Genomic DNA, 57,671 nt, shown 5'->3' with positions numbered 1-57,671 from the left:
TTGGTGCGAAAATGGAAGGATGGGGAGTTAATTACTCGCTATCAAGATAGCAGTGAATCAGCGGCAGCCGTTGATGGTTTAAAAAAGCTTGAACATCAACCGACACAAGTAATTGATTGGATTAATGAACATATGAATCCAGAATTGCATAACAAGATGAAACAAGCGATCCGAGCCAAACGAAAACGCCATTTTAATGCTGAGCATACGCATACTAAGAAGAAATCGATCGATCTTGATTATGCGGTATGGGAAAAGCTATCGGAACGAGCTCAAGAGCTGGGGTGCACTTTATCAGATGCGATTGAATACTTGGTATCTGAAGCATCGCGTAGTGAAACAGCCAATAAAAAAGTATCGAGTATCAAAGCAGATTTAAGCAAATTATTAGACTTTTAACGTCTATACGTTTTCACGGTAATGACGTTTTTAACTGTGTCTTAGCCGCTTTAAACTACCTCAACAGGGGTATTTTGCATGCTGTTTTTTGATGGATACAACATTTTTGGCGATAAATTTTTCATTTCCTTCATTTTTAGACTAGATTGTATACATTGTTGTTTGCACTTGTCGTGCGGCATTATCTATAGCGCAAACTTTTTTGATAAATACTTTGGCAAGCGATGATTGGGCAGGCCATCTCATCATCACTTATTTTTCTCAATTCTTTTGGAGTTACGGTTATGAAAAATCTTTCTTTGGTTATCTTAGCAGCATTGATTAGTACGCCGGTATTTGCTGCTGATATTGCAGCCGGTAAAGCAAAAACGACAGTATGCGCATCATGTCATGGCGCAGATGGCATAGCCACAATCCCAACATACCCAAATATAAAGGGACAAAATGCGGCTTATTTAGCAAAACAATTAAAAGCATTTAAATCAGGTGCTCGAGTTGATCCTGTAATGAAACCAATGGCAAGCATGTTAACCGATGAAGATATCGAAAATGTGGCGGCGTATTATCAAAGTCTAAAATAAAGCGCTCTAAAAAACGAACGCTAAGCTAGTATCAGTATGCTTATGAAAACTCAATAACGATGTGGATGTGTCAATAAAGATGTGATAACAGAGAAAACTCCGGACGCTATAGTTAGACATATTCTTGATTAGTAAGATTGAGAGTAAGATCCGTTGTTGCTTCAAGCTTGATGTCTCCCCTAGACTTAAGCGCAAAGTGCGCATTATGTATCTTATGTTAAATAGGATTGAACTTTACATGAAATGTAACTAACTATGGCGCTAATTGTCTTTATATTGGCTTTGTATTGTAACTTGTGTTTGTCCTTCTAATTAATCTCACTAAGCAATCAGGCATCAATTCTTTACGTCGTCTAAGCACTACTTTACCACTTCAATTTAGAACACCAAAAAGCCACGAGATTTGTCGTGGCTTTTTTGATGCCTTTTTCTCTAACCTATTTAGCCTTTAATTCTCTTTGCTTTCATCGGTAGACAGTTTGATTTGCGCAGATTGTCCATTTGGTAGCATGACGTCCCATTGAGATTTCTTCGCTAATGTTGTGGTGATTATCCAATCGCGTAATTTTAAATCCATTTTGTTAAGCTTAAGTTGCTTGGATTCAATTGATACTGTTTTAAGGCTTTGCTTGCTTTCTTGAGCTGAGTTTAATGAAATCATAATCTGAGACGGTGAAAACTCACTGAATGTGATATCAAGTTTTGTATTATCGAGTTGCAAACTACAAGGTGTATTAAGGTGGCATTCAAAGCGAGTTTCTTCTTTTACTTCATGCTGATAGCTACGCCAAAAGAAAGCTGTTAATAAAACAATCATTATGATGAATATTTGTACAAGTCTTGCCTTGGTTAATTTTTCTGCTGCCATTGATATAAATTCCTATGTAACTCACTTCAAACTTTTAGTAAGAAGTATGGTTAACCTATTGGTAACTCGGGTATAGTGGTGATGAAAATGTTGCTTTTATTTAAAATCATTGTTAACAGTTGGTGTTTTAACTGATAACTAAGGTTTGGGTGACATTACAACACTATTTTAGTGTTGATGCTATGTAGTTAATTATAAGATTGGAAGCATTCAAGATGAGCCAAGAAAATCAGCTTGAGCATAATTATAACTACACGGTTGTCCGTCAGTTTGCCTTAGTAACCATACTTTGGGGAATTGTAGGGATGAGCGTTGGTGTTTTAATAGCCGCTCAATTAGTTTGGCCACAGCTTAACTTTGATACGCCGTGGTTGACGTACAGCCGTTTACGTCCACTGCATACAAATGCAGTTATATTTGCGTTTGGTACCAGTGCCCTATTCGCATCTTCTTATTATGTTGTGCAAAGAACATGTAAAACCCGCCTCTTTGGTGGATTGTTAGTACCCTTCACTTTCTGGGGATGGCAGTTAATTATTTTAGCCGCAGTCATCTCTCTACCTTTGGGTTATACAACCAGTAAAGAATACGCAGAATTAGAATGGCCAATTGATGTGGCCATTGCAATTGTGTGGGTATCTTACGCCATTGTCTTTTTTGGCACCTTGGTCAAACGAACGACGTCGCATATTTATGTGGCTAACTGGTTCTTTGGCGGGTTTATTTTAACCGTTGCCGTTTTACACATAGTGAACAGCATGGCAATTCCGGTTTCGATGGGGAAATCCTATTCGATCTACTCCGGCGCTGTCGATGCCATGGTGCAATGGTGGTATGGACATAATGCGGTAGGCTTCTTATTAACCGCCGGTTTCTTGGGGATGATGTATTACTTTGTGCCTAAGCAAGCTGAACGTCCGGTTTACTCGTATCGCTTATCGATTGTCCATTTCTGGGGATTGATCTCTCTTTATATATGGGCGGGTCCTCACCATCTTCATTATACTGCACTGCCTGACTGGACTCAGTCTATTGGTATGGTGATGTCGGTGATTTTATTTGTGCCATCCTGGGGCGGTATGATCAACGGTATTATGACGCTATCAGGTGCATGGCATAAATTGCGTTATGATCCAATATTGCGTTTCTTAATTGTGTCTTTGTCTTTCTATGGTATGTCTACTTTTGAAGGCCCAATGATGGCAATTAAAACCGTCAACGCCCTTTCGCACTATACTGACTGGACTATCGGTCACGTACACTCTGGCGCTTTAGGCTGGGTTGCGATGGTCACTGTGGGTTCGCTTTATCACTTAATTCCAAAACTGTTTGGTCAAGAACGTATGTATTCAATTAAGTTGATCAACGTGCACTTCTGGCTTGCCACTATTGGTACGGTTTTGTATATCGTTGCGATGTGGATTTCTGGTGTTATGCAAGGTTTGATGTGGCGTGCGGTCAATGCCGACGGAACATTAACCTACAGCTTTGTTGAAACTGTTGAAGCTTCTCATCCGTTCTACTTAGTTCGCTTTATTGGTGGTGTCATTATTGTGTCAGGTATGCTGCTTATGGCGTACAACACTTATAAAACCATTAGCTCACCAGCAAATAGTTTAAAAGCTATTCCACAACCGGCCTTATAAGGAGACTAGAGTATGAGTTCTAATAAGAATCGCCATTCAATAGTCGAGAAAAATGTCGGTTTACTGGCAATTTTAATGGCTTTTGGCATTAGTTTAGGTGCATTAGTGGAAATTACCCCGCTAATGTTCCAAAAACAAACCACTGAACCTGTTGATGATTTGAAACCTTATACTGCATTGCAGATGGAAGGTCGTGATATCTACATAAAAGAAGGTTGTCACGTTTGTCATAGTCAGATGATCCGTCCATTCCGAGCAGAGACGGAACGTTATGGTCACTACTCTGTTGCAGGCGAGTCGGTATGGGAGCATCCATTTTTGTGGGGTTCTAAACGTACTGGACCTGATCTGGCACGTGTGGGTGGTCGTTATTCTGATGAATGGCATCGAGTCCACTTGATTGACCCACGAGAAGTGGTACCTGAGTCAATTATGCCAGGCTATCCGTGGTTGGCTGAAAACGAACTTACCGGTGAGCTAACAGAGAAGAAATTACGTCTTTTCCGTGACTCATTTGGTGTGCCATACAGTGATGAAGATATTGCTAATGCCAAGAAAGATGTGGAAGGTAAAACGGAGCTCGATGCTCTTATTGCTTACCTACAATCGCTTGGCCATGCAATGAAATAAGGAGCAATAATTATATGGATATTATTACCATTCATAGTATTTGGACGCTTGTTATTTTCTTTAGCTTTTTAGGTGTTGTTTGGTGGGCTTACGGTAGTAAAAAGCGCCAATCTCGCTTTGATGAAGCGGCTAACTCGATTTTTGATGATGAGCCGTCTTCACAAGAGAATAAAAAACAGGGAGGAGTCCAGTAATGTCTACATTCTGGAGTGTCTGGATCACCGTCATTACCTTAGGAACCATTTTTGGTATTGCGGCGATTTTGATCTGGTGTTTAAAAGACAAAATGGGCGTTGAAGAAGGCGCAGATATGGGGCATGAATACGATGGTATTCGTGAACTTAACAATCCACTACCAAAATGGTGGACTTATCTGTTCTTCTCAACCTTTGCTTTCTCTGCTGTTTACTTAGCTTTGTTTCCTGGCTTAGGCAACTTTCCTGGTTTACTTGGCTGGACAAGCTCACCGCAGCTCGTGACAAATGTGACGCAGTTGAATGCAGCGGTTAAAAACGCACAAGATAACAAGCAATTAGATCAATATGCTAAAGAGTTAGATGTCGCCGATAAATTTTATGGCGAATCATTTAAACGCTTAGCTTATAACGACGCAGGAACGGATTATCGTCCTATTCCTGAAATTGCTTCTGATCCTGCGGCATTAAAAGTGGGACAGAATTTGTTTTTACAAAACTGTTCACAGTGTCATGGTTCGGATGCACGCGGTCAAAAAGGTTTCCCTAATTTGACGGATAATGCTTGGTTGTATGGTGGCGAGCCTGAAGCGATCCTCACCACTATTAAGCAAGGTCGTCATGGTGAAATGCCTGCTTGGGGCGAGTTATTAGGTAAAGAAGGCACGCACGACGTGGTGAGTTATGTGTTAAGCATGTCTGGCCGTAAAGTGAATGCTCGTGAAGCGGCTGCTGGTAAGATTAAATTTGCATCTTGTATCGCATGTCATGGTACCGATGGTAAAGGTAATCCGGCATTTGGCGCGCCAGATTTAACCGATAAAAATTGGCTATTTGGTGACTCTCGCGCGGATATTACCGAAAGCGTGACCTTTGGGCGACAAGGCGTGATGCCGGCTTGGGATAATATTTTAGGTGCCGATAAAGTGCAACTTGTTGCCGCTTATGTCTGGAGCTTAAGCAATACTCAGCCAGATCAGCAACAAGCAGATCAAACATCGCAAGCGGTTGAAGCCGATAAATAAACCTGTAGTTTAGCAGCCCCGTTCTGGGGCTGTTTCTTTCATCAGAGAGTGTATTATGCAAACACCTTGGTATAAACAATTTTGGCCGTGGTTTCTTTTATGTCTCCCAATGTGCGCCGTAATTGGCAGTTTTGTTACCTTAGGTATATTTACGAAAAATAGCGTAGATTTAGTGTCAGAAAATTATTATAAAGAAGGCAAAGGCATTAATGTTGACCTATCTAAAATCCATGTGGCTAAGGCCTTCAAACTAGAAGCATCTGTTAAATCAACAGCAACTGGCGTTGAATTTAACTTTAAAAAAGGCAACTTAGATTTATACCCTGCTTTAAATGTTAGTTTTACTCACCGAACCTTGCCTGATCGTGATTTTGTACGCACTATCACCTCAGATGCTAAGGGACATTACCGATTAAACTTAACCGATCCAATTCAAGGCCCTTGGTTTATTAAACTTGAGCCCTATGATAAAGAATGGTTAATTCAAGGCAAAGTGACCTTTCCTTCAGAGTCTCCGACAGTATTACTGAATTAAGGAACATGAATGACACAAGCACCGACGATACAAGCGTGCTATCACTGCGGTGATGTAGTACCAGATAAAGCCAGCTTTAACGTTGAAATTCTCGGCCAGTCTCGAGAAATGTGTTGTCCAGGCTGCCAATCGGTGGCCCAGACTATCTTAGACAGTGGATTAGTCTCTTATTATCAATACCGCACCGCGCCTGCCGAAAAAGCCGATCTTGTTCCTGAACAACTTAAAGAGCTGATTCATTACGATAATAAAGAAGTACAAAGTGAGTTTGTTCGGCACAGTGCAAACACTGCAGAGGTGACGCTGTCACTGGAGGGCGTATCTTGTGCTGCTTGTGCTTGGTTAATTGAAAAGCAATTAAGTTCAGCGGTTGGTGTTATTCAAATTCGAGTCAATATTACCACCAGTCGCGCCATTTTATGCTGGGATGATACTCAAACCAAACTCAGCGAATTACTTAAATCCATCCATCAATTAGGTTATAAAGCAGCCCCCTTTGAACCCAATAAACAAGAAGAAAACTATCACCAAATGATGAAGCAATACTTGTATCGCTTAGGCGTCGCAGGTTTAGCCACTATGCAAGTGATGATGCTGGCAGTTGCTTTATATTTTGAAGTATTTTCTGATCTGGATAATGAATTTAAGCAATATTTACGCTATGTGAGTTTAATCTTTGCCACTCCCGTTTTACTGTATTCTGCCCAGCCTTTTTATACCAATGCTTGGCGCAGTTTAAAAGCGCGTACTTTAGGTATGGATGTCCCAGTTTCGATTGCATTGATCTTTGCCTATTTCGCCAGTGTATGGGCAACCGTGGCCGGCAAAGGTGAAGTCTTCTTTGAATCTATCTCTATGTTTACTTTTTTCTTACTGATTGGGCGCTTTCTCGAAATGCGAGCACGGCGTAAAGCGGCAACGGCTAGTGCTAACTTATTAAAATTAATTCCTGCGATGGCGCGCAAGATTGATGGCACACAAATACCGGTCAGAAGCTTACAAATTGGCGATTGTGTGCGGGTGCTGCCGGGAGAGCATATTCCAGCCGATGGGAAAGTGACTCGTTCAATCACACAAGTTGATGAATCGATGTTAACCGGTGAATCGATTCCGGTATTAAAACAGCTTGGAGATTTCGTGTTTGCTGGAACCATCAATGTTGATGAGGCCTTTGATCTCGAAGTGACCTGTCATAAAGCCGATTCAGTGATCTCGAATATTGTTCGTTTGCAAGATGAAGCGGAATTCTCTAAGCCCAAAATAGCCGAAGTGGCCGATCATGTGGCGAAGTACTTTGTTGCCGTGATCTTACTTATTGCCCTATTTACTTGGCTTTATTGGCACCAATACCAACCTGAATCTGCTTTTTGGATCATGTTATCGGTTTTAGTGGCAACCTGTCCTTGCGCCCTTTCTTTAGCGACACCAACGGCGGTGACTTGCGCTACCTCTCGCTTAAGTAGCCTTGGGATTTTATTGCGTAAAGGGCATGTATTTGAAACCTTGTGTAAGGTCAATCATATCGTAGTCGATAAAACAGGCACACTTACTGCGGGTGATATCCATATTAATAAAGTGACCTTAACACCATTCGCGTTGCAGCAAAATCTGACAGAAGCAGATTGCTTAGCCATTGCGGCAAGTTTAGAGCAATTTGCTAATCATCCTATTGCTCATGCCTTTAATGAGTATAAAGATAGCGAGATTGCCTTTACTGAAGTCAACAATGTGATTGGTTCGGGTTTATCTGGGCAATATCAAGGAGAACAATGGCGTATTGGCAACCTCAGTTTTGCGCAAGATCATAATCATTCGCCCTTTGAACCATCCCTTTTGAATGAAGATCAAACCGCGCTTACGCATCAAGCGCCAACGATTTACTTGTCATCGAATGGGCAATTGATGGCCAGGTTTGAGTACAACGACCCTATTCGCCCCGAAACGCCAGATTTTATTAAAGCAATCCAAGATACTGGTATCGACATCACTATTTTGACCGGAGATACGCAATCGAGCACTCAAAAAACTGCCAATTCTCTTGGGATCAAAGATTACGTTTGCCAAGCTAAACCGGAAGATAAGTTAGCCTATTTAAACAGGCTGAATAAAAACCAAGTCACATTGATGATTGGCGATGGCATTAATGATGCGCCTACTTTAGCGGGTGCGCATTTGTCGGTTGCAATGGGCGGAGGCTCGGATGTGGCGAAAGCATCGGCAGATATGGTGTTATTAGGTGATAAGTTAAATAAAATTCTCGAAGCGAGGCAATTAGCCCTATTTACCCGAAAGATTATCAGGCAAAATCTAGCTTGGGCGTTAGGCTATAATTTGGTGATCTTACCGCTGGCGGTGATGGGCTTAGTTGCGCCTTATATTGCGGTAGTCGGTATGTCGTTAAGTTCAATCATCGTGGTGACTAACTCATTAAGGTTAATAAAATAATGGAAAGCTTGTATATATTAATTCCGATAGCCATCGTATTTGTGTGCATAGCGGTTGCGATTTTTATATGGGCAGTCAAAAGTGACCAATTTGATGATCTTGATCGTCAAGGGCACAATATTTTATTTGATGATGATACAGAAGACACCATTAGCACGAAAAAAACGCATAACACTAATGATTCGGATAACAGCATAAAATGACTCAAGATTGGATCGCCGCATTTTTAATTGGTATTTTAGGTGCTGGCCATTGTATGGGAATGTGCGGCGGCATCGCTGGCCTGATGAACTTAGGTCAAACTAATGTTAAGTCGACGTGGTTAAACCCGCTTTTTTATAATCTAGGACGTGTGGCCAGTTATGCTTTGATTGGCGCTATCATTGGTGGTTCTTTTTCAACCATAACCCAGTATTCTGGTATTAACAGCCCATTAGTCTGGTTGCGCATTGTTTCTGCTGTCTTTATGATTTGTTTAGCTTTGTACATTGGGCAATGGTGGCAAGGCCTAACTTATATCGAAAGTGCTGGCCAATCTATTTGGAAGTATATCTCACCAGTAGGCAACAAACTCCTTCCTATTAAACACCCGCTCTACGCCATCCCATTTGGTTTTATCTGGGGTTGGTTGCCTTGTGGTATGGTCTATTCAATGTTGACGTGGTCGGCAGCGGCAGGCAGCGCCAAACAAGGGGCATTAGTGATGTTAGCCTTTGGATTAGGGACATTGCCTTTCATGTTTATGGTTGGGATCAGTACAGGAAAGCTGCAAACTTGGTTGCGATTATTGATTGTTCGTCGTGTCGGTGCGGTTATTTTGCTCACTTATGGCGCATTTCAACTGCATCAATCTATTTCAAAATTATTATAGTTGCTGAAACTTCCCTATAAGCAATTAAAAAGTATCATATTGTTGGCTATAAACGTCACCGCGTAGCACTTTCATCTATCCTTTAAGCTTATAAACTGCTAAAATATTGATGTATATCAATTATAACGCTTGGTAATTTATGATTTCAGATAATCCTAAAACGAAACGTGTCCAATCTGGCGGTTGTGCTATTCACTGCCAAGATTGTAGTATCAGTCAGTTATGCATTCCTTTTACTCTAAATGATTCCGAATTAGACCAATTGGATGAGATCATTGAACGTAAAAAACCGGTTCAAAAAGGTCAAGAAATTTTCAAAGCTGGCGATGAGTTAAAGTCATTATATGCGATTCGTTCAGGCACGATTAAAAGCTACACCATTACCGAGCAAGGTGATGAGCAAATTACCGCCTTCCATCTTACGGGGGATTTAATTGGTTTTGATGCAATTAATAAAAATGCTCACCCAAGCTTTGCTCAAGCACTAGAAACGTCGATGGTGTGTGAAATACCGTATGAAACATTAGACGATCTATCGGGTAAAATGCCAAAATTACGCCAACAAATTATGCGCTTAATGAGCCATGAGATTAAAGGCGATCAGGATATGATCCTGCTGCTTTCTAAGAAAAATGCCGAAGAACGTTTAGCTGCTTTCCTGTATAGCCTATCAACGCGTTTCTCCCAACGTGGCTTTTCTCCTCGTGAGTTCCGCCTTACCATGACTCGTGGTGATATTGGTAATTACCTTGGTTTAACGGTTGAAACCATCAGTCGTTTATTAGGTCGTTTTCAAAAAAGCGATATCCTCACCGTGAAAGGTAAGTACATCACTATTAATGATCATGATGAACTGCAAAAATTAGCAGGTGTGGTTAGCGAGTAACCCATTACCCCGTCACCGTATTCAAACCGCTATTTTTAATAATCAAATACTTAAAAGACCGGATAGTCACACTATTCGGTCTTTTTGTTTGTAAAATATTGATCTCCACACTTAATAAAATACCAAGTTTCAGCTACAGTTAATATAAAGGTTAATCAATACTTTAACTCGGCTAACTAAACATTGCTGTTATGGGAGAGCTATTATGGATGAATATAAAAATATTTTAGTTGTGGCGGATATCAACAATACTGAGCAATCGGCATTGGCACGCGCATTTCAAATTGTGAAAGGTCTTCCTACTCCGCCGCCAATCACATTCTTTTTATCTATTTACGATTTTTCTTATGATATGACCTCAATGTTGTCATCGGATGAACGCGATGCAATGCGCCGTGGCGTGATCCAGCAACGAGAAAAATGGATGAATAAAGTGGCAGCGCCCTATTTAACCAAAGGCGTTAAGTTCAAAGTAAAAGTGGTTTGGCATCATCGACCGTTTGAAGCGATTATTGCCGAAGCCTTTGCCAGTAATCACGATCTATTATTAAAAGCGACTCGAAAACATGACACTTTAGAATCGGTATTTTTCACTCCAACCGATTGGCACTTATTGCGTAAATCGCCATGCCCAGTATTGTTGGTGAAAAATCATGATTGGCCAGCCAATGGCAGTATTGTTGCCTCTGTGCATGTCGGCTCAGAAAGTGAAGCGCATGTGTCGCTTAATCATTATATGACAGAGCAAGCGAAGAAATTTGCTAAACCATTAAAAGCCGAGGTTTACTTAGCCAATTCTTACCCTGTCACTCCTGCCAATATTACGGTTGAGTTGCCAGAATTTGATCCTACCTCTTATACCGATGCAGTGCGTGGTTTTCATTTGACCGCGATGAAGAAATTAAGACAAGATTACGGCATCGATGAGGAACATACTCGGGTGTTAGAAGGTTTGCCAGAGGATGTGATCCCTAAGATTGCCAAAGAAGTTGATGCGGGTCTGGTGATATTGGGGACAACGGGACGAACCGGGTTATCGGCGGTGTTTATTGGTAATACTGCTGAGAATGTGATTGATAAAATTAATTGCGATATTCTGGCGGTAAAACCTCATGGTTACATTAGCCCGCTTGATCCTAATAATTAACGGTTAACTAGGGGCTGTTGATCTTTCGTTAAGTCTCATTTACTTAGAATAACTAGGCTTCAATCGACTTGCCTCGATTAAAAGGCTTTTATCTCGAACAAAATTTAATCACGAAAGATCAACAGCCCCTAAGTTAGGCAGCTAAAAAAACAAAAGAGCAATCAGTCTGTATTGCTCTTTTGCTATTTGTGGGTATCATACCGCCTTCATTATTGTGTCTAATGATTGCATTGACAGTATTTAAGTAAGTTAAGGTCTCCCTCCATGAGTTCGAATCAAAATAAATCCGCCCAAGTTGAATCTGACGCGATCATTAAAGCGCAGCAAAATAACTTAAATAAGTTGGAAAAGCGTCTGCGTCGTAATACCGGCCAGGCGATTGCCGATTACAATATGATTGAAGATGGCGATCGTATTATGGTGTGTTTATCGGGCGGTAAAGATAGCTTTACCATGCTTGAGATTTTGATGGGCCTAAAGAAAAGCGCACCGATTAATTTCGAACTTATTGCGGTAAATTTGGATCAAAAGCAACCGGGTTTTCCTGAACACATCTTGCCGGCCTACCTTGAACAATTAGGTGTGCAATACAAAATTGTGACCGAAGATACCTATTCTATCGTGCAAGAGAAGCTTGAGCCGGGTAAAACCACCTGCTCTTTATGTTCGCGTTTACGTCGCGGGATTTTATACCGCACTGCCAAAGAGCTAGGGGCGACGAAAATTGCATTAGGTCATCATCGGGATGATATTTTAGAAACGCTATTTTTGAATATGTTTCATGGCGGTAAATTAAAGGCGATGCCGCCGAAACTGGTTTCTGATAACGGAGAGCATGTTGTGATCCGTCCGTTAGCCTATTGCCGAGAAAAAGACATCATCAAGTTCTCGAACTTACGTGACTACCCTATTATTCCTTGTAATCTATGTGGCTCACAACCAAACATGCAACGCCAAAATATTAAGCAGATGCTCAATGATTGGGATAAGCAATTCCCAGGTCGTATTGAAACCATGTTTAAAGCCACACAGAATGTTGTACCAAGCCATTTAACAGACCACAATCTATTTGATTTTAAATCGATTGATCGCGATTCAGGGGTTATCAACGGTGGTGATATTGGTTTTGATAAAGAAGAAATGCCAATCAATACCACGCCAGATGAAGATGTAATGAGCTTCGATCCTAAACTGCAGTTAGACATCACCAATGTATAAACTTGTTTTATAAACAATAAACAATAAACAGGTTATAAAAAAGCGGAACTGACATTAATTGTCAATCCCGCTTTTTTTTGTATTTGATCAGATGAAAGCTTTTAGTTTTTTTCAACCAAAGGCAGTGTTCTAAACGTGGCTTTGGGAAGATGTAACACGGCATCAGGTTTCAAATCAGCAAGTTTAACCAAAGCTTTACCCTGAACAATAGAGATATCTCGCCCGTTAGTCACCGGAATAATGCCATTGCCTAGGTCGCTAAATTCAAGCGTTAAACCAATCACATCCGGTGAGAACCAACTTGAGAACATACCACCAAGATCATCCAGCATTTTGTCCATCTGTGGCATTAAACGTTTAATTTGGTCGTAATTCACATCACCAGATAAAGGCTGTTTGGTCATCACGACCATAGAAAAGTCACATTGTTTCCCCTCTTCAGTATTGATATAAACCAGAGGTGCCACTTTACGCAAATTGTTATCCAGTGGAACAATAAGCTCTTGGCTTGCTGGAATCACAAACTCTTCGTAATGCTCTTCTTTTTCCATCCACGCTTTATCAATTTTACAGATATTGCTCGATGCATGTTGTTGGAAGAAAAAAGCGACCTTGATATCTGGGTGGCCTTCTTCGGCGTTGTTTTTCATCTGAGTAAATAATTTGGAATAATTAAATCGATATTGCTGAGCATTAACCGGTGCAGATAACATACAAGTCACTAACGCAGTCAGCGCAAGGCGTTTTAATTGATGCATTATTGATGCTTCCAATAAGTATGGTTATGGGTGATCATACCTTGTAAATCGTTGACATAATCTTGGCCTCGTTCTGAATAACTTAATAAGCCATCGGTTAACTTAAGCGCTGTTGCCATTGAGGCTAAGTCTTTATTACCATCCGCTAACTTTTGACGAATATCACGTAAAGAACGATAAGCGTTATTGCGATTCATATTCATAAAATAGGCATGGATAGAGGCTTGGGCATTGTCGAACTTTGCCACTTCATGAGTTGCACCTTCAACTCGATGTAAAGGAACTACGCCACAACCTTCGCTATAGCACCATTGACCAAAGAAATTATTAGCTTTCTTGGCAAAACGTGACGTCCCCCATGCAGACTCATTCGCCGCTTGTGTTAACACTAATGCTTCAGGCAAAATATTGACACGCAACAACATATCATCCACCCATTGTTGGTTAATACCATCTGCTGGTAATTCAACATTATACATATCGGCCAGTTTTTGAGCAGTTTTTTGCTGTGACGAACTCACATCATTTGTTGTAAGTGACGCTTCCATGGCCAAGATTTGTTTTCTTTCCTTACTGACTCGTTGGTTTTCTTTCTCAAAACCAGGACGAAGTCGATTATAAAATTTTCGTTTTTTTTTATCAATATCAACGTGCTCAGTTTTAACTTTTGTTACTTTTTCCACTTTGGCCTTAGGTTTGGAGTCGCTTGGAGTATAGTGATTTTGAAAATAGTAAACCGCCCAAAAAACCAAAATGATGGCTGCCATTATTAATTTTTTCATCATGCTTCAAATACCTTTGATTGTTTATGTCCATTACTCGGTGGTGGATTATTGCCACCGCCTGATGTGACTTTTAAGCGGATACCAAACATTTCACGATAAAGAACCCCTTTGACATGAAAATAGAATGGCAACACAAAAATTAAACCTACACCGTAGAATAAGGCGGCAGCAAAAAACATCATCAACACTAAGATGTAAATGGAGATCAACGGCAGTATCTTTTTGTTTACCGCTCTAAATGACATTAATAATGCTTTTAATGGTGTCATTTGTTTTTCGCAAATCAGTAACGGGGCGTGACTAAATGCCATTGATAAATACAACGAGACAAAAGGAATAATCATCCCGCCGATCCCTTGTAGAGATAGAGCAAGTACCGTCATCACCATAAGAGGAATGGTGTATTGCAGCCCTTTTAGCATGTGGCGAGGTTGAGTTTTAAATCCGGTTGAGTGACTCATTGCCATTAAACAAACACCTGCATAAAGCGGCGCACTGATAATTTCATAACTGAAGTTAGCAATAATGGCGGCGTCAAAAATGTTTTGGTGTTGAGCCATATTGCTAGGATCGGTAAATAGCTGCAAAATGACACTAGGATCGCCAAGCTGTAATTTTAAAGCAATGGCAAAAATTACAATTTGTAATACCAGTAACAGCACAATGGTTGGTGAGAAGGAAAGGAAATTCTTAATCGTGAGTTGCCATGCTTCTTTAATCACGGCATTCGCTTTGAGTTCATATTGACCATTGAGGGCCGTTGTGAGGTTTCCACCAACATTAAATTCTTTATCTAAATCAACATTCATCGATATATATCCAAACCACTGCAAATTTGCTTATGGCGCACATTATACCCATGCCACATCAAGATGCGAGTTTCCGGCATTTTTAATCCATTTCATTTTGTAAAATTATCGAAATATCAGTATTAAAAGCGATTTCTTGGCACAATTCTGAGTCAGATTTTGAATTCACTACCACAATAGAGGATAATGCAGCACATATTTAAGCAGTATTTCTATTTTGGTCATTTTTCTACACGCTCTTTATCTCAAAAATTACTAGGAATTGTCTGCAATGGCGACTATTATTCGCCCTCAAATTTTTACACCTAATTTTGCTTTTCTTTAGGGAGAAATACAGAAATTGAATGTTGAACACTCGCGCAGCGAAACAGTAATAAAACTGACTGGCATTAGTAAGGCTTTCGATGGTAAAACCATTATTGAAAACCTTGATCTGAATGTAAATCATGGCGAATTCCTAACGATTTTAGGCCCTTCAGGCTGCGGAAAAACCACGGTGCTGCGCATGATCGCCGGTTTTGAAACCGTTGACTCTGGCAGTGTGCTGCTTGCCAATGAGGATGTTACCCAACTCCCACCAGAGAAACGTCACGTCAACACTGTGTTCCAAAGCTACGCTTTATTTCCTCACATGACTGTATTTGAAAATGTTGCTTTTGGTTTACGGATGCAAAAAGTGGCAAGTGCTGAGATTGAAACTCGGGTACTTGATGCTTTAAAAATGGTGCGTCTTGATAGCATGGCGCAAAGAAAGCCTCACCAATTATCGGGTGGCCAACAACAACGCATTGCGATTGCCCGTGCGGTGGTGAATAAACCGAAAGTATTGTTGCTTGATGAATCCCTGTCTGCGCTTGATTACAAACTGCGTAAACAAATGCAGTTGGAATTAAAACAGTTGCAGCGCCAGCTTGGCATTACCTTTATTTTTGTTACTCACGATCAAGAAGAAGCCCTTTCGATGTCGGATCGCATTATTGTGATGCGCGATGGCGTGATCGAACAAGATGGCTCTCCGCGTGAAATTTACGAAGAACCAAGTAATTTATTTGTGGCGAGCTTTATTGGGGAGATTAACGTATTTAATGCCACTGTGATCCGCCGGATTGACGACAACACTATTCTCGCCTCTATTGAAGGCTGCGAATCGGTGGTGCACTTTAAAAAGCCGGTGCAGCAAGGACAAGAATTAAAGGTATTGCTCCGCCCTGAAGATATTCGGATTGAAGAAATCAAAGAATCGGAAGATCACGGCATTGTAGGCCATGTTACCGAGCGTACCTATAAAGGCATGACGTTAGATTCTGTAGTTGAGTTAGAAGAATCAGGCATGCGAGTGATGGTGAGTGAATTCTTTAATGAAGACGACCCAGATGTTGACCACTCAATTGGTCAAAAAGTCTCGATTACTTGGGTAGAAAGTTGGGAAGTGGTGCTTCCTGATGAATCGGAAACCCTTCAATCTATTGCAGGCGCTGAGTAACATCATGATGAAGAAAATTAATCTTCAAAACAGCATCGTGTTCTTAATTGTGTCATGGTTAGTGCTGTTTGTTTTCATTCCAAATTTAATGATTATTGTGACTAGTTTCTTAACTCGTGACGATGCGAATTTAATTGATCTAACCTTTAATCTTAACAACTACGTTCGATTAGTTGATCCGCTTTATGCCAAAGTGATGTGGCATTCTTTGTATATGGCGATGGTGGCGACTGGATTGTGCTTAGTCATCGGTTATCCTTTTGCTTACATTGTGGCAAAAATGCCGGAAAAAATGCGCCCTATTATGCTTTTTTTGGTGATTGTGCCATTTTGGACTAATTCGCTGATCCGGACTTACGGATTAAAAGTAGTGCTCGGCACCCAAGGTATATTCAACAAAAGCTTAATGGCGATCGGTTTGATTGAACATCCTTTTCGGATCATGTACACCGAAGTTGCGGTCATGGTTGGTCTGGTTTACATCCTACTACCATTTATGATTTTGCCTTTGTATTCTGCGATTGAAAAGCTCGATCGTAGTTATATTGAAGCGGCAAGAGATCTTGGTGCCAATAAACTTCAAACCTTAATTAAAGTCATTTTGCCTTTAACCATGCCAGGCATTATTGGTGGTTGCTTATTAGTATTATTGCCTGCTTTAGGTATGTTTTATGTGTCTGATTTGTTGGGCGGTGCAAAGAACTTGTTGATTGGTAACGTGATCAAAAGCCAAGTGCTGAATGCGCGCGATTGGCCATTTGGCGCGGCAACCAGTATTGCCTTGACTTTATTGATGGCCTTAATGATTTATGCCTATTATCGCGCCGGTAAGTTACTCAATAAAAAAGCGGAGTTAGATTGATGAGCAACAATGTCGGCACCAAAGTCGCCAAATCCAGCTTTATGAGTCTGGTGTATTTGTTTTTATATCTGCCAATTTTGGTGTTAATTGCGAATTCTTTTAATGCTAGCCGATTCGGCATGCGTTGGGATGGTTTTACTACCAAATGGTATTACGACTTAATCAATAACGATAGCTTGATCCAAGCCGCTGGTCATTCGATCACCATTGCAGTCATTTCTTCGACTGCTGCCACTATTATTGGCAGTTTGACGGCCGTCGCCCTCTTTCGCTATCAATTTAAAGGCAAAGGCGTGGTTAATGGTTTATTGTTCATTGTCATGATGTCACCTGATATTGTGATGGCCATTTCATTATTGGCCTTATTTTTAGTAGTTGGCTTCCAGTTAGGGTTATTAACGCTATTAATCTCACACATTACCTTTTGCCTACCCTTTGTGGTGGTAACGGTTTACAGCCGTTTGAAAGGTTTTGATGTCAAAATGCTAGAAGCCGCCAAAGATCTCGGTGCCAGTGAATGGGTGATTTTAAAACGCATTATATTGCCACTTGCCAAACCTGCGGTTGCCGCCGGCTGGCTATTGAGTTTTACCCTGTCATTGGATGATGTGATCATCAGTTCTTTTGTCACTGGCCCAAGCTATGAAATTTTACCACTGAAGATTTATTCTATGGTGAAGGTCGGCATATCCCCACAAGTAAATGCATTAGCCACTGTCATGTTAGGTGTGTCATTATTATTAGTGATGATCTCTCAGTTTTTAGCCCGTGATAAAATCAAATAACGATTTGTTTCAGCTGTATTTCGATCCGCGAATTTCTGGTATCAAAGCCATTCGCGGATTTTTTCTATTGGTGTTTTCTTTATCAATAACACTTTTAAAAATACCCGTTATATTCTCGCGGAAACTTGCAGCTTGAAGTTACTTGGGTATACTTCACTCTGTTTTAATATCGACATACCTATTGGGAGACATAAATGAAACCATGGTCTAAGTTACTTGTAGGCGCAGCGCTTGCTGCCTCATTAACGACGAGCTATGCGCAAGCGAATGATAAAGAACTCTATTTTTATAACTGGTCTGAGTATATTCCAAGCGAAGTATTACAAGAATTTACCAAAGAGACTGGCATTAAGGTTATCTATTCGACTTACGAGTCTAACGAATCCATGTATGCGAAACTGAAAACCCAAGGTAAAGGTTACGATCTTGTGGTGCCTTCAACGTATTTTGTGTCTAAAATGCGCAAAGAAGGCATGTTACAAAAACTCGATAAAACGAAACTGACGCATTTTGATGGCCTAGATCCAAATTATTTAAATAAACCTTTTGATCCAGGTAATGACTATTCGATCCCGTACATTTGGGGCGCAACCGGTATTGGTGTTAACACTGATATGCTGGATAAAAATAGCTTCCACAAATGGGGCGATTTATGGGATCCGAAATGGGTGGGTCAATTAATGATGACCGATGACCCACGTGAAGTATTCCAAGTTGCACTGACAAAACTGGGCTATTCGGGTAACACCACCAATCCTGACGAAATCAAGCAAGCTTACGAAGAGTTGAAAAAACTGATGCCAAACGTATTAGTATTTAACTCGGATAACCCTGCTAATCCTTATATGGCGGGTGAAACATCACTCGGTATGATTTGGAATGGCTCTGCTTATGCGGCGCGTAAAGATGGCGCACCTATTCATGTCGTATGGCCAGAAAAAGGTACTATCTTCTGGATGGACAGTTTAGCCATTCCAACAGGTGCTAAAAATGTCGATGCTGCGCATAAGATGATTGATTTCTTATTGCGTCCAGATAATGCGGCTAAAATTGCATTAGAAATTGGTTACCCAACGCCAGTGAAAGCCGCTTACCCATTATTACCAAAAGATTTTGTGGAAGATCCCGATGTGTTCCCACCTCAAAAAGTCTTTGATAGTGGCGAATGGCAAAACGATGTTGGTGACGCGAATGTATTGTATGAACAGTACTTCCAAAAATTAAAAGTCGATATGTAATTTGGCTTCAAATAATAAATATCGTTTGAGTTATTAATACCAAAAGCCCGTAAATAAATGCGGGCTTTTTGTTGATACTCATCTTATTCTTTGGCTATACAGCAGAATTTCGTCATATTAAGCGGCTTATTTTGATCGTTATTTATTCTTCGTCTGCTAACAGCTCACTGACTAACTTTGGCACTTCAATGCTTGCTTTACCATAACGCTTTTCAGCAAATTCACTTTCAACTGCACTTGGATCTAAATTCAATTCTATGGTGTGAGCGCCATGCATGCGAGCGTCGTGCACAAACCCTGCCGCAGGATAGACAACACCCGATGTACCGATAGAAATAAATAAATCAGCCTCTTCAATGGCAGAATATATTTCAGCCATACGCAGCGGCATTTCGCCAAACCAAACGATATGTGGCCTTAACGGATTGGGGATTTGGCAACAATGACACAGATCTTCTGTATGTAAATCCTCATTATGTTCAAGTACTTGATTGGATTCAGGGCAACGAATTTTAAGTAATTCACCATGCATATGAATAATATGTTGGCTGCCGGCTTTTTCATGTAGATCATCAATATTTTGGGTAATAACCGTAACTTTCCCACTCGACAGCTTTTCTAGCTCTGCTAAGGCTAAATGCGCTAAGTTAGGTTTTATAGCGGGATCATTTAACCCTCGACGGCGTTGATTATAAAACTCTTGAACTAGTTTTGGATTTGCATCGTAGCCTTCAGGGGTCGCCACATCTTCAATCCGATGATTTTCCCATAAGCCATCTTGTGAACGAAAGGTTTGAATACCGGATTCAGCAGAGATGCCCGCACCGGTTAAAATGACAATATTTTGATATGGGAAGTTCATGCTCTGTCCTTTAAAATGTGCCGTTCGACCTTAAACTGGATCTAATTTACCTCTTTTATTATGAGGATAACAACACTGTTTGGATCTCTGAGTCCTATTTCTCATATTTATGATCTTCTCAACGTGAGCTGAGTGGCTGTTTGAGCTAAAAGTAGCTATTCCGCGATAAATTACGACTATGATTATCATCTATATACCAAAGTTATTTGAATATAGTATATTATCTAGATTAAATACTTGTTCTATCAACCATTTAAAAGTGAATTTTATGGGTAAATGTTACCGTTTTCTTTGTCTAATCTTGATGGTATCCTCATTTGCGGTACACGCTGAATGGAATCCAACTCCTACTTCAGATAAGCAACCGGAGGTTTCATCAGCAGCGAAACACATTGCAGAAGATGTTGAAGCGCTTCCAGAGCGGTTATTTATGTCGGCCAGTGATCATCAAAAAGTCGATGAATTATTATCGGCCACACTGTACCAAATCGATCATGGAACCGGTGAGTTTGAGCAAACGTTAACTCAATACCGACGTCATGGCGATAAATCGACTTGGATTGAAGTTCAAGAGTATTATTTATCATTACACAGTTTTAGCCAATCTAAGCAACGGTTACTTAAACTCGCCAATAGAAATGTTCAACAAAAGCTTACTGGGTTTGGTCCTTATGGTGTGACTCAGTTTAAAGCTGAACTACATCTAACTCAGCTGAATACTCAATACCTTATCTTTTTTCAATATCAAAGTTTTAAAGCATTTTTAAAAGATCTGACTATTTCCCCTGTTCCTGTCATTGCCATGTTGGTCAAATTATTTCTTGTCTATTTAGCGCTGACTTGGTGGCTACGTAATAGTAACAACATTATTAAACAGTTCCGTCAAACCAATTTAGAAACAGCCTCAAAACCCACATTACTGGTACGCTTTATTTGGTATATCAGTAAAGCAAACCGCCCTATTGCTTGGTTGATTGCTATAACTATATCTTTGGATATTCTTGCCACATTACCAAGTTTGCAACATGTCAAATTCCTCGATATTTTCACTTGGTGGATTTTAGGCGGCTCAATTGCGGTTAAATTCATTTTAGAGTTTGCTTATCGAAACAGCCGCAATACGACTAAAGAAATTACCACTATCCGCTTATCGACCATTCGTTATTATGTTTGGAGTGCCATTGGTGCAGGAGTGATTTTACAAATTGCCCAAACCACCATTGGTGAAGGGACTATTTATAATTGGGTATCAAGCCTATTATTCTTATGGTTTATTTTAATCACCATATTGGTTTTGCGTAAGTGGAAACCTTATGTATTTAGTCAAAATCATCAAAAATTGGATCACCCTGTATGGGCTCGCTGGGCGATCAGCAACAAGGATAAATTTGGGCTTTCTACTGTTTGTGCGGCGATCATGACCTTTTGGATTATATCCCGTAATTTAAAACAATTTGCCATCGCAGCCCTTTCACAATATGCCTTTTTTAGTCAAGCTCTGGCCTACTTATTTAGAATCGAAGTGGCTAAACAAAATGATAATGGCGGGCAAAATACCAATTTAGTAAAATTAAAAGGTGATGATATATATAATTATATTTTGCCGGGTAAAGAAGATAGTGAACTGATTAGTTATGCCGCTGATGAGATCAAGCAACTGTCTAAATATATTTTGTCGGATAGCCCTGCTATGTGTGTTATCTCGGGCGAACGAGGCATTGGAACCACAACCTTACTCAAGCAGGTTTTATATAGAGTCAATAATGCTCAACCAATTTACTTAAACTGCCCTAATGCCGGTTACAGTGAATTGATGGCTGAATTAGCTGAACAACTAGGGTTAAGCCGAGAATCAACGGATATTCAGATCTTGGGATATTTACGCAAAAGTGAAACCTGTTACTTAATTGCGGTGGATAATGCCCAGCGCTTGGTTAAACCTATGGTGGGTGGATTAACCGGTTTAATGAAGTTTACCAATTTAATGCGTCGTTCTAAAAAGAATCATCGCATAATGATGGCGATCGAAAAATCCAGTTGGCGTTTTGTGGATAGAGCGCGTGGTGAACGATTGTTATTTGATTTAGTGGTGTTCATGCCTCGTTGGACAGAAACTCAAATATCACAATTATTGGACACTCGTTTAAATCATAACATTGAAAACCCTGTATCTTTTGGTGATTTAAACCTACCGAAACAGTGGGATCAAGATGATTTAACCGAAGAAGAACGCGCCAGACGAGGATTTTACCGAATACTTTGGCATTATTCTGATGGTAACCCTACCGTTGCCCTTCGTTTCTTTAGGTTATCATTACGTCAAGATCAAAAAACCAATGAGGTTGTTGTTCGTCTGTTCCAAGCGCCAGAAGCGGAAGAACTAGAGAGAATGCCAAAACCTATGTTGGCAATTCTACGCTCAATTGTGCAGTTGGAAATATCGACACCTGAAGAGTTATCTGAATGTACCCAACTAACCATCCCCGAAGTTATTGGCACGTTGCGCTTTTTTGAAAGCCGTGGCTATATTGAATGGTCTGATGAAAAAGCAAAAATATCCGATCATTGGTATCGATACATAACTAACGCCCTGCATCGTCAGCATTTATTGGTGAAGTAACATGAAAAAACTCTTTATCTTTGTTTTATTATTTATGGTCAATGGTGCTGCTTTCGCGGCAGAAACTACAGATGACCATCTGGAGAATATTGCTCAATTTACTAACCTAGTACGTTGGGGCGGTGTTCTTTTTTCATTCCTGGTCATTCTTGCAGCATGGGTGCTGCTACGCTTTACCAATAAACTGGTAGATACGTTTAGTAGTCAGTTTGTGCAGTATCGGATGATCATGCAAAAACTGCTCTCTTTCTTCCAATTTTTTGTCTATATGACCGCAGGTATTGCGGTATTTATGATGAGTTTTCGCATCAATGAACAAATATTGACATTGATTGGTGGCACGCTAGCGGTATCGATTGGTTTTGCATTAAAGGATTTGGCGGCTTCGTTTATTGCCGGTTTAACGGTTATGATTGACCGCCCTTTTCAGGTTGGTGACCGCGTCACGTTTGAAGGGAATTATGGCGATATTATTACCATAGGTTTGCGTTCTGTGCGTATGCGTACCTTAACTGATGATATTATTACTATTCCTAATAATAAGTTTTTAAGTGAAGTCACCATGAGTGGCAACTATGGTGCACTCGATATGCAGTGTGTTATTCCATTTTATATTGGTATGGATCAAGATTTGCTTTTGGCCCGTAACCTTATTCAAGAAGCGGCATCTTCGAGTCGTTACATCCACCTACCTCAGCCGGTGGTAGTATTGGTGAATCAAGAAATGGCCGATAATTACCTAGCGATCAAACTCACTTGCAAGGCTTATGTGGTCGATACGGTTTATGAAAAGCTGTTTGAAACCGATATTACTTTACGAGTAATGAAAGAATTCAAAAAACATAATATTCAACCGCCACAAATTGCGGTGCGCTCATCCTCGAGTAATTAACACTCAGTGACGAGAATTAAAAGAAACCCAATACCTAAGCACTTTCTAGTAATAAGCTTGGTATTGGGTTTCTCTCGTATTATACTCCCTGAAAATTCAGCCCTATTTTGACTGAGGTCTTATGTCTCGCACTATTACTTACACTTATAAAAACGAAGCTAAAACATTAGCGTTTAGCTATCGTGAATTTCACAGCATTCAAGAGGCCGTTGCTGCGCATGAAGGCATCGACATTAAAGAGTATTTAAAAATGGAATTGTCGCTAGAAGCCGTTTCAGATACCAAAACAGTGCGTAACTTTCGTGATGCGCATTTTGCCAAGCTTGGCTTTGGTAAAATTGCGTTACTGCCAAAAGAAAATGTCGGCATTGGCAAGAAAAAGAAAGCAGAATAAGACCAATTCCATAAATTTATTGATCGTTAAAAATTGGGTATAGAGAAAAGTGGCAAGGGCCATGGATCGCCTTTTCTCAAGCGACCAGGGACAGTTCAGCGTATTCAAATTGATCAAAGATTAAATGGAATTGGTATAACCCGCGATTAATGACCATTCCCTGCAGATAGAAAAACGCACATCAACCCGATGTGCGTTTTCATTTGTCATAGTAACTATTGCAATGATTTATGGCCTATTACACTTTAATGCCAATCAAAGTAATTAGCTCACCAAGTCGTGACTACAATTGCTATAAGTGGCATTGATTAACATTCAATATTAAGGAATGCCGCGCCACGTACGCCACCTGAATCGCCATGTTTGGCCTTAAGGATCTTAGGCATTTTACCAATCGACAATAAGTGCTTTGGAATACGTTTCGGCATTTCCGAGTAAATAAGATCATAATTTGATAAACCACCACCCAGCACCACCACGTTAGGATCGAAAGCGGTAAATATATTGCCGAAACAAATGGCCAGTAACTCCATAAAACGTTCAACATGCTCAACCGCTTTTGGCTCACCTGCCGCCTGTTGTTTTATCAGCTCAATGGCGGCAATACGTTCACCGTAATAATGTTCATAAAGCTGCTCAAAACCACGGCCTGATAAGTAATTATCAATACAACCTTGTTTATCACAACCACAGCCAAATAATGGCGCCTCTTTATCGCTTGAGCTATTTTGTAAATATAACCATGCATCTAATGGCATGCGGGTATGACCAAGTTCACCAGCAACATGGCTGCGACCTGAAACTACATGGCCATTGATAACAATACCACCACCAAAACCCGTACCCAAAATAAGGCCTAATACCCCTTCTTGACCTTGATGTTCTTCATCCCATGCTTCAGACAAAGCAAAACAGTTGGCATCATTGGCGACTTTAACTGGACGATCCACCAAAGCTTCCAGATCCGCACGCAGAAATTGCCCTTTAGCCGCTGGAACATTAGAGGTTAATACTGCGCCGTCATCGACACTTTCCATTCCAGGAATACCAATACCAATACTGCCTTTTGTGTTAAACTGCTGATCATATTTTTTTATCAAACTTGAAAGTGTTAACAGTAATGCTTGGTAATCATCACCTGGTGTTGGCATACGTTCGGTCGCTACTCGCTCTAAATCATCATTAAACGCACCAAATTCTATTTTGGTTCCACCTACATCAAAACCGTAATACATCCCTTTTCTCCCAAAATATTAAGTCTAATTTTTAAATTTATAATACCGATATTATGCATAAAGTTGCGACGCAAACCGTGATTGGAAACCAATTTAAAAGGCATAAGCAACTGAATGCTCATTAATTCTTCATTATAAGTAAGATTATTTCCAATCGCTCAACTTACCGTTTAAAGTAAGTTTACTCTTTTGTTATGGATGCAATATGTCAATATTTTTCCGCTTGATCATCAGTTTGTTGTTTTTAATTCTTGCCGGCTGCGCATCGACACCGCCGCCCCCCTTACCGCATACTAACCTTCAATCAAAGGATCTGACTGCGCTTTATAATAAATGGGTTGGTACCCCTTATCGCTTCGGTGGCCAAACTCGTTCAGGCATTGATTGCTCTGCTTTTGTGCAGGTCACTGTGATGTCTTTATATCAGCTAAATTTACCCAGAACGACTGAATTACAAAGTGAGCAAGGTGTCACTATTCCAGAAGAACAAGCTGCATTTGGCGATCTTATCTTCTTTAAAACAGGCTGGAATCAACGTCATGTAGGTTTTTACTTAGGCGATAAAAAATTCTTACATGCTTCTTCTTCTAAAGGCGTCATGATTTCTCGAACTGATAACCCCTATTGGGCGAGTGTATTTTGGCAATTTCGCCGACTCACCACGATGTAAAACACGGAACTCATAACCAACTTACGACACTAAACACAAGCGCTATGCAGGGCAAAGAGCTTTTGAGTTTTTTGAATAAAAATTGTTATTTTTGCGGAACACTTCTCTAAATGTAAACATAAGCTAAGCTAAGGTAATACCAAACTGTTTTCGGTCAGGAGGTCTTATGTGGCAAGCCATAACACAACAACTTTCGGATGTGCTTTCTTTTGAATTTATCTTAAGGGAAAAAGAGCGTCTTAATGATGGTGAGACCAACCGTTGCTACTTAATCGGTGATGGCGAACAACGTTATTTTATTAAGGTTAACGAACGGAATTGTCTGGCAAAGTTTGAAGCAGAATTTGAAAACTTATCAGCCTTAAACGCCACCGCCACTTTATGTGTCCCTGAACCTATTTTATGCGGCACCACCAAAACCCATTCATTTTTGGTCCTCAACCATTATGTGACTAAGCCACTACAACTTGATGCGGACTTTTACCAATTAGGCCAGCAACTTGCGCGTTTGCACTGCTGGGGCGAACAACGCGATTATGGTTATGATGCCGATACTTATGTAGGGTTAAATCTACAACCAAACGCATGGCATAAAAAATGGTGCCTATTTTTTGCCGAACACCGTATTGGCTGGCAATTACAATTATTAAAAGAAAAAGGCATTGAGTTTGGCGACATAGAGACCATAGTACAGAAAGTCAAACTCTCACTTGCAGGACATCAACCTAACCCATCTTTATTGCATGGCGCATTAAGCCGGCACAATGTGGCTTTATCCTTTGCGGGCCCTTTATGCTATGACCCTTCTAGCTTCTGGGGCGATCGTGAATACGATCTAGCTATAGCGGAATATGATGGGCCAGCCAATGCTGCTTTCATGCAAGGCTATCAAGCTCTCTCTCCATTAGATAACGGATATCAACAACGCAAGACAGTTTATCAACTGTATTACTTACTGTGTTTGTGTAATCAATATGGCGGTGAGTACCTAATAGAATGTGATAATACAATATCCAGCTTCCTGGTTGAAAAACATTGAGTTAATTGTCAACGAAAAATATCTTTAAAGTTAATTGTGAATGATGTCTATTTTTTACTATTGATAGTATTGAATGTTACATAATGCATGATAGGTAGTAACAATGATATATATTCACACAAGCTATAGGTGATTGTTATTTGCTTGTTTGATCACGATTTTTTTGAAGCCACTTGATTTTGCTTGCCCTAATTCAACCTTTTTGCTTTTTTTAAACCATAAACTAACTTACAAGGTTATGATTAAAGCTACTCAAGAATGAACTGTTAATACGAATGACTAACACCAATTAGAACGAATTTTGGTTTGATTGGTCATTATTAGCCCTGTTCATCTCATCGCGATTTACACGAGAAGTATAGTGAGGAAAGCAATGATAAAATACACAGAGAAAAAAGTATCCTGTCCTCATTGTGGGAATTTGATTAGGTTAACGATTGATGCAGCAAATGGTGATCAGAATTTTTACGATGATTGTCCTACTTGTAATCATGCCGTCCATTTAGAACTAAAAGTTGATGCTAATACTGCTAACGTCCATTTAACTATTGGTGATGAAGACCATTCTTTCTTTTAAGTCTTTAGACTGTACGCATGCCATCAGGCGAAGTGCTCACGACCTTAATCCGTTAAAATAGCAAAAAGCTTACTGTTCGCATAAACGTTCTATCCTCTATAACTGCTCCTACCTTAGGAGCTTTTTTTATGGCGAAATTATTGATATTTATATCGCTAATTAATATCTTAACTATATAATCGGCATCAAATATTTTACTAAGTAAGGGTTATTGTGCATCGTTACCGTAAGGAAGCGTCAATACTGGTGAAACTTGCTACCCCAGTACTCTTTGCTTCTGTTGCTCAAACAGGAATGGGATTTGTTGATACCGTGATGGCGGGCGGCGTCAGTGCGACTGATATGGCCGCAGTTGCTGTCGCGTCTAGCATTTGGCTGCCTTCTATTTTGTTTGGTATTGGATTATTGTTGGCGTTAGTGCCAGTGGTGGCACAGCTTAATGGCTCTGGGCGGCAGACTCGTATCGCCCACGAAATTCAGCAAGGGGCTTACCTTTCGTTTTTGGTTGCGATCCCGATTATTCTGGTACTGTCTCAAACCCGTCATATATTGCATGTGATGGATATTGAGCCTGTGATGGCGGCCAAAACCAATGGTTACATGTTTGCCATGATCTTTGCGGTGCCGGCGTTTTTACTTTTCCAAACACTGCGCAGTTTATCCGATGGTTTATCTTTGACAAAACCGGCCATGTTCTTAGGTTTTTTGGGATTATTATTGAACGTGCCACTAAACTGGATCTTTGTTTACGGGAAATTCGGTGCCCCCGAACTTGGTGCGGTCGGTTGTGGCGTGGCAACTGCTATCGTGTATTGGTTTATGTTTGTCGCAATGCTGGGTTACATCATAAAAGCCAAACGGTTTAAAAATATTCATCTTTTTACTGAGTTTCATAAACCGAACCTGCATTCATTACAGCGTTTATTCCGATTGGGTTTTCCAATTGCGGCGGCATTGTTTTTTGAAGTTACCCTGTTTGCGGTCGTGGCATTAATGGTGGCGCCATTAGGGCCTAATACTGTTGCCGCGCACCAAGTAGCAATTAACTTCTCATCGTTAATTTTTATGTTACCTATGAGTATTGGCGCGGCGGTCAGTATTCGAGTGGGACATCAATTGGGTGAGCACAGTGTTGAAGGCGCAAGAATTTCTTCACACGTAGGCTTATTATTTGGCTTATTTACCGCCGTTGTTACCGCCACACTTACTATTATCTTCCGCGATGCGATTATTACCCTGTATACCGATAATAAAGAAGTGACCATTATTGCGATGCATTTATTGTTAATGGCAGCTATCTACCAATGTACTGATGCGATTCAGGTTATAGCGGCGGGTGCTCTACGCGGTTACAAAGATATGAGCGCTATCTTTAGCCGCACCTTATTTTCATATTGGGGAATGGGCATGCCTTTAGGTTATATTCTTGGTATGACCGATTGGTTAAGTCCTGAGCCACTTGGGGTGACGGGGTTTTGGGTTGGTATTATTGTTGGCCTTTCTACGGCTGCGGTATTACTTTCTCATCGTTTGCATTGGTTACACAAGCAATCGGATGAAACTCAACTCAACTTTGCAGGACGTTAAACGCCGCTTTAGATGAGTATTTAATCGGTAAGGCTGGTTACTTTCCAGCCTTATTTTTTATACCCAGCCAAACTTATCCTTCGAATGACACAACTTAAATCGCATCGTTTCTCACTTGTATAAATCGCGCAAAACGAGGTAAGCCCGAACTGGTGTAACCATTAAATCGAAACGTCACTTTTTCACCTAATGCGGGGGGATCACGGCGTTGTTGATCCGATAAACCGCTGCCAAGATAAAAGCGTTTGCCCTGCTTCCATTCGACATATAACGATCCCACGCTACCAAGATTACGCCCTTTGCCTTTTTTATAACCAATCACAATCGCTTCATCATCTTGAAACGATTTTAATTTTAATAAATCATCACTTCTGCCAGCGGTATAAAAGCTATCTAGTTTTCTTAGCATAATACCTTCGCCTTTGAGTGCTTCAACGCTATCAAGGTTTTGATATAGAAAATCTTGTGAATTAATCGGCTTTTGCTGCACTAATTCTAGGTATTCAGAGTTAGATTGCGAGATGAGTTTTTTCAATTGGTGATATCGATATTCAAATGACATTTTTGGGTCTGCAACATCAAATGCCATAAAGCGAATAAAACGCCAGTCTGGTTGATTGGGGCTTTTATCTAGTACCGTGCGTTGTACTTGCGAAAACTGCCCTCTTCCTGCCCATAACTCGCCATCTAACGCAATATCAGGAAAGCCTTTGGTAAACCATGTGGGTGCCATGATCGGCATGCCATTACGAGTAAACAATTGGCGACCATCCCAAAATGCGCGTATACCATCCAATTTTTCGCTATACCAATATTGGCTAATGTCGGCATCTTGCTGAAAGTCGTTCGCTAAAGGCAATGAGATGTGTCCCCATGCAGAATTATTACTTAGGGAACTGGCAGACTCAAGATTGGCGTCGGCCGAAAAAGATAACGTTAAACAGGCCGAACCGATCACTGTGAAGGTTGAATAACGGCGCATAAACAAGACTCTCTTTATGAGTAGTTAAAAATTAAGGTTAGCCAATTCAACACCAACCCGTTAATTTTACCGTCAGGTTGTGAATGTGATCAGACAAACCCGATATTGTTAATCAAGTGAATTACATTTTTATTGTTTGAAATATCATCACTCAGTATGGTTGTTGCGCAGAGTCATAGGAACGCCATAATCGCAGTGGTAGACTCAAATAAATTCTAAAATAAGAGTAACTAAAATGATTAAAGCCGCTGTGTTTGATATGGATGGTCTGATGATTGATTCAGAACCTTTTTGGCAACAAGCTCAATTAGAAGTATTTCCGCAAGTCGGCGTTTCACTCACCTTGCAAGATACCATTAATAGCACCGGTATTCGTATCGATCAGATCGTTGAAATGTACTATCGAAAGCAACCTTGGGAAAATAAAAGTTGCTCAGAGGTTTGCGATATGATTTTGGCGCGGGTGATTGAACTGGTTAAACAGCATAAACCTATGATGCCAGGATTGTTTCATGCGTTAGAAACCTGTCAGCAACAAGGCTTAAAAATTGCCTTAGCCTCCTCTTCGCCAATGGTATTAATTGAAGCCGCTTTAGAAGCACTTGAGCTAAACGATGTATTTGAAGCAGTGTTATCGGCAGAAGACCTCGCTTATGGTAAACCGCACCCTGAGGTGTATTTAAATGCAGCGGCGGCATTAGACGTATCACCATTAGATTGTGTGGCACTTGAAGATTCATTTACCGGTTTATTGGCTGCCAAAGCAGCGCAGATGAAAACCATCGTGATCCCAGAGGCCCGTACGCGTGAACAACCTCGCTTTGTGATCGCCGATCATAATCTAACCTCTTTAAATGCAATTACTCCAGAGCTACTTTCGGCGCTGTAAATTGACTAAAGCTTAAAATAAAAAGCCCTAACTCTTGAACAGCAGTTAGGGCTTTGATTATTTGAATTTTTAAGGATTAAGATTTAGCGTTATCGGCTGTTTCTTGTGATTTTGGATCGGATTGCTCCGGCTCTTCAACCTCCCCTTGCGCTTTCATTTCCGCATACCAAATATCATGGTGCTCTTTAGCCCAAGTTTCATCCACTTCACCTTTCACCATGCCTTCAAGAGCCCCTTCCATACCGAATAAACCGATATAGATGTGGAAAATGAAGCCACATATCAAGATAAGTGCAGAGATCATGTGCGCTAAGTTAGAAACATCCATATCTCGTCGACCTTGGCCGAAGATAGGAAAATCCAACACAAAGCCACTGATCGCGGCAATAAAGCCACAAGTGATCAACATCCAGAAAATGATTTTTTCACCAGCATTTGAAAACTCTGCCGAAGGATGCGTACCTTTATGAGGTCCCACCATACCGCCCAGTTTTAAACACCACTGTAAATCGATTTTCTTGAAAGTACTTTTTCGCCACCACTTAATAAGTACTGCGCCAAGCAAGATAAAGAATATTGGACCAACATAGTTATGGAACTGTTTGGCTGCATAAACAATATCGCCCCAAGCATCGGTTGAGATCACCGGTTTAAGGAAGTGTTTCCCCCAAACTAATGTCATCCCGCTGATAGCAAGACTTAAGAACGTAAATGCCATAGACCAATGCAGTGCACGATCAATTCGCGACCAACGCTTAATCTTACGACCCGTTCGAGGTGCGCTAAGCTTTAGCGGGCCAACAATAAAGTAGGCCAGTGTTACCATAGCTAAGCTGCCTAAAACCGCAATCGCGCCCAAAGGTGACATCCATTTTTCTTTTAGGATGTACCACGTCTCACTTGGGTGGCTGACTAAAACATCATGCTCCATTGATAGAGATGTGGTGTAGCCTTTTTTGCCGTCTTGGACCTTTTGATAAAACTCATCTCCGGCTAAACGACTCATCTCAGTTTCAGCTGTTGTCGAAGGCATAACCCTTGTTGCTTTATTGCTATCATCGTTAGCCATGCTTGAAAAGCTTAAGCACAACATCACCACTGTAAAGGTAGAGATAACAAGCGTTTTGAATGATTTCATTAACATGGTCTCTCTCCTTATTGATTTGACAATGGATTCGACGATTGAGTCGCATCATGCGCCAAAGATGCATCGTAAGTCACACCGGTCACATTACTACGGTCATCAACATCACCACGATCATGCGCACGTTTAGCCATGATCCCTGCAATTTGTTCGGCAGGACCGGCCATTAATGCTTTAGTGGAACATAATGATGCACACATCGGCAGTTTGCCTTCAGCGATACGGTTAGCACCATACTTTTTACGCTCTTCTTCAGAGCCTGCTTCGGTTTCAGGGCCACCAGCGCAGAAAGTACATTTATCCATTTTGCCACGTTCAGCGAACGCGCCATGTTGAATAAACTGTGGCGCGCCAAATGGACAAGCAAATAAGCAGTAACCACAACCAATACATAAGTCTTTATTGTGCAATACAATATTGTCTTCTGTACGATGGAAGCAATCGGCTGGACACACCGCCATACAAGGCGCGTCATCACAGTGCATACAAGCTACTGAGATTGATGCTTCACCCACTTCACCATCATTAATGGTGACTACACGACGACGTTGAATTCCCCATTCAAGGGCGTCATCATTTTCATTTTTACACGCAGTGACACAACCGTTACATTCGATACAACGTTTGGAGTCACATAAAAATTTCATTTTCGATTTTTTATCTGTGCTAGACATGGTCATACTCCTTACGCTTTCGCCGTATTAGATGCTTTGCTGATCTTACACAGCGTCACTTTGGTTTCTTGCATTTGAGTCACAGGATCATAGCCATAGGTGGTGGCTGTGTTGGCTGATTCTCCAAGTACAAATGGCGCGGTTCCTTCTGGGTATTTATCATGTAGATCTTTACCTTGGAACTTGCCACCAAAGTGGAAAGGAATAAAGGCTAAGCCAGGTTGAACCCGGTTGGTTACCATCGCTTTCACTAAGATGCGACCTTGTTCTGCCCCTTCAACCCAAACATCATCACCATCTTTAATGCCGTTGTTATTTGCCTCTTGTGGGTTAATTTCAACAAACATTTCTTGTTGAAGTTCCGCCAACCAAGGGTTCGAGCGAGATTCTTCACCACCGCCTTCATATTCCACCAAGCGACCAGACGTTAAGATGATTGGATACTCTTTTGAGTGATCTTGATCTTGAATGGTTTTGTATAATGTTGGTAGACGATAAATTGCATCGCTATCATTCCAAGTCGGGTAATCGGCGATTAAATCACGACGTGGCGTGTATAGTGGTTCACGGTGTAAAGGCACGCGATCGGGGAACTGCCACACAATGGTACGGGCTTTACCGTTACCAAATGGAATACAACCATGTTTCACTGCCACACGTTGAATACCACCAGATAAATCGGTCTTCCAGTTTTTACCCTCGGCTAATGTTTTCTCATCGGCGGTAAGGTCATCCCACCAACCAAGTTGCTTCAATAGCTTATCGGTAAATTCAGGGAAACCATCTTCGATTTCACAATCTTTAGAGTAACTGCCGTCAGCCAGTAAACTCTTCCCTTCAAATTCAACACCAAAACGAGTACGGAAGTTACCGCCACCTTGAGCCACCGGTTTCGATGTATCATAAAGAATATGCGTCCCTGGGTGTTTCATTTCTGGGGTGCCCCAACAAGGCCAAGGTAAACCATAGGTTTCACCTTTGATTTCTGCCGCGTCAGTTTCTAGGTTTTCATGGCTAAATAAATGCCAATTTTGCTGATGATACTTTAAACGTTCAGGGCTTTGGCCGGTATAACCAATTGTCCACATACCACGGTTATATTCGCGGGTAATGTCTTCGATAACCGGTTGGTTGTTTTTCACTTCAACGTTTTTAAACAGCTGATCAGCAAAGCCTAATTTCTTAGTCAGCAAATACATGATTTCGTGATCAGGTTTTGATTCAAACAATGGCTCAATCACTTGATCACGCCATTGTATTGAACGGTTTGAAGCGGTTACTGAACCGTAGGTTTCAAACTGAGTAGTGGCGGGTAATAGATACACCCCATCGGTACGATCGTTAATAACGGCCGCAACGGTTGGGTATGGATCGACAATCACCATCATATCGAGCTTTTGCATTGCTTTTGGCATTTCGTGTCCACGGGTTTGCGAGTTAACCGCATGACCCCAATAGAACATGGCACGAATATTATCATTTTGCTCAATTTTCGATTTGTCTTCCAATACCCCATCAACCCAACGAGACACAGGGATCCCCATGTTGTTCATTGGTAATTTGCCGTTGTATTTGGTTTGGTCAAAACGCCCTTTTAGCCAAGCGTAATCGATGCCCCAAACTCGAGACCAATGCTGCCATGATCCTTCCGCAAGGCCGTAGTAACCTGGTAAATCATGCGATAATACGCCAAAGTCTGTTGCACCTTGTACGTTATCGTGACCACGGAAAATATTTGCGCCACCACCAGATTTACCCATATTGCCAAGGGCTAATTCAAATACACAATAAGCACGCGTATTGTTGTTACCAGTAGTATGTTGGGTTCCGCCCATACACCAAACAACACAGCCTGGCTTATGGTGAGATAAAGTGTACGCCGCTTTATGCACTTCTTGTTCAGAAATACCGGTCACGCGTTCCACTTCTTTTGGCGACCATTTCTCAACTTCGGCGCGGATTTCATCCATACCAAAGACACGTTGATGAATGAATTCTTTGTCTTCCCAACCATTTTGGAACACATGCCACAACATACCCCAAATAAGCGATACATCGGTACCTGGGCGAAGCGGCAAATGTTGATCAGCTTTAGCAACCGTGCGGGTATTGCGAGGATCAGCAACCACAATCTTACAACCGCGTTCTTTGGCGATCAGAATGTGCTGCATTGCCACAGGGTGTGCTTCTGCTGGATTTGAACCAATAAACAAGATTGACTTACAGTTATGCATGTCATTGAATGAGTTGGTCATAGCGCCGTAGCCCCATGTATTTGCAACCCCTGCAACCGTGGTTGAGTGACAAATACGAGCTTGGTGATCGACGTTATTGGTCCCCCACATAGCCGACATTTTGCGGAATGTGTACGCTTGTTCATTATTGTGTTTGGCAGAACCTAGGAAATAAACCGAATCAGGGCCGGATTCTTTACGGATCTGGAGCGCTTTGTCGCCAATTTCATCAATCGCTTGATCCCATGACACTCGACGCCATTTACCACCTTCTAATTTCATCGGATATTTAAGGCGGCGTTCACCATGACCATGTTCACGCAACGCTGCGCCTTTCGCACAATGTCCACCAGCATTAAATGGGTGATCAAAAGCAGGCTCTTGCCCGGTCCATACGCCGTTTTGTACTTCAGCATAAATGCCACAGCCAACAGAACAGTGAGAACAAATTGTACGCTTAACTTCTGTTGGGGCTGAGCGGTCAACGTCTTGGGCTTGCGCTTTTTTCATAATGCCAGGAGCAAACATTGATGCTCCAACCACAGTGCCACCCGCGGCAATTGTGGTATTTTTCATAAAGGCACGACGACTCAAGCCTAGTTGATTTTCACTTTTAGATACGCTATCGGAGCGTTTAGTCAATTTCATAATCGCAACTCCTATAGAGAATCGAAATAATCACGAATGTGTTGCGTTTCGTGATAGCCCTTTTTCAGTTTTGGTTGCTCGGTATTTTGAGCTTTCGGCTCACTTGCGACCGCACTGCCAGAAAGTCCAGCTGCGACAGCGCCGCCGACAACAACCGCTGTTGTCATACCTTTTAGCAACCCACGTCGACTTTCGTTGACGCTCTGGTCGAGAGGTTTTGATGTTTTCATTTATTGCTCCTTCTTGGCCATATTGGTTTGGCCTTTAGGGAAATCTCTACTTTTCAGCTTTGATTTCTAATTGCTCATGTTGCTTTCTTCTCTTATGCAAAGTTGCACAAGACAATTTTAATGTCGGGTATGGATCGATATTTATTTCAGGTTCGTGATTTCGATGCCATCAGATTTTTGGGTGTAACGGGTTTGTTCAATCAAACAAAAGTGACGTAAGGCGCGTGACACGGCTTGGTAATATTGCGCCGATTTTGCTTGTTCTATGGCATTACAAAATGAGACAAACCAAGGCTTAATATGAGCATTAAAGAAAGATTGCTGATCGTCAAACCCTTCACTTTGCAACATAGACATCACTTCTAATAATGCCGCGATGTTATCTTCTGGTTCACGCACATCTTGTTGACGTTCAAAGCCCAAACGTTTCAGGTCCTGGCGAATATGCACCAATGGCTTTTCCATTAAAGTGCCGGCTATATGCCATGAACTAAATGGCACGACTTCACCACAACCAATACCAATAAATAAATCTTGGTATTCATCTTCCAAATCTTCAATTTTAGCCGTTTGTGAGGCTTGTTTTAACCCAAACCAAGCATTCGACATGGCGTGAACATCACTTTCTTCTACTTCAAGTTCGCTCAACCAATCTAAAATTTCTTGATTAGGCGATTGACGCAGTAAACAAGCCAATAAACCATAAATCTCGGCCGTCGCATTGTCCGCGCTGCCATCTTGTGCTGCTTCGTCTTGTATCGCTCCATCTTGTATTGAAGCGTCTTGTGCATCCGCATTGGTGGCTTTTGGATCGAACACTGGGGTTTCATCATTATTTGAGTGATTGAGATTCTCTGGGTGCATAATTAGATATCCAGTTGTTTTTCAGGGTTAATTGAAAGATCGTTAAAGATGTCACGCACTCGGCAGTCTTCACACATCGCCACGCGACGCAGTTTATCTTCGGTCGCAAACTGAGAGTGACCGCGTAACTTATCTTGCAACATTTTTATCATCGACTCTGGAGCAAAAGGCTTATTACAACTTAAACAATGCGCGGCAGGTTCGTGATGTAAGGTGGCATCCGCTTTACGACTGCTCGCGTCCCAATTAAATTGAGGTTGAAGTGAAAGCACTTTTTCAGGGCATGCGGTAACACATAAACCGCATTGCACGCAGTCTTCTTCGGTGAACAATAATGCAGGGCTGTCCCCTTTAGCATGCAAGGCGCGAGTTGGGCATACCGACACACAGCTCATGCATAAGGTGCAGTCTTTAGTGTCACAATTTACGCGCCCGAAAGGCGCTCCGTCAGGCACGCTTGAAATCCCTTGCGTCACCTGTTCAGCGTCAAGAGAATGGTGCTGAGCCAATAAATCTAATGATGCAAATAGACGGTCACGTTTTTTACCCGCCAATGGCTCGCGAATCTTAACCTTTAATGGGGTTGAAATAAGCACCGGACGTTGCATGCGAAGTTCTTCAATATACATCACGTTAATGCGTTCTTTTTCTAAACCAAGCTGACTTAGCAAAGTTTGCGCGATATCGGTTTCGTGTTTTAAAACGCGAATAATGGTCTCTGGCATGTGATTACTGGCGGCAAATATCACCTGACAAGCGCCATGAGTGAGGGCGATAAACCAAGTATCAATTCCGACACTTGGTAGTTCATCAAGCGTGATAGGGATAATGTTATCTGGCAGCATGCCGAGCATCATAACGGTGTATTTCTCATGGCGAGAGCTGCAAAACATAATGATTGGGTTTTCGCCACCTTGATCAAAATATTTCGCTAACACGCGTTCAATAAAGGTTTGGGTTTCAACGGGGTTTGGTAGAGCGTAGCTGATGGCTTCTGTTGGACACGATGTGGCGCAGGTGCCGATACCTTGGCAAAGATAAGGGTTAATTTCGATGTTATGGCCAGTTTGCGCAGTGCCTTGACTGGTCAGTGCGCCAGCGGGACAGGCATCCACACACAATTGACACCCTATTACTCCACGAGAGCTGTGGGCACATAAATCGGTATCGAGACGAAAAAATTTAGGTTTATCAAAAGTGCCAATTAAATCTGGAATGGCGTCTAACGATTCTTCTAGTGTTGGATACCCTCGCCCAGCTGGGTAATAACCTGGCACTGGAAGTTGCTCGGCCATATTACCGCTTTCGGTTAAATCTAAAATCACATCAAAGGTTTTTTCGCCGGTCGCAATACTAGCAAGATTGGTGGCGGCGCCATTTTTTATGGCCGCCACTTCAAAACTACCAAGATAACCCTTGATAACAACGCTATCGGCAAAATAAAGTTGAGTGGTCGGGATGGTATGTTCAGCATCGCTTTGATTCATGCTTAATACGGTCACGCTATTCATACTTGAGAAGTGTGAAAATACCGATTCGACGGTGACTATATCACCAATAATCAATAAATCACCGCGCGATTCGTAACTGACCGTTGGTGGGATAAGGTTATTTAACTCGACGGTCGTCGAAATAGCCGCATAACGAGCTTGTCCATTGATGCTGTCTACCGATTTTAAAAATGACGTTAACATTGCTTTTCTTCTTATTCGATATGTTTGCTTAAACCACAACACAACTTTCTTAAGTTCAATTTAAGTAAAAATGATGTTATTAAATTGTCCATTATTTTCTCATGGATAATCATCTATTTGTAATAAAAAAGTGTATTTTGAGAGAATTAAACACAACACATTGCAAGGATAATTATCATTCTTATTTAGCCATGTGTTTTTGGTGTTTTTGCGCTGTTTAGTTTGAGTTTAGTCGCTTAGTACGGCTTAGGTTTATTTATTACTTTTTTATCAATAAATTCAGTGTTGGCAAGATTATTATTTGTTTCGACCTTGTCTTCTAACTCTTTGGTCTTTGAATCAATATTATCTTCAACAGACTTATCTGGCGTAATGATCACCGCATCTTGTTTAGCTTGGTATTGAAGCAAATCTTCGTCGATTATTGCCTCTAGATCCTCTGCTTGATGTGGGTGTTCCATTACCCTTTCTTCATCAGGTTCTAAAACATCATCAATACGTTTATGCCAGCTTCGCAATGTTGATGCTACATCCTGAGAAATTGATTTTACCGCTGAATAATCCATGTTGTAGCTGTCGAGTGGATCGATATCGGAAAACTCACCACCTAAAAACAAATCGCGTAATTGTTTTTTCTTATCCCCCTTTGAAAATCCTTGTTCAAAAACATGGGCTACAGTGGCAATCGATGGTTTCGATAGTGATGAATGACAAGATGAGTCAGATCCCGCTAAATCTGATGAATTGTGGCCAGCCTCATCCACTATAAGTGTATTGGCAGGTTTAAGGCCGGCACGCTCTTGGTTTATGGTCTGAACATTTTCTGAGGCTGCGTTAGTTTCAGTGGCACTATTAGCTTCTAGGGAGCCACTTTCTTTTGGGAATCCACTCTCTTTTGGAACACCATTAGCTACAGGGGCAGAAGTCAGCGTCGATGTCGGGGCAATATTTGAAATCGCTGAATTTTCAATATTGGATAAGCTATCGTCACCGCTTTGATCGCCAGCAGAATGATCGCCGGATGAATGATTGTTATGTTGATTTTTTTTAGTCAGCCAACGCTGAAAACGATTAGTTTCCATTAGAACGCCCTGCGCCCTGACGTTTCTTCTTCCTCACTTCGATTAATTCACCATGACGGCCAATAAACGCTTCCATCCACGCTTGAATAGGTAATGGCATATCAATTGACAGCACTAAATAATCGGTATCCATATAACACGCAATGGTGGCTTGAGAGGCGGTCAGGTGTGAGATTTTAGGCGCTGAATTAGTATCTAAAAATTCCAGCGCCAGAAATAATTTAGGATTGTTCGAGCTCAAATTGAAGCGGTAATCGCTGCGCTCGTCTTTAAATAATTCAAGTAATTGAAAATAAGTATGCGGTTGCGAAGCTTGTGGCGATAGATCGACCCCTTCCCACTGCCAAGATTCAGTCTCCCAGCGACCAATTTGTTTAATGTGTTTTTCAAGTAAGCAGTTTAGCGGCCAACATTTTGGTGATTTTTCAATCATAATATCTATCCTTAATACTAATCGACCTGATTTTGTTTTAGGCTTGCGAGTAATAAATTGATTTAAATCATCAAACACACTCATAATAAGGAAATACTATCATTTAGTGATAGATGTTTACTGTGTTTAATCGCTTATTATTATTTTTTATCGTCTGCCTGAACATCAATTGTAGGCTTAATTTCTCGCTTTATCATAGGGAATTACCGTGTCTGACTTTCCAAGCATAATTAAAACCGGTGTGGTACCGGTGCAAACCCAACAAGTCGAAGTGTTTGATGAATACGGCGAAAAGCTTATCAAACAAGTGGCTTGCGAAAGACCATTAACCGTATTGTTAAATTGGAAAGAAATCGTGACCTTAATGACGTTAGGCTCAAGGCCTGATGCGTTAGTGCTGGGTTATTTAAAAAACCAAGGATTTTTGCATGATCCTAAATCATTAGAATCGATCATTATTGATTGGGAAACCAATAGCGCGGCGGTAGTGACTAATGAGAATATCGATCACCTTGATAAAGCATTAGAGAAAAAAACCGTTACTTCAGGGTGTGGTCAAGGCACCATGTATGGCAATGTCATGGCAGAACTCGAAAGCTACCAAGTACCGCAGGTGGCATTAAAACAATCCGATATTTATCGCACCCTTGAAGCGTTAACCCATTTTAATGATACCTACAAAAAGGCAGGAGCGGTACATGGTTGCGCGGTATGTCGCGGCGATGAAATCCTATCATTTGTTGAAGATGTTGGTCGTCATAATGCGGTTGATACACTAGCCGGCGAACTGTGGCTTAAACAACAATCGGGACAAGACCTGGTATTTTATACCACTGGCCGATTAACCTCTGAAATGGTGATCAAAGTGGCTCAAATGGGCATTCCAACCTTACTATCGCGCTCTGGCGTGACGCAAATGGGACTCGATTTGGCCAAACAATTTGGTATCACCACCATAGCTCGCGCTAAAGGACTGCGTTTTCAAGTCTTTTCCGGAGTTGAAAAAATTGACTTTGATGTTAAAGGTCAAAAATAAATTCAATATGGAATTGGTGTTCAATAAAGTGTTTTTTGTACATTGATTCAACTATAACCGACTCTATGAAGTCATTTTTCTTATCACTAAAGATGGAATTTTTTATGAAAATGCGTTTTTGGGCAACGGCCCTACTTTGCCTTGCTGCTTTTACTTCAACCGCTCAAGCTCAAGATTCAAAAACAATTCGTTTAGCCACCACCACCAGTACTGAAAACTCGGGTTTACTGGGGTATTTATTACCAAAATTCAAATCAGAAACCGGTTACACCGTGGATGTGATTGCTGTTGGTACCGGTAAAGCCCTAAAAATGGGTGAAAATGGCGATGTGGACTTAGTCATGACTCATGCCCCTGGCGCAGAAGCGGCATTTATTGATAAAGGATTTGGGGTTGAGCCTCATCACTTAATGTATAACGACTTTGTGATTGTGGGGCCAAAATCGGATCCGGCCAAAATCAAAGGCAATAAATCTGCGCAAGACGCATTTAAAACCATTGCGACAGATAACGCTAAATTTGTTTCTCGTGGCGATGATTCGGGTACGGATAAAAAAGAAAAAGGGATTTGGAAACAACTGGGTATTAACCCGACTAGCTTTTCTGAATTCAAATCCGTTGGCCAAGGCATGGGCCCAACCTTGAATATGGCTTCTGAGCTGCAAGCTTATACCCTAACCGACCGCGGCACTTGGATCGCTTATAAAACCAAGCTGGATCTTGAAATTCTAGTAGAAGGTGACAAGGTGCTGTTTAATCCATACCAAGTTATCTTAGTTAATCCTGAGCGTTATACTCAATTGAACACTAAAGGTGCGCGTGACTTTAGTAACTGGTTGATCTCAAAACATGGACAGCAACTCATTAATGCTTATCAAATGCAAGGTAAGCAATTGTTTACTGCAAGCTACGACGGTAAATAATGCGCGTATTACTTTGGGTATAAACGAATAATTGCTTAAATAGAGAGATAAGAATGCAACTCTGGCAAACCACAGTGGATGCGGTACACCTATTAATGAACTTTGACACTAACTTATGGAAGGTCGTCAGTGTGTCATTTATGGTGTCTTTTTCTGCCATTCTAATGGTTATCATCCCGTCGATTCTGTGTGCTTTTATACTCGCGTACACCGAGTTTCCGGGCCGCTGGATGTTGCTATCTTTTATCCATACACTACAAGCGGTCCCTACTGTAGTAATTGGTCTGTTGCTTTATATGATTCTGTCACGCGCCGGTCCTTTGGGGGATTGGCAAATGTTGTTTACCCAAAAAGCGATGATCTTAGGTCAGATGCTGATTTGTTTTCCTATTTTAGTCTCGATGATGTACGGCGCGTTTCAAAATAGTGACCGTCGTTCTATCGAAACGTCTTACACATTAGGCGTCAATCGTTTTCGAATTTTAATGACCTTACTATGGGAAACTCGCTTTCCGCTTTTTGCCGCGGTTGTGGCAGGGTTTTCACGCATTATTACTGAAGTGGGCTGCTCTATGATGGTGGGAGGTAATATTTTAAATTCCACCCGAAACATTCCGACCGCAATCGCATTAGAAAGTCAGAAAGGCGCCTTTGCTCAAGGTGTTGCTTTAGGAATGGTTCTATTATTATTAGCCTTGATACTCAATTTTTCACTCACTTCTGCCAAAGGACAAGGTTACTTACGCACTTAATGCGTGCAAATTGTCATTGCTGATTTACAAGAAGTGGACACTCAAGCAACCTAATACAATAAAAAAATAATTAAAGTAAACAACAAGATGGTATTTTTTTTACTTGCTGGTGGTATACGCAACTATGATCCCTTTACATGCCAATAATTTAACCATGCAATTTAAGGATAAGATGCTTTTTCATATCCCTAAGTTGCAATTGATGCCCAATGAAGCCGTCTATTTACGCGGCGATAATGGCGTGGGAAAAACCACATTATTAAAAGTATTATCAGGGCTGTTGCAACCCACCTCTGGTCAATTAAACCTGCATCAGTCACGCTTATCTCGTTGGTTCTCGCCGAATAAGCATAGGATTGTTTACTTACATCAAACGCCCTATTTATTTGATGATACCGTTTACAATAATGTGTTGTATGCGATTCGTTTTTCTTCCCTTTCACGCCAAGAAAAACGCGCTCAAGTTATATCGGCTTTACGCAAAGTGGGGTTAGAAACGTTAGCCAAAGAACATGTTTCGGTCCTTTCTGGCGGAGAAAAACAACGCATTGCGATGGCGCGAGCTTGGGTGACTAAGCCCACTATATTATTAATGGATGAACCAAGTTCAAGCTTAGACATTGAATCCATTACCCGCTTAACGGTACTGGCAAAAGAACTGTTAGCCAATGGGGTCAGTTTGGTGATCACCAGTCATCAACAAAATGAATTAACTGAGCTGTGTACTAAGCAATGGTGGATAAAAAATCATACCTTAGTAGAATCCCCTTTATTACAACTGATCAAAGTGCCACAACCACAACAAACCTTTACGCAAACTGAATATTTATAGAGAGCATATATGCTAACACCAGACAAAATTGATTGGGTTATTCTCGCCGGAGGACAAGGCTCTCGTATGGGAGGGGTAGATAAAGGTTTGGTTAAGTTAAATGACAAGCCATTAATTGAATATGTGCTAGCAGCGCTACAGCCTCAAACCGATTCGATCACCATTAATGCCAATCGCAGTCATAAGCAATATCAACAGTATGCCCCTGTGATCAGCGATACCTTTACCCAATTCCCTGGACCGTTAGGTGGCATTCATGCTGCGCTCACTCATACCGACACAAAACAACATGACTGGGTTGGTTTTGTGCCTTGTGATAGCCCCAATATACCGAGTAATTTAGCACAAATTTTTTGCCAAGCATGGCAAGCTGATGCCGATATTCTTGTTGCGCACGATGGCGATTTCTATCAGCCGGTTTTTACTTTATATCACCGCCGAGTAGCAGATAAATTGCATGACTTTTTAGCGCGTGATGAAAGAAAGATCATTGCCTTTTATGACCAGTGTCATACCTATCGTGTCGATTTCTCCGATCTCAAGCAAACTTTTATTAACCTTAATACACCAGAGCAACTTGCTGATTTTGCTCAGCATCTCAAAGAATAACTGCCAAAGGTAAATTATGAACACATACCCTATTCCAATTCTTGGTTTTGCAGCTTACAGCGGAACCGGTAAAACCACCTTACTTGAAGCACTGCTACCAAGGTTGACCAAAAAAGGTCTGCGCATTGGCGTATTTAAACATGCACACCATGATTTTGATGTCGATAAACCCGGTAAAGACAGTTATCGCTTACGCAAAGCCGGTGCCAACCAAATGCTGATCGCATCACGCAATCGTCATGTTTTAATGACAGAAACACCGGATCAAGAAGCGCATTTCTTTGATTTATTATCGCACTTTGATTGCAGTAAACTTGATTTCATTTTGGTTGAAGGCTGTAAAAATCTGTCGTTTCCAAAAATAGAATTACATCGTGATGAAGTGGGTAAACCTTGGCTGCATCCCCATGATGACAATATTATTGCGGTTGCTTCCAATAGCTCAGAACTGAATACTCACCTGCCCCATGTGGACATTAATGATTTGGATGCAATTGGTGACATGATTGTCAACTTCACTCAGTGCCGCCCATTAGCCTCATCAACAACACAAAAAACCGATGCCGCAAGTTGCGATAGTTTATCGCCAGCCTTTTTGTCGGTTGAACAAGGCTTAGAGAAAATCCTAACTACATTAAAAACGCCAGCGACGGTTGAATCAGCTTCGTTGCTCGATGCTCGCTTGCGTATCCTCGCGGAAGACGTCCATTCACCAATTAATGTCCCAGCCTACCAAAACTCGGCGATGGATGGATACGCGGTTCGCAGTCAAGATATTGCAGCGTCATTAGACCATTATGACGTGGTGGCACAGATCATGGCGGGCAGCAGTTTTGATGGTGTTATTGAGGCAGGACAAGCGGCGAAGATCATGACTGGTGCTCCTCTGCCTTCAGGCGCGGATACGGTTATCATGCGCGAACAAAGTCAAAGCAACGAAGCTGGTGACCGCGTCACTTTTTCTGTGTCGAACAATGAGTTTAAAGCAGGACAAAACGTGCGTAATGCCGGTGAGGATCTCGCTCAAAATAGCATTGTATTTAATAAAGGCACACGAATTCAATCACCAGAACTTGGCATGCTGGCTTCACTTGGGTTAAGTCAATATCCGCTTTTCTCTCAATTGAAAGTGGCGGTTTTCTCGACTGGTGATGAAGTACAAGCGCCGGGTAGCGAGTTAAACAAAAATTGTATCTACGATTCCAATCGCTATACCGTGATGGCGCAGTTGCAACGTTTAGGTTGTAGCGTGATTGATCTTGGCATTATTGAAGATTGCGAAAGTGCATTAGAAGCGACACTGTTAAAAGCCAGTACAGAGGCGGATGCGATTATTTCATCAGGTGGCGTTTCTGTTGGCGATGCGGACTTTATTAAAACCGTCTTAGAGCGTATAGGTCAGATTAACTTTTGGCGTATCAACATGCGCCCTGGTCGCCCACTTGCTTTTGGCCACATCAATGACACTCCATTCTTTGGTTTACCAGGTAATCCTGTGGCGGTAATGGTGTCATTTTTAATGTTTGTTGAGCCAGCGCTACGCTTTATGCAAGGTGAAACCAACTGGCAAGCACCGAAGATCCAAGCTGAAGCCACCGAAGTGGTACGTTCGCGCTTAGGCCGTACTGAGTTTACTCGTGGTATTTATGCTTTAAATCAATTTGGTCAACTGCAAGTGCGCACCACTGGCATGCAAGGCTCGGGGATTTTACGCTCGATGAGTGAAGCTAATTGCCTTATCGAAGTGCCGCCTCAAGTAGAAATGGTAAAAAACGGTGAGATGGTGAAAATCATTCCACTCGATGGCCGTTTATAAGCTCCAAATAATAAGTTACAACATGAATTGAGGTCAGTTTAAGCGGACCTCTTTTCATTTTTTAATGCCATAAATATCATTAAAAGAGCAAAAAAACAGCAAACAGCACATAAAGGCGACAAACACGCGCAAAGTGATAAATTTCTGCTTGCAACCCGATTAAGGCATGGTTAATATCTTCCCCGTTAACGCAGTTTTATTTTTACCTATTTTATTTATAGAGTTGTTTTAACTAGTAATGTTTAAAAGAATGCTTTAAAAAATGCCCGCTTAGCTCAGTTGGTTAGAGTACTTGCATGACATGCAAGGTGTCACTGGTTCGAGTCCAGTAGCGGGCACCATTTTTCAAAGTCTTTTTTATTAAGTTACCTCTCCGGTAGCAAATGATAAGCACACAATTTGCCCGCTTAGCTCAGTTGGTTAGAGTACTTGCATGACATGCAAGGTGTCACTGGTTCGAGTCCAGTAGCGGGCACCAATTCCTTTATCGGATAATAAAATATCCGTTAAAGATAAAAAGCCTACAGAAATGTAGGCTTTTTTGATCTATCCGCTTTGTTCTGTTTATTTCGATTAGTATGCCCCCCCCTGATGTATTCCGCTCACCGCTTTTAGTCTCCATTAAGTGGTATATTTCCTCTGATTAGCGAAACTGCACCACAAAATGTTAACCTTTCGTACCATATCAACATTAAATCACGATAAAGTAACTTTTTAGCAACTTATCCCCTGTTATTTTTCGCTATTGGCTTATATTTAGTGATCAAAATCACACGGGTTAGTTATATTTTGTTACTAATTGACTACAAGTTGCTTTTTGTCTGCTAGTCTGATCCAGCTTTGAAAGTTGTACAAAGTAACCTAATGGAGATTTGTTCATGACGAACGACAACAAAAAATCAAAACGCTCTTTAACCGCACGAATTATTACTGGTATGGTTGCCGGTATCTTATGCGGTTTTATTATCCAATCCTTTTTTAGTAACAACACTTTTATCAATGAATATTTAGTCGAAGGCTTATTTGATGTCGGCGGAAAAATATTTATCGCCAGCTTAAAAATGCTAGTTATCCCTCTTGTCTTTGTTTCTCTTGTTTGTGGTACCAGTTCCTTAAAAGACATCACCACTTTAGGCCGATTAGGTGGCAAAACCTTAGCTTTTTATATCGGTACCACCGCCCTAGCGATTTCTTTAGCGCTGGTTATGGGGATCTTTCTTCATCCAGGCTCTGGCGCAGATTTATCATCCGCCGCATCTTTTACTTCAACAGAAGCACCATCGTTAGGACAAGTGATTGTTGATATGTTCCCAACTAACCCAATGGCAGCGATGTCGCAAGGCAATACCCTTCAAGTTATCGTGTTTGCGGTGTTATTTGGTGTTGCGATCAGTCTTTCAGGCGAAGCCGGGCAACGTGTTTCAACGTTCTTCAGTGACGTAAACGTCGTAATTATGAAGCTGGTTACGCTACTTATGGAAGTCGCGCCTTACGGTATCTTCTTCTTAATGGCAAAACTGTTCACTGGCCTTGGATTAGATTCCATTGCGAACCTTGCCGCTTACTTCTTAGTGTTAGTTGCTGCGCTGCTTATCCATGCGTTTATTACTTATAGTATTTTGCTCAAAGTATTATCGGGCTTAAATCCATTGGTTTTTTGGAAGAAAATGAAAGATGCGATCATGTTTGCATTCTCTACCGCCTCTTCTAACGCCACCATTCCAGTTACGATGGAAACCGCAACACATCGTTTTGGTGTCAGTAATAAGATCGCTTCTTTTACCATCCCTCTAGGCGCGACCATCAACATGGATGGTACCGCTATCATGCAAGGTGTGGCGACAGCCTTTATTGCTCAAGCTTTTAATGTCGATTTAGGCATTGGCGATTACATGACGGTGATCTTAACCGCAACGCTAGCTTCAGTTGGTACCGCGGGTGTTCCTGGTGTTGGTCTAATTATGCTTGCGATGGTGCTTAATCAAGTTGGTTTACCATTAGAAGGTATTGCCTTGATTATGGGCGTCGATCGTCTACTAGATATGATCCGCACTGCGGTGAATATTACTGGTGATAGTGTAGTGACTTGTATTGTGGCTAAATCTGAAAATGAACTGGATGTTGATCTGTTTAATGATCCAGATGCAGGCAGAATTGAGATTGATTTGAAGCACAAGGCTTAAGTTATTTAAAAAGTTTAATCCTGCACCATCTAGGGCCTTAGTACATCAGTGTATTAAGGCCTTTTTTTATACCAATTCCAGTAATTTTATAACCTATACAAATTGAATGCAGAGAAAAGTGTAAAAGGCCATGGATGGCCTTTTCTCAAGAGACCAGGATGGGACCGCGTATTTTCGGCGGATTCAACTTGATCAGGTATTAAGTGGTTTACTAGTTATAGATACAGTACCGCCTCTTTTAACTACTTTGTATTAAAGCTAATAACTCGATTGTCGCCTCTTTAGGAGAATCGGCAGCAAAGATTGCCGACACTAATGCAATACTATCGACCTTGGTTTTTGCAATACTCACAATATTACTTTTATCGATCCCACCAATGGCGACTAACGGTAAATCACTGTCGAGTACCGCTTCAGTCAGTCCCTTAATACCCCATTGATACTGGGTGTCGGTTTTTGTTGCGGTGTTGAAAATAGTACTGATGCCTAAATAATCGATAGGAAGAGTCTGGGCTTGTAATAATTGTTGCTGGTTTTCAACGGTTAAACCTATGATTTTATCTGGGCCAAGGATCTGCCTTGCTAGCACCGCAGACATATCCGATTGACCTAAATGCACCCCATCTGCGTTTACCGCCAATGCAACATCGACGCGATCATTAATAATTAATGGTACTGGTTTGAGGTTAAGTTTTATCTGCTGTTGGTTAAACTCATCAATCACTTGTTTGGTTACTTGAGTACGTTGAATAAATGTTTGGATATTATGATCTTTATGTCGCACTTGAACGATTGAAACTCCACCTTGTAATGCTTGCAGCAAGATATGGCGTAAGCTTTCTCCTTCCGTTGTTTCATCGGTCACTAAATAAAGTGGATAGTCGAAACGATTAATAGCATTCATTATTAGCCTATAGTTTGTTTTGTTATTCTCAGTGGATGTCACATCACAATGCAGTAAGGCCGGTATATGGCTGGCATTTCAATGTATTGATCAATGCCAGTTGATCAAGTTGGTAGAGCTTATCGAATAAATGCATTTGTAAACTGCCAGGGCCAGTACTTTGTTGCGCGGCCAGTTCGCCTGCTACACCTAATACCGCAGTAGCACATAAGCCTGCATTATCAAAATCAATCGCGGCAAATGCACCGGTTAAGGCACTATGAGTACAACCCATTCCTGTTACTTGCGGCATCAATTTATCACCATTGCTTAACTGAAATGTTTGCTGTTGATGCACGACATAATCAACTGCACCAGAGATCACAACATGATTGGCTTGGTATTGCGCAATCACTTTATGCGCAGCCTCCATTGCGGCTTCACTTGGATCTTGAGCATCCACCCCTTTTACTTGGCTATCAATACCGACTAGCGCCATAATCTCAGAAGCATTGCCTCGTACAATCAGTTTATCCGCCAAGTCACAAAATTCGCGAGCGACGGTAGTTCTTAATTTGCTGGCCCCACAACCTACAGGATCGATAACAATCGGCTTTTGATAATGATTGGCTTGGGTGATCGCAAAACGCATCCGTTTAATCCAAATCGAGTCTAATGTGCCGATATTGATCACCAAGGATCCAGTAAAGCTCATCATTTCCGCCATTTCATCGCGGCTGTGTGCCATGATCGGTGATACCCCTATTGCCAGCAAAGCATTAGCGGTATTGTTCATCACCACATAATTGGTGATGCTCACCACTAAAGGTTTATTGAGGCGCAATCTATCGAGTTGTTGTGAAATAAATTGCTTTGCTACCACAGGTTTGCCAGTAAAGTTTGTCATTTATTGAGCCCTTTAATGCTTATTTGAGTTTGAGTAATTAACGCCACAAAATTATAAATACGGAGTAGGATCGACCGCTGTTTTGATCACTTTATTTTGATACATAAAATCAGCAAATGCTTTATAACCCTGAACATCTGCCGCGGTTGGGCGCAATGAAAAACGAGTTAAAGTATCAGCCCAAGCGTGTTGATTAAGCTGTGTATCTAATGTTTTAGGGTTGTACGATTTAAAACTATTCCAAGCTTGGTCAGGATGATTAACGATATATTGCGTTGCCAAGGTTAACGCGTGATTAAATTTCGCGATGGCGGCCGTTTTTTTACTGTTTTGGCTTACCACAAAAATCAATTCTTCATAACTTGGTACGCCGTACTCTTCTGGATAAAACGCTTTTACTTTTACCTTTTCAATTGCCAGTTGATTCGGCTCAAAATTACGCAACCCGCCCCACACTGCATCGACTTTGCCTGAGGCTAATGACGCCGATAAATTCCATCCCACATTTACCATCTTGATATCACTAAGCTTTAAACCTGAATGACGCAACATGGTACCCACCATTGCATCTTCAGTACCAGCCACCGCGATACCAACCGTTTTACCTTTTAAATCTTGGACTGAATTAATTTTACCGTTATCTAAAGTTAAAATGGTATTTAAAGGGGTCGCAATTAAGGTTGCCGAACGTTTCAGCGGTAAACCTTGAGCAAGATCCATCACAAAATTAGGTTCATAAGTGACAGCCATATCTACCTTTCCTGCCGCAACCATTTTAGGGGGTAATGTTGGGTCTGCTGGTTCTTGAATGGTGACATCCAATCCTTCTTGTTTAAATAGTCCTTGTTGCTGTGCAATGATGATCGGGCCGTGATTGGGATTTACGAACCAATCTAGCATCACAGTCAGTTTGTCATTGGCGTAAGCTTGACTAGTAATAGTGAGTAAAGCGGTGGCGAATAGTATGTGTTTAAATCTTGCTGCGATTGTACGAGGCATATGCTTTCCTTTTAATCTAAATAAGTTTTTAGCCTTGGTTCGGCCAATGAATGAAATGATGTAACAAACGGTCAGTCAAAAAATACAGCCCGACCGTCATAATCGATAAAATAAACAAACCTGCAAACATATCAGCCACTTGCATTCGGGCATTAGTTTGCAACATGTAATAACCTAGCCCAGCGCTCGCGCCAACCCATTCACCAATCACGGCCCCGATCGGTGCGATCACCACCGCCACTCGTAAGCCAGACGCCAGCGCCGGTAATGCCGATGGCAGTTTCACTCTGAGTAAGGTTTGCCATTTAGTCAGTTGGAAAGTTTGCGCCAGTTCTAAATAACCTTTGGGTGTGTTTTTTAAACCGTCATAACAACAAGTGGTGATTGGAAAAAAAATAATGATTGCCGCCATCACGACTTTGGACGCCATGCCATAACCTAGCCATAACATTAATACCGGTGCCAGTGCGAACACAGGGATCGCTTGGCTAATGATAAGCAAAGGTAATAACCAACGGTTGACGGTAGCATTAAGTAATAAAACCAATGAACACATCCCCCCAAACACCAGACCTAGCAGTAGCCCCAAGAGAATCTCTTGTAACGTCACCAAAGAGTTGGCACGAAGTACATCGGCATTTTCGACTAATGCTTTGCCAACCTCGATTGGTGTAGGAATAATGTAACTTGGCAGAGCAAACAACGACACGGTAGCTTGCCATAACAACAGTATTACCAATGTCGTGGTCACGATTTGCACCACCATGGCAATTTTTGATGATGTTTTGATAGTGGGATTTGTTGTTTTGTTGATTGAAAGACTATTCATGGGCTTGCTCCATGCTATCAATACTCAACCGTTGCAATAATTGATTATGGGCTAGAACCAATTCAGCACTGGTTTCTCTTGGGGGGAAGCTTGTCGAGTGGAATTCAACCTCATGCAATTTTGCCGGCGTGCCCTTCATAATTAAAATTCGGTCAGCAATTCGCAATGCTTCTTGTGGATCATGAGTAATGAACAACACGGTTTTATCTTTTAATAACTGACAAGCTAACTTTTGTAACTCGTAACGTGTGACCGCATCAAGCGCTGCAAAAGGTTCATCCATTAATACCACAGGTTTATCTTGCATTAAGGTTCTGGCGATGGCGACTCGCTGCCTCATTCCGCCCGATAATTGATGTGGAAAATGCTGAGAATAACCAGATAAGCCTAGCTTATTCAGTAACTGTGTGGCTTGCTCAATTTGTGTTTTGGTTATGCTGCCACAGATTAAATACGACTCTAGGCACACGTTATGCAGCACATCTAACCAAGGAAATAATAAATCTTGCTGCCCCATATACGCGACAGGATCTAAACGGTGCGGATCGCCAGAACCTATATTTCCGCTCTGTACACAATCCTTGTGCTCAAAACCAGCGATTCTTTTTAATAACGTTGTTTTGCCACAACCACTTTTACCTAATAAACAGGTCCAACTTTTTGCTTTGAACCCAACCGTTAAGTTTTCAAAAATTGCTGGTAGTTGAGGTTCAAACTGAAAGGTCAACTTATCAATATTAATCATGATTTAGCCTAACCATAAAAAGCATGAAAATGATGAACCGGACCTGAACCTTTGCCAACAGTAAGCTGATCGGCTGCCGTCAGTGCGTCAGATATATACATTTTCGCTTGGCTAATTGCCTCACTTAATGGCATACCCTGTGCTAAATAAGAGGCGATGGCAGAAGATAGCGTGCAACCTGTACCATGAGTGTTTTTAGTGGCTATCCTTGGATGAGAAAACCGAGTGACCTTATTGCCATCAATCAGCCAATCACAACTGTGCTCACCGGTGAAATGCCCACCTTTAAGTAAGGTTTTGACTTGTTTAAATCTAGGATGTGACTGCAACTTGTGGATGAATGCTTCAATCTCAGATTCGTATTTTGGCGTGTCACAGCCCAATAACAGCCCGGCTTCAGGAAGATTAGGGGTGAGCACGGTGACAAAAGGAAAAAGCTCATCGACTAAGGTTTGAATGGCCGCTTTTTCAATTAGCGCATCACCACTGGTCGCAACCATGACCGGATCTAAAACCACATATTGTGGTTGATATTGCTGTAATTTCTGCGCAATCACTTTGATCACACTGGCGTCATTTAACATGCCAATTTTGACAGCTGAAATATTAATATCAGAGAAAACCGCATCCAATTGCAGCCCAACAAATTCAGCATCAACCGCCAATATTTCACTCACGCCTTGCGTATTTTGCGCGGTTAAGGCGGTAATAACTGAACAAGCAAAACTGCCAGTAGCGGAGATAGCTTTTATATCGGCTTGAATCCCAGCGCCACCGCCAGAATCGGAGCCGGCAATGGTGAGCACATTGGCAATATTTGATGAAACCGCATTAAGCGTAGATCTTGGAGTGTGATGGGATAATGGCTTGTTGGTGTTTGACATTTCGACAACTTCCTATTGATGGCAAGGAAGTAATTCGATTCAAGCTGGTATCTCGTTTTGAAAAACCAATATCGGTCAACAATGAGAAAAGCAGTGTGGCGATCCGAAGTTAGTTCCCTACGCCAATGTTAATTGGATCAGGTTCAACGGGTCTCACAGTAGTGATCTCAGCCTTGCGGCTCCCCGACTAATATGTTTGTTAATGTAATGGCTTGGCAAACTAATGTAAAGTACTAAGGCATTATGCCTTCATCATCGATTAAGCGATTTATATGACCGATTTTATGACCAACAACCAAACCTTAATCCGTTTGGTGTGCTTTATTTTAGTACTACTTGTTATGGCCGTATGGGAAATACAACGTCCCCGTAAAGCCTTAACACAACCCAAAAATTTTCGTTGGTTAAATAACTTGGGATTTGTGGCATTAAACGGCGCACTACTGCCATTCACTTTACCTTTCTTGGCAATGGGAGTGGCTTTTACTGCAACTCAGCATCAATGGGGGTTACTTCACTGGCTCAGCTTGCCGTCGCCGATTGAAGTATTAATCTCGATTGTTTTACTTGATGGTATTATTTATTGGCAACATCGTTTGTTTCATCAAATCCCGTTGTTATGGCGCTTACATCGCGTCCATCATTCCGATCAAGATATCGATGCCACCACAGGTTCGCGTTTTCACTTTATTGAAATTTGGTTATCGATGTGGGTAAAAATAGCGGCTATTGTCATATTAGGCATTTCACCCATTGCGGTACTGCTATTTGAAGTGATTTTAAACGCCAGCGCCATGTTTAATCATAGTAATGTGCGTTTGAATTTGAAGTTTGATGCCCTGCTGCGTAAATTCGTTGTCACGCCAGATATGCACCGTATTCATCACTCGGTGCACTTAAACGAAACCAACAGCAACTATGGCTTTTGTTTATCGATTTGGGATCGTTGTTTTGGCAGTTATATTGCTGAGCCAAAAGATGGCCACCGAGATATGCAAATTGGATTAGGAATCTTTCGGCAACCACAGGAACAAGGTTTGCTCAAGATGCTAACTCAGCCGTTTAGAAAAGATGAGTCGTATCAAAAGTAATATCAATTGTATCAATTAAATGATCGTTCAAAATTGAGTACAGAGAAAAGTGTCAAAGGCCATGGATGGCCTTTTCTCAAGCGACCAAGGACGGATCAGCGTCTTTTCGGCGTATTCCAATTGATCAAATATTCAATCGAATTGGTATAATCAGTCAATGTTAGCCTTTATGGTTACTGTACTTGTTTTGATTTATTTCTGTTCGGTTTGTAATTGGCATAAGTGATGATAATCCCTGCCGCAACAATAAATACCCCACCACCGAGAGTGAAAATAGTCGGTAGTTCATCGAATAACCAGTAACCGAAGATACAAGCAAACAGGATCTGGAAATAAAAGAATGGCGCGACATGTGAGGCATCCGCTATCTTCATTGCTTTAATCAAACACAGTTGTGACACAATCGTGACCACAGGAATGGTGATGAAATAAGGGATGGATTCCATCGTTGGGGTGATCCACATATCTGGCTGCGCTATCAAAAGAATGGTTGAGACTGAACCCAAAATAAAAAACGAGTTAATAAAAATTGAAATAAACGACACGCTCGAATCAATGGTTTTGGTCAGCAAGTTATAACCGGTGTTGGCAACCACGATCACTAATGGCAATAAGTAGATTAAATGTAAACCACCAACATCGGTCGGATTCATCACGATCACCACCCCAGCAAAGCCTAATAACGTGGCGATTATCTTGACCGCTGTTAGGGTTTCTTTAAAGAAAATCGCCCCACCTAACATGTAGGCCACGCTGCCCATCTGCACAATGATGATATAGACTTCAAGCGGAATGTATTTCAAAGAAATTACTGAGGTAATGGCGCACACCAAAAACAATGCCGAGCGGATCAGCAATTTGCCATTGGTGGCTAAAATAGCCGTCTTGGTTTGTTTGGGCATAAAGATAAGCATGCATAAAAATGGGATGGTAAAGCGGAAAAACACCATTTGTACTGGATGAAAGCCATGTAATATCAGATATTTATCGGCACTATCTTTTAAGGTTAAAGATAAGGTGGCAAGTATGACCAACATTGCGCCTAACATGTTTTTATTTTGAACGGACATGATAATTATCTACACAAAAAATGTAGCGTTAACTTAACCCAAACATAAAAAAAAACAAGCCAAAGTCAGGCTTGTTTTTGCATTGTAAGATTACTGTGTTACTTTAACGCCACATAAAAAGGTGACACTGTAATTATTGATTAATTAAAAGAATCTCAACCACTTAAGCAACAATAACTCCCCTATCAAGGTAACAACCAGCGCGGCACAAAAAATAGCGAACGCGATTGGGTTTTCGACCCCAGGCATGCCGCCAATGTTGATCCCGAGTAAGCCCGTTAAGAAACCTAATGGCAGGAATATCGCCGCCACTATGGTAAATAAATAGGTATTGCGGTTCATTTTTTCTGCTTGCTCTTGTTCAATTTCCGATTTCATTACTTGGATCTGCTCCAAGTAAAATTCCATCGATTCGGTTAAGCGCGTAGTGGTATCCAGCACGTTCCAACTATGAGTTTCAACCGAGCTAATCTCGTTAATATTGGCTTCAACCAGATCATTTAATGCATAACGTTGTGGTTTTAGAAAGCGGCGTAATTTTAGGATCCGCTTATGAATCAAATGCAGTTCGTTGTCATCATGTTCCACTTCATCTAATTCAAACAATCGCTCTTCGGTTTGGTTTAAAAACTTTTCAATATTCTGGTTTAAACCACTAATGATCGCCATTAATAAATGCGGCAACGATTTAGGACCATTGCCTTTAAGCAAAGCATTGCGGATACTGCTAATGGTTTTGGAAGAGACCTTTCTGGTGGAGATTAAGCAATTATTTTTCCAAAACAGTCGAATACTGAGCATATCATCGGGTTTCGCGCCTTGGTTCAGGTTCACCCCTCGTAAGATGAGCAAAAATGAGCCATCTTCATATTGTTCAAAACGAGGGCGTGTATCATCAGTCAATAAGCTGTCGATAATACCTTGCTCAATCTGATTGAATTGCAGCCATTTTCGCAAGCCGGAAGATTCACGTTGGCAGTGATACCAATTACCAGATTCGACGGTTAATTGTTGTTCATTTTGATCTTTTACTTGTTGAGGTTTTTTGTTGTTAAACGTCCATTGATCGATCAGAAAAGTCTCTGTCATTTTGTTTCTCTCACTGTAAATCCTTCTGTCTCTATTAATGCAGAGCTTTACCCATCACGCAAGGTTTTGTTAGTGAATATATACACTTGGTCAGTTTTTATAAGCACAAAAAAACTCACCTTGCTATTCGCTTAAAACCGGTGAGCTTTAATTTATGTTGCAGAAACCAGCATATTAAATCAGCACGGTTTTGTCATGATGAGCATTACTGAAAAGCCGGACGTTGCGATAACATCTCAAACCAACGGGTTATATTGGGATAATCGCTTAGAGCGTCGATTTCTAACGCTTTAACACAAATAATACCGACAAATAAGAATCCGGTAATGTCGGCAATGCTGAGTTTTTTCCCCGCAATAAATGGATGTGTTGCGAGTTGCTTATCAAGCTTAGGTAAAAACTCTTCAACCCGACGTTTTGACTCCACCCCCCATTCTTTAACACAGCGCTCACGGTCACTATAGACACCCGACAAGTTTCTAAATGCTTGGAAGCCTGCGTATAAACCATCAAGTTCAACAATGCGCTGCCACATTTCCACTAAACCGGCTTCCACCGGCGTTTCACCAAACAAGCTGAAGTTTTGCTTTTGTTGTGCAATATAACGACAAATTGCCACCGTTTCACTAATGCAAGTGCCATCATTCAGCTCTAGCATTGGCACTTTGCCATTAATGCTTTTGGCTAAATACTCTTCGGTTAAGTTTTCGCCAGCTCGAACATCCAGTTGAACCGTTTCAAGCTCAATCCCAAGCTCTTTTAAAAATATAGTCACCCGGCGAGAGCTTGGATTTGGCGCAAATTCGTATAATTTCATTGTTATAATTTCCTTTTATCAATGGCAACAATTCATGTTCAATCATAACAGCTATCCGCGTAATATCACCTCTATCGCGGCTAATTCTTGTGCACTGAAATCTTGGTTATCAAGCATTTGAACTGCATCTGTAATTTGTTGCTTCTTACTCGCGCCAATTAAAACTATTCTGGTCAAGCCCAATAGGACACCTGACTTTGTAATTTTTCATAGTCGATTGGCGTTAAATCACCAAGCGTAGTATGCAACCTTTCATGGTTGTAATACCGGATATATTCTTCAACATCTTCT

Annotated in this window: 59 protein-coding genes, 2 tRNA genes and 1 riboswitch (1 of these 62 running past the window's edge); of the genes, 35 read left to right on the top strand and 26 right to left on the bottom strand. The window is 41.3% G+C overall.

The window, feature by feature from the left end; translation table 11 throughout:
- Both matP and HC723_RS03965 read left to right on the top strand, forming a co-directional pair.
- Positions 1 to 399, top strand: partial view of a macrodomain Ter protein MatP gene (gene matP / locus HC723_RS03970; protein WP_153447143.1) — the 3' portion only. The gene continues 51 nt to the left of window position 1, outside the view; the window shows 399 of its 450 coding nt (coding positions 52–450); its start codon lies beyond the left edge, outside the window; the stop codon is at positions 397 to 399.
- 284 nt (positions 400 to 683) lie between these two features.
- Positions 684 to 980, top strand: coding sequence for a c-type cytochrome (locus HC723_RS03965; protein WP_190338280.1), 297 nt, complete (start codon positions 684 to 686; stop codon positions 978 to 980).
- A gap of 448 nt (positions 981 to 1,428) precedes the next feature.
- Here the strand turns inward: HC723_RS03965 and HC723_RS03960 are convergent, their stop codons facing one another.
- Positions 1,429 to 1,848: a hypothetical protein gene (locus HC723_RS03960; RefSeq protein ID WP_153447141.1), complete on the bottom strand. Its 420-nt coding sequence runs from the start codon at positions 1,846 to 1,848 to the stop codon at positions 1,429 to 1,431.
- Between the two features lie 215 nt (positions 1,849 to 2,063).
- Here HC723_RS03960 and ccoN point away from each other — a divergent pair, with 215 nt between their 5' ends.
- The 11 genes from ccoN (at position 2,064) to ttcA (ending at position 12,445) form a co-directional block, all read left to right on the top strand.
- The gene (gene ccoN / locus HC723_RS03955; protein ID WP_153447140.1) at positions 2,064 to 3,494 is read left to right on the top strand and encodes a cytochrome-c oxidase, cbb3-type subunit I; all 1,431 of its coding nucleotides are present in this window, start codon (positions 2,064 to 2,066) and stop codon (positions 3,492 to 3,494) included.
- 12 nt (positions 3,495 to 3,506) lie between these two features.
- Positions 3,507 to 4,124 (top strand): cytochrome-c oxidase, cbb3-type subunit II, encoded by a 618-nt coding sequence (ccoO, locus tag HC723_RS03950; RefSeq protein WP_153447139.1) that lies wholly within the window; start codon positions 3,507 to 3,509, stop codon positions 4,122 to 4,124.
- Positions 4,125 to 4,138: 14 nt separating this feature from the next.
- Positions 4,139 to 4,318: a cbb3-type cytochrome oxidase subunit 3 gene (locus tag HC723_RS03945; protein ID WP_153447138.1), complete on the top strand. Its 180-nt coding sequence runs from the start codon at positions 4,139 to 4,141 to the stop codon at positions 4,316 to 4,318.
- On the top strand, positions 4,318 to 5,343 hold the full coding sequence (gene ccoP / locus HC723_RS03940) for a cytochrome-c oxidase, cbb3-type subunit III (RefSeq protein WP_190338279.1): 1,026 nt from the start codon (positions 4,318 to 4,320) through the stop codon (positions 5,341 to 5,343). Before HC723_RS03945 ends, ccoP begins: the two co-directional genes overlap by 1 nt.
- 55 nt (positions 5,344 to 5,398) lie before the next feature.
- Positions 5,399 to 5,878: a FixH family protein gene (locus HC723_RS03935; protein WP_153447136.1), complete on the top strand. Its 480-nt coding sequence runs from the start codon at positions 5,399 to 5,401 to the stop codon at positions 5,876 to 5,878.
- Positions 5,879 to 5,887: 9 nt separating this feature from the next.
- The gene (locus HC723_RS03930; RefSeq protein ID WP_153447135.1) at positions 5,888 to 8,323 is read left to right on the top strand and encodes a heavy metal translocating P-type ATPase; all 2,436 of its coding nucleotides are present in this window, start codon (positions 5,888 to 5,890) and stop codon (positions 8,321 to 8,323) included.
- Complete coding sequence (gene ccoS / locus HC723_RS03925; protein ID WP_153447134.1) at positions 8,323 to 8,526, top strand: cbb3-type cytochrome oxidase assembly protein CcoS; 204 nt, start codon at positions 8,323 to 8,325, stop codon at positions 8,524 to 8,526. The genes HC723_RS03930 and ccoS overlap by 1 nt, the downstream gene beginning before the upstream one ends.
- The gene (locus HC723_RS03920) at positions 8,523 to 9,194 is read left to right on the top strand and encodes a sulfite exporter TauE/SafE family protein (protein ID WP_153447133.1); all 672 of its coding nucleotides are present in this window, start codon (positions 8,523 to 8,525) and stop codon (positions 9,192 to 9,194) included. The genes ccoS and HC723_RS03920 overlap by 4 nt, the downstream gene beginning before the upstream one ends.
- A gap of 139 nt (positions 9,195 to 9,333) precedes the next feature.
- The gene (locus HC723_RS03915; protein WP_153447132.1) at positions 9,334 to 10,080 is read left to right on the top strand and encodes an FNR family transcription factor; all 747 of its coding nucleotides are present in this window, start codon (positions 9,334 to 9,336) and stop codon (positions 10,078 to 10,080) included.
- A 205-nt stretch (positions 10,081 to 10,285) separates the two neighbouring features.
- Positions 10,286 to 11,227: a universal stress protein UspE gene (gene uspE / locus HC723_RS03910; RefSeq protein ID WP_190338278.1), complete on the top strand. Its 942-nt coding sequence runs from the start codon at positions 10,286 to 10,288 to the stop codon at positions 11,225 to 11,227.
- Between the two features lie 264 nt (positions 11,228 to 11,491).
- Positions 11,492 to 12,445, top strand: coding sequence for a tRNA 2-thiocytidine(32) synthetase TtcA (gene ttcA, locus HC723_RS03905; protein ID WP_190338277.1), 954 nt, complete (start codon positions 11,492 to 11,494; stop codon positions 12,443 to 12,445).
- Positions 12,446 to 12,546: 101 nt separating this feature from the next.
- Here ttcA and HC723_RS03900 read toward each other — a convergent pair whose 3' ends face one another.
- The 3 genes from HC723_RS03900 to HC723_RS03890 are packed head-to-tail and all read right to left on the bottom strand — an operon-like array spanning position 12,547 to position 14,797.
- Positions 12,547 to 13,203 carry a DUF2987 domain-containing protein gene (locus HC723_RS03900; protein ID WP_153447129.1) on the bottom strand — a complete coding sequence of 219 codons (657 nt, stop codon included), beginning with the start codon at positions 13,201 to 13,203 and terminating at the stop codon, positions 12,547 to 12,549.
- The gene (locus HC723_RS03895; RefSeq protein WP_446751387.1) at positions 13,203 to 13,985 is read right to left on the bottom strand and encodes a glucosaminidase domain-containing protein; all 783 of its coding nucleotides are present in this window, start codon (positions 13,983 to 13,985) and stop codon (positions 13,203 to 13,205) included. The genes HC723_RS03900 and HC723_RS03895 overlap by 1 nt, the downstream gene beginning before the upstream one ends.
- A complete protein-coding gene (locus HC723_RS03890; RefSeq protein ID WP_153447127.1) occupies positions 13,985 to 14,797 on the bottom strand; it encodes a hypothetical protein in 813 nt (270 codons plus the stop codon). Before HC723_RS03890 ends, HC723_RS03895 begins: the two co-directional genes overlap by 1 nt.
- 331 nt (positions 14,798 to 15,128) lie before the next feature.
- On the opposite strand from HC723_RS03890, the gene potA reads away from it, so the two are divergent.
- The 4 genes from potA to HC723_RS03870 all read left to right on the top strand — a co-directional run bounded on the left by potA (position 15,129) and on the right by HC723_RS03870 (position 19,165).
- The gene (gene potA, locus HC723_RS03885) at positions 15,129 to 16,280 is read left to right on the top strand and encodes a spermidine/putrescine ABC transporter ATP-binding protein PotA (protein WP_407701697.1); all 1,152 of its coding nucleotides are present in this window, start codon (positions 15,129 to 15,131) and stop codon (positions 16,278 to 16,280) included.
- A 4-nt stretch (positions 16,281 to 16,284) separates the two neighbouring features.
- Positions 16,285 to 17,142, top strand: coding sequence for a spermidine/putrescine ABC transporter permease PotB (gene potB / locus HC723_RS03880; RefSeq protein ID WP_190338275.1), 858 nt, complete (start codon positions 16,285 to 16,287; stop codon positions 17,140 to 17,142).
- The gene (gene potC / locus HC723_RS03875; RefSeq protein ID WP_190338274.1) at positions 17,142 to 17,927 is read left to right on the top strand and encodes a spermidine/putrescine ABC transporter permease PotC; all 786 of its coding nucleotides are present in this window, start codon (positions 17,142 to 17,144) and stop codon (positions 17,925 to 17,927) included. The genes potB and potC overlap by 1 nt, the downstream gene beginning before the upstream one ends.
- A gap of 194 nt (positions 17,928 to 18,121) precedes the next feature.
- Positions 18,122 to 19,165, top strand: a complete 1,044-nt coding sequence (locus HC723_RS03870) for an extracellular solute-binding protein (RefSeq protein ID WP_190338273.1) — start codon at positions 18,122 to 18,124, stop codon at positions 19,163 to 19,165.
- A gap of 142 nt (positions 19,166 to 19,307) precedes the next feature.
- On the opposite strand, the gene cobB is transcribed toward HC723_RS03870, so the two are convergent.
- A complete protein-coding gene (gene cobB, locus HC723_RS03865; protein WP_153447122.1) occupies positions 19,308 to 20,027 on the bottom strand; it encodes a Sir2 family NAD+-dependent deacetylase in 720 nt (239 codons plus the stop codon).
- 268 nt (positions 20,028 to 20,295) lie between these two features.
- Between cobB and HC723_RS17415 the strand changes: the two genes are divergently transcribed.
- From HC723_RS17415 to HC723_RS03850, 3 genes are all read left to right on the top strand, one after another.
- The gene (locus HC723_RS17415; protein WP_238925406.1) at positions 20,296 to 22,647 is read left to right on the top strand and encodes an ATP-binding protein; all 2,352 of its coding nucleotides are present in this window, start codon (positions 20,296 to 20,298) and stop codon (positions 22,645 to 22,647) included.
- 1 nt (position 22,648) lies between these two features.
- The gene (locus tag HC723_RS03855; protein WP_190338272.1) at positions 22,649 to 23,539 is read left to right on the top strand and encodes a mechanosensitive ion channel family protein; all 891 of its coding nucleotides are present in this window, start codon (positions 22,649 to 22,651) and stop codon (positions 23,537 to 23,539) included.
- A gap of 121 nt (positions 23,540 to 23,660) precedes the next feature.
- The gene (locus tag HC723_RS03850; RefSeq protein WP_153447119.1) at positions 23,661 to 23,933 is read left to right on the top strand and encodes a DUF2960 family protein; all 273 of its coding nucleotides are present in this window, start codon (positions 23,661 to 23,663) and stop codon (positions 23,931 to 23,933) included.
- A 308-nt stretch (positions 23,934 to 24,241) separates the two neighbouring features.
- On the opposite strand, the gene nagK is transcribed toward HC723_RS03850, so the two are convergent.
- The gene (gene nagK / locus HC723_RS03845) at positions 24,242 to 25,168 is read right to left on the bottom strand and encodes an N-acetylglucosamine kinase (RefSeq protein WP_153447118.1); all 927 of its coding nucleotides are present in this window, start codon (positions 25,166 to 25,168) and stop codon (positions 24,242 to 24,244) included.
- Positions 25,169 to 25,373: 205 nt separating this feature from the next.
- Here nagK and HC723_RS03840 point away from each other — a divergent pair, with 205 nt between their 5' ends.
- From HC723_RS03840 to HC723_RS03825, 4 genes are all read left to right on the top strand, one after another.
- Positions 25,374 to 25,838, top strand: a complete 465-nt coding sequence (locus tag HC723_RS03840; protein WP_190338271.1) for a C40 family peptidase — start codon at positions 25,374 to 25,376, stop codon at positions 25,836 to 25,838.
- 166 nt (positions 25,839 to 26,004) lie between these two features.
- Positions 26,005 to 26,877, top strand: coding sequence for a fructosamine kinase family protein (locus HC723_RS03835; RefSeq protein WP_153447116.1), 873 nt, complete (start codon positions 26,005 to 26,007; stop codon positions 26,875 to 26,877).
- A 373-nt stretch (positions 26,878 to 27,250) separates the two neighbouring features.
- Entirely contained in the window at positions 27,251 to 27,454 is a 204-nt protein-coding gene (locus HC723_RS03830) for a CPXCG motif-containing cysteine-rich protein (protein ID WP_153447115.1), read from the top strand.
- A 213-nt stretch (positions 27,455 to 27,667) separates the two neighbouring features.
- Entirely contained in the window at positions 27,668 to 29,041 is a 1,374-nt protein-coding gene (locus HC723_RS03825) for an MATE family efflux transporter (RefSeq protein ID WP_153447114.1), read from the top strand.
- A 94-nt stretch (positions 29,042 to 29,135) separates the two neighbouring features.
- On the opposite strand, the gene HC723_RS03820 is transcribed toward HC723_RS03825, so the two are convergent.
- The gene (locus HC723_RS03820; RefSeq protein WP_190338270.1) at positions 29,136 to 30,023 is read right to left on the bottom strand and encodes a DNA ligase; all 888 of its coding nucleotides are present in this window, start codon (positions 30,021 to 30,023) and stop codon (positions 29,136 to 29,138) included.
- Between the two features lie 235 nt (positions 30,024 to 30,258).
- Here HC723_RS03820 and hxpB point away from each other — a divergent pair, with 235 nt between their 5' ends.
- Positions 30,259 to 30,912 carry a hexitol phosphatase HxpB gene (gene hxpB, locus HC723_RS03815; RefSeq protein WP_190338269.1) on the top strand — a complete coding sequence of 218 codons (654 nt, stop codon included), beginning with the start codon at positions 30,259 to 30,261 and terminating at the stop codon, positions 30,910 to 30,912.
- A gap of 76 nt (positions 30,913 to 30,988) precedes the next feature.
- On the opposite strand, the gene HC723_RS03810 is transcribed toward hxpB, so the two are convergent.
- The 8 genes from HC723_RS03810 to HC723_RS03775 all read right to left on the bottom strand — a co-directional run bounded on the left by HC723_RS03810 (position 30,989) and on the right by HC723_RS03775 (position 39,915).
- Positions 30,989 to 32,056, bottom strand: coding sequence for a formate dehydrogenase subunit gamma (locus HC723_RS03810; protein WP_190338268.1), 1,068 nt, complete (start codon positions 32,054 to 32,056; stop codon positions 30,989 to 30,991).
- Positions 32,057 to 32,067: 11 nt separating this feature from the next.
- Positions 32,068 to 32,730 carry a formate dehydrogenase FDH3 subunit beta gene (fdh3B, locus tag HC723_RS03805; RefSeq protein WP_238925405.1) on the bottom strand — a complete coding sequence of 221 codons (663 nt, stop codon included), beginning with the start codon at positions 32,728 to 32,730 and terminating at the stop codon, positions 32,068 to 32,070.
- 11 nt (positions 32,731 to 32,741) lie between these two features.
- Positions 32,742 to 35,612, bottom strand: coding sequence for a formate dehydrogenase subunit alpha (locus HC723_RS03800; protein WP_190338267.1), 2,871 nt, complete (start codon positions 35,610 to 35,612; stop codon positions 32,742 to 32,744).
- Positions 35,613 to 35,623: 11 nt separating this feature from the next.
- Entirely contained in the window at positions 35,624 to 35,842 is a 219-nt protein-coding gene (locus tag HC723_RS03795; RefSeq protein WP_153447109.1) for a transcriptional initiation protein Tat, read from the bottom strand.
- 141 nt (positions 35,843 to 35,983) lie between these two features.
- The gene (locus HC723_RS03790; RefSeq protein ID WP_190338266.1) at positions 35,984 to 36,706 is read right to left on the bottom strand and encodes a TorD/DmsD family molecular chaperone; all 723 of its coding nucleotides are present in this window, start codon (positions 36,704 to 36,706) and stop codon (positions 35,984 to 35,986) included.
- Positions 36,707 to 36,708: 2 nt separating this feature from the next.
- Positions 36,709 to 38,400, bottom strand: coding sequence for a 4Fe-4S binding protein (locus tag HC723_RS03785; RefSeq protein ID WP_190338265.1), 1,692 nt, complete (start codon positions 38,398 to 38,400; stop codon positions 36,709 to 36,711).
- A gap of 236 nt (positions 38,401 to 38,636) precedes the next feature.
- The gene (locus HC723_RS03780; protein WP_190338264.1) at positions 38,637 to 39,482 is read right to left on the bottom strand and encodes a hypothetical protein; all 846 of its coding nucleotides are present in this window, start codon (positions 39,480 to 39,482) and stop codon (positions 38,637 to 38,639) included.
- Positions 39,472 to 39,915 (bottom strand): DUF3305 domain-containing protein, encoded by a 444-nt coding sequence (locus tag HC723_RS03775; RefSeq protein WP_153447105.1) that lies wholly within the window; start codon positions 39,913 to 39,915, stop codon positions 39,472 to 39,474. Before HC723_RS03775 ends, HC723_RS03780 begins: the two co-directional genes overlap by 11 nt.
- A 208-nt stretch (positions 39,916 to 40,123) precedes the next feature.
- On the opposite strand from HC723_RS03775, the gene HC723_RS03770 reads away from it, so the two are divergent.
- The 9 genes from HC723_RS03770 (at position 40,124) to HC723_RS03730 (ending at position 48,066) form a co-directional block, all read left to right on the top strand.
- Entirely contained in the window at positions 40,124 to 40,951 is an 828-nt protein-coding gene (locus HC723_RS03770) for a formate dehydrogenase accessory sulfurtransferase FdhD (protein ID WP_446751385.1), read from the top strand.
- Between the two features lie 104 nt (positions 40,952 to 41,055).
- Positions 41,056 to 41,874, top strand: a complete 819-nt coding sequence (locus HC723_RS03765) for a substrate-binding domain-containing protein (RefSeq protein WP_407701690.1) — start codon at positions 41,056 to 41,058, stop codon at positions 41,872 to 41,874.
- A gap of 53 nt (positions 41,875 to 41,927) precedes the next feature.
- On the top strand, positions 41,928 to 42,626 hold the full coding sequence (locus tag HC723_RS03760; RefSeq protein WP_190338263.1) for an ABC transporter permease: 699 nt from the start codon (positions 41,928 to 41,930) through the stop codon (positions 42,624 to 42,626).
- 124 nt (positions 42,627 to 42,750) lie between these two features.
- On the top strand, positions 42,751 to 43,458 hold the full coding sequence (locus HC723_RS03755; protein ID WP_153447101.1) for an ABC transporter ATP-binding protein: 708 nt from the start codon (positions 42,751 to 42,753) through the stop codon (positions 43,456 to 43,458).
- A 9-nt stretch (positions 43,459 to 43,467) separates the two neighbouring features.
- Positions 43,468 to 44,067 (top strand): molybdenum cofactor guanylyltransferase MobA, encoded by a 600-nt coding sequence (gene mobA / locus HC723_RS03750; RefSeq protein ID WP_153447100.1) that lies wholly within the window; start codon positions 43,468 to 43,470, stop codon positions 44,065 to 44,067.
- A gap of 13 nt (positions 44,068 to 44,080) precedes the next feature.
- Positions 44,081 to 45,883, top strand: a complete 1,803-nt coding sequence (locus HC723_RS03745) for a bifunctional molybdopterin-guanine dinucleotide biosynthesis adaptor protein MobB/molybdopterin molybdotransferase MoeA (RefSeq protein WP_190338341.1) — start codon at positions 44,081 to 44,083, stop codon at positions 45,881 to 45,883.
- Positions 45,884 to 46,147: 264 nt separating this feature from the next.
- Positions 46,148 to 46,224, top strand: a tRNA-Val gene (locus HC723_RS03740).
- 60 nt (positions 46,225 to 46,284) lie between these two features.
- Positions 46,285 to 46,361: transfer RNA gene (locus HC723_RS03735), tRNA-Val, on the top strand.
- A gap of 400 nt (positions 46,362 to 46,761) precedes the next feature.
- The gene (locus HC723_RS03730; protein ID WP_190338262.1) at positions 46,762 to 48,066 is read left to right on the top strand and encodes a dicarboxylate/amino acid:cation symporter; all 1,305 of its coding nucleotides are present in this window, start codon (positions 46,762 to 46,764) and stop codon (positions 48,064 to 48,066) included.
- Between the two features lie 238 nt (positions 48,067 to 48,304).
- Here the strand turns inward: HC723_RS03730 and thiE are convergent, their stop codons facing one another.
- The 6 genes from thiE to thiD are packed head-to-tail and all read right to left on the bottom strand — an operon-like array spanning position 48,305 to position 53,313.
- The gene (thiE, locus tag HC723_RS03725; RefSeq protein WP_190338261.1) at positions 48,305 to 48,970 is read right to left on the bottom strand and encodes a thiamine phosphate synthase; all 666 of its coding nucleotides are present in this window, start codon (positions 48,968 to 48,970) and stop codon (positions 48,305 to 48,307) included.
- 43 nt (positions 48,971 to 49,013) lie between these two features.
- Complete coding sequence (gene thiM / locus HC723_RS03720; protein WP_190338260.1) at positions 49,014 to 49,856, bottom strand: hydroxyethylthiazole kinase; 843 nt, start codon at positions 49,854 to 49,856, stop codon at positions 49,014 to 49,016.
- Positions 49,857 to 49,907: 51 nt separating this feature from the next.
- Positions 49,908 to 50,855: an ABC transporter substrate-binding protein gene (locus tag HC723_RS03715; protein WP_190338259.1), complete on the bottom strand. Its 948-nt coding sequence runs from the start codon at positions 50,853 to 50,855 to the stop codon at positions 49,908 to 49,910.
- A 28-nt stretch (positions 50,856 to 50,883) separates the two neighbouring features.
- The gene (locus HC723_RS03710; RefSeq protein WP_190338258.1) at positions 50,884 to 51,684 is read right to left on the bottom strand and encodes an ABC transporter permease; all 801 of its coding nucleotides are present in this window, start codon (positions 51,682 to 51,684) and stop codon (positions 50,884 to 50,886) included.
- Positions 51,677 to 52,429: an ABC transporter ATP-binding protein gene (locus HC723_RS03705; protein ID WP_190338257.1), complete on the bottom strand. Its 753-nt coding sequence runs from the start codon at positions 52,427 to 52,429 to the stop codon at positions 51,677 to 51,679. The genes HC723_RS03710 and HC723_RS03705 overlap by 8 nt, the downstream gene beginning before the upstream one ends.
- 8 nt (positions 52,430 to 52,437) lie before the next feature.
- On the bottom strand, positions 52,438 to 53,313 hold the full coding sequence (gene thiD, locus HC723_RS03700) for a bifunctional hydroxymethylpyrimidine kinase/phosphomethylpyrimidine kinase (RefSeq protein ID WP_190338256.1): 876 nt from the start codon (positions 53,311 to 53,313) through the stop codon (positions 52,438 to 52,440).
- Between the two features lie 97 nt (positions 53,314 to 53,410).
- A riboswitch (TPP riboswitch) is annotated at positions 53,411 to 53,509 on the bottom strand.
- 88 nt (positions 53,510 to 53,597) lie between these two features.
- Between thiD and HC723_RS03695 the strand changes: the two genes are divergently transcribed.
- Positions 53,598 to 54,404 carry a sterol desaturase family protein gene (locus tag HC723_RS03695; protein ID WP_190338340.1) on the top strand — a complete coding sequence of 269 codons (807 nt, stop codon included), beginning with the start codon at positions 53,598 to 53,600 and terminating at the stop codon, positions 54,402 to 54,404.
- Between the two features lie 173 nt (positions 54,405 to 54,577).
- Here HC723_RS03695 and HC723_RS03690 read toward each other — a convergent pair whose 3' ends face one another.
- From HC723_RS03690 to HC723_RS03670, 5 genes are all read right to left on the bottom strand, one after another.
- On the bottom strand, positions 54,578 to 55,474 hold the full coding sequence (locus tag HC723_RS03690; RefSeq protein ID WP_190338255.1) for a DMT family transporter: 897 nt from the start codon (positions 55,472 to 55,474) through the stop codon (positions 54,578 to 54,580).
- Between the two features lie 144 nt (positions 55,475 to 55,618).
- Positions 55,619 to 56,563, bottom strand: a complete 945-nt coding sequence (locus tag HC723_RS03685; RefSeq protein ID WP_153447089.1) for a zinc transporter ZntB — start codon at positions 56,561 to 56,563, stop codon at positions 55,619 to 55,621.
- 205 nt (positions 56,564 to 56,768) lie between these two features.
- A complete protein-coding gene (locus HC723_RS03680) occupies positions 56,769 to 57,380 on the bottom strand; it encodes a glutathione S-transferase family protein (RefSeq protein ID WP_190338254.1) in 612 nt (203 codons plus the stop codon).
- Positions 57,381 to 57,431: 51 nt separating this feature from the next.
- On the bottom strand, positions 57,432 to 57,557 hold the full coding sequence (locus HC723_RS17680; protein WP_267904240.1) for a hypothetical protein: 126 nt from the start codon (positions 57,555 to 57,557) through the stop codon (positions 57,432 to 57,434).
- Positions 57,554 to 57,671 (bottom strand): IS3 family transposase (locus HC723_RS03670; protein ID WP_190338159.1); only part of this gene is annotated, 118 nt, incomplete at its 5' end. The genes HC723_RS17680 and HC723_RS03670, both read right to left, overlap by 4 nt.

Source organism: Vibrio sp. S11_S32, from assembly GCF_014694465.1.
Classification (GTDB): Bacteria; Pseudomonadota; Gammaproteobacteria; order Enterobacterales; family Vibrionaceae; genus Vibrio; species Vibrio algicola.
The sequence above is the reverse complement of the archived record's forward strand: the minus strand, read 5'-3'. Positions and strand labels throughout refer to the sequence as shown.

Bases quoted from the DNA above. Each gene is read 5' to 3' on its own strand.
- HC723_RS03850 (WP_153447119.1), top strand. From the start codon at position 23,661: ATGTCTCGCACTATTACTTACACTTATAAAAACGAAGCTAAAACATTA.
- HC723_RS03765 (WP_407701690.1), top strand. From the start codon at position 41,056: ATGAAAATGCGTTTTTGGGCAACGGCCCTACTTTGCCTTGCTGCTTTT.
- ccoO (WP_153447139.1), top strand. From the start codon at position 3,507: ATGAGTTCTAATAAGAATCGCCATTCAATAGTCGAGAAAAATGTCGGT.
- HC723_RS17415 (WP_238925406.1), top strand. From the start codon at position 20,296: ATGGGTAAATGTTACCGTTTTCTTTGTCTAATCTTGATGGTATCCTCA.
- ccoP (WP_190338279.1), top strand. From the start codon at position 4,318: ATGTCTACATTCTGGAGTGTCTGGATCACCGTCATTACCTTAGGAACC.
- HC723_RS03695 (WP_190338340.1), top strand. From the start codon at position 53,598: ATGACCAACAACCAAACCTTAATCCGTTTGGTGTGCTTTATTTTAGTA.
- HC723_RS03915 (WP_153447132.1), top strand. From the start codon at position 9,334: ATGATTTCAGATAATCCTAAAACGAAACGTGTCCAATCTGGCGGTTGT.
- ccoN (WP_153447140.1), top strand. From the start codon at position 2,064: ATGAGCCAAGAAAATCAGCTTGAGCATAATTATAACTACACGGTTGTC.
- thiM (WP_190338260.1), bottom strand. From the start codon at position 49,856: ATGACAAACTTTACTGGCAAACCTGTGGTAGCAAAGCAATTTATTTCA.
- HC723_RS03960 (WP_153447141.1), bottom strand. From the start codon at position 1,848: ATGGCAGCAGAAAAATTAACCAAGGCAAGACTTGTACAAATATTCATC.
- HC723_RS03715 (WP_190338259.1), bottom strand. From the start codon at position 50,855: ATGCCTCGTACAATCGCAGCAAGATTTAAACACATACTATTCGCCACC.
- mobA (WP_153447100.1), top strand. From the start codon at position 43,468: ATGCTAACACCAGACAAAATTGATTGGGTTATTCTCGCCGGAGGACAA.
- HC723_RS03690 (WP_190338255.1), bottom strand. From the start codon at position 55,474: ATGTCCGTTCAAAATAAAAACATGTTAGGCGCAATGTTGGTCATACTT.
- HC723_RS03685 (WP_153447089.1), bottom strand. From the start codon at position 56,563: ATGACAGAGACTTTTCTGATCGATCAATGGACGTTTAACAACAAAAAA.
- HC723_RS03895 (WP_446751387.1), bottom strand. From the start codon at position 13,985: ATGAAAAAATTAATAATGGCAGCCATCATTTTGGTTTTTTGGGCGGTT.
- HC723_RS03795 (WP_153447109.1), bottom strand. From the start codon at position 35,842: ATGAAAACATCAAAACCTCTCGACCAGAGCGTCAACGAAAGTCGACGT.
- uspE (WP_190338278.1), top strand. From the start codon at position 10,286: ATGGATGAATATAAAAATATTTTAGTTGTGGCGGATATCAACAATACT.
- potC (WP_190338274.1), top strand. From the start codon at position 17,142: ATGAGCAACAATGTCGGCACCAAAGTCGCCAAATCCAGCTTTATGAGT.
- fdh3B (WP_238925405.1), bottom strand. From the start codon at position 32,730: ATGTCTAGCACAGATAAAAAATCGAAAATGAAATTTTTATGTGACTCC.
- ttcA (WP_190338277.1), top strand. From the start codon at position 11,492: ATGAGTTCGAATCAAAATAAATCCGCCCAAGTTGAATCTGACGCGATC.
- HC723_RS03680 (WP_190338254.1), bottom strand. From the start codon at position 57,380: ATGAAATTATACGAATTTGCGCCAAATCCAAGCTCTCGCCGGGTGACT.
- HC723_RS03800 (WP_190338267.1), bottom strand. From the start codon at position 35,612: ATGAAATTGACTAAACGCTCCGATAGCGTATCTAAAAGTGAAAATCAA.
- HC723_RS03920 (WP_153447133.1), top strand. From the start codon at position 8,523: ATGACTCAAGATTGGATCGCCGCATTTTTAATTGGTATTTTAGGTGCT.
- hxpB (WP_190338269.1), top strand. From the start codon at position 30,259: ATGATTAAAGCCGCTGTGTTTGATATGGATGGTCTGATGATTGATTCA.
- HC723_RS03755 (WP_153447101.1), top strand. From the start codon at position 42,751: ATGATCCCTTTACATGCCAATAATTTAACCATGCAATTTAAGGATAAG.
- HC723_RS03730 (WP_190338262.1), top strand. From the start codon at position 46,762: ATGACGAACGACAACAAAAAATCAAAACGCTCTTTAACCGCACGAATT.
- HC723_RS03855 (WP_190338272.1), top strand. From the start codon at position 22,649: ATGAAAAAACTCTTTATCTTTGTTTTATTATTTATGGTCAATGGTGCT.
- HC723_RS03890 (WP_153447127.1), bottom strand. From the start codon at position 14,797: ATGAATGTTGATTTAGATAAAGAATTTAATGTTGGTGGAAACCTCACA.
- HC723_RS03870 (WP_190338273.1), top strand. From the start codon at position 18,122: ATGAAACCATGGTCTAAGTTACTTGTAGGCGCAGCGCTTGCTGCCTCA.
- potB (WP_190338275.1), top strand. From the start codon at position 16,285: ATGATGAAGAAAATTAATCTTCAAAACAGCATCGTGTTCTTAATTGTG.
- HC723_RS03810 (WP_190338268.1), bottom strand. From the start codon at position 32,056: ATGTTAATGAAATCATTCAAAACGCTTGTTATCTCTACCTTTACAGTG.
- HC723_RS03930 (WP_153447135.1), top strand. From the start codon at position 5,888: ATGACACAAGCACCGACGATACAAGCGTGCTATCACTGCGGTGATGTA.
- HC723_RS03840 (WP_190338271.1), top strand. From the start codon at position 25,374: ATGTCAATATTTTTCCGCTTGATCATCAGTTTGTTGTTTTTAATTCTT.
- HC723_RS03760 (WP_190338263.1), top strand. From the start codon at position 41,928: ATGCAACTCTGGCAAACCACAGTGGATGCGGTACACCTATTAATGAAC.
- ccoS (WP_153447134.1), top strand. From the start codon at position 8,323: ATGGAAAGCTTGTATATATTAATTCCGATAGCCATCGTATTTGTGTGC.
- thiD (WP_190338256.1), bottom strand. From the start codon at position 53,313: ATGTCAAACACCAACAAGCCATTATCCCATCACACTCCAAGATCTACG.
- HC723_RS03780 (WP_190338264.1), bottom strand. From the start codon at position 39,482: ATGGAAACTAATCGTTTTCAGCGTTGGCTGACTAAAAAAAATCAACAT.
- nagK (WP_153447118.1), bottom strand. From the start codon at position 25,168: ATGTATTACGGTTTTGATGTAGGTGGAACCAAAATAGAATTTGGTGCG.
- HC723_RS03965 (WP_190338280.1), top strand. From the start codon at position 684: ATGAAAAATCTTTCTTTGGTTATCTTAGCAGCATTGATTAGTACGCCG.
- HC723_RS03710 (WP_190338258.1), bottom strand. From the start codon at position 51,684: ATGAATAGTCTTTCAATCAACAAAACAACAAATCCCACTATCAAAACA.
- thiE (WP_190338261.1), bottom strand. From the start codon at position 48,970: ATGAATGCTATTAATCGTTTCGACTATCCACTTTATTTAGTGACCGAT.
- HC723_RS03900 (WP_153447129.1), bottom strand. From the start codon at position 13,203: ATGCATCAATTAAAACGCCTTGCGCTGACTGCGTTAGTGACTTGTATG.
- HC723_RS03945 (WP_153447138.1), top strand. From the start codon at position 4,139: ATGGATATTATTACCATTCATAGTATTTGGACGCTTGTTATTTTCTTT.
- HC723_RS03835 (WP_153447116.1), top strand. From the start codon at position 26,005: ATGTGGCAAGCCATAACACAACAACTTTCGGATGTGCTTTCTTTTGAA.
- HC723_RS03775 (WP_153447105.1), bottom strand. From the start codon at position 39,915: ATGATTGAAAAATCACCAAAATGTTGGCCGCTAAACTGCTTACTTGAA.
- HC723_RS03705 (WP_190338257.1), bottom strand. From the start codon at position 52,429: ATGATTAATATTGATAAGTTGACCTTTCAGTTTGAACCTCAACTACCA.
- cobB (WP_153447122.1), bottom strand. From the start codon at position 20,027: ATGAACTTCCCATATCAAAATATTGTCATTTTAACCGGTGCGGGCATC.
- HC723_RS03785 (WP_190338265.1), bottom strand. From the start codon at position 38,400: ATGTTAACGTCATTTTTAAAATCGGTAGACAGCATCAATGGACAAGCT.
- HC723_RS03935 (WP_153447136.1), top strand. From the start codon at position 5,399: ATGCAAACACCTTGGTATAAACAATTTTGGCCGTGGTTTCTTTTATGT.
- HC723_RS03830 (WP_153447115.1), top strand. From the start codon at position 27,251: ATGATAAAATACACAGAGAAAAAAGTATCCTGTCCTCATTGTGGGAAT.
- HC723_RS03790 (WP_190338266.1), bottom strand. From the start codon at position 36,706: ATGCACCCAGAGAATCTCAATCACTCAAATAATGATGAAACCCCAGTG.
- HC723_RS03820 (WP_190338270.1), bottom strand. From the start codon at position 30,023: ATGCGCCGTTATTCAACCTTCACAGTGATCGGTTCGGCCTGTTTAACG.